Raw genomic sequence first — 57,671 nt, 5'->3', positions numbered from 1 at the left:
TCCGCCATCTGCTCGATGGTAACCAGTTCATCGTCTTTCAATAAAGCAAGAGGGTGGTCATAAGGGACTAATAAGCTACGAGTCCAGCGGTAACAAGGCAGTGTAATTAGATCTTCATAAAGGTGCATAGATTCTGTGGCAATCGCAAAATCCACATCACCATTTTTAACCATTTCCGCTAATTGAGCTGGTGCGCCTTGATGAAAATGTAAAGAAATATTAGGGTAATAGCGACGAAAGTGATCAATCACATTCGGCAATGAATAACGAATTTGCGTATGCGTTGTCGCAATATGTAAATCGACTTTTTTATTACGATCTTCTTCCGCCACAATGCTTTTGATTCGGTCAACTTGCCCAAGAATATCACAAGCAATTTTATGGACTTCTTTACCCATCGGGCTTAATGCTAATAAGTTATTATTTTTACGAACAAACAGCGATACACTTAATTCATCTTCTAATATCTTTAGTTGCTTGCTGATTGTCGGTTGTGAGGTATAAAGTTTTTCAGCCGCATTAGTAATGTTGAAATTATTTTTCACGACTTCAACAAAGCTTTTCAGTTGATTAATGTTCATAGAGGTACCTGGGTTAATTTGCACAAATGCGCGGTTAATTATTAAATTTATAAGTTGTTATTCTAAATATGGGGAATGACGAGGCTATCTTTAATATCTCTGTCATGATATCCCGTCATACTATCTTGATGTAATCAATAATAAGAATAGCGAGATCTATTCTATTATCCACATTTTCATCTTCACTATTCGAAAGAATAATAAAGTAAAATAAGGCGTTATTATTTTCTATTTACCTTTCGGTATTTGTATTATGCATAATGCTCATATAAATGCGTTAGCTTGTATCAAAAAACACAACAAATTAGATTAACCAATTGTTATTTATGATAAAAATTGATCTTATTTTTTGATTTTTCTTTTCGATATTTTAAGTTTACTTAACGTAAATTTAAAACCTCTCACACTACAAATTTTACACAAAAGCAGAATTACGTTATGATAACGATCACATTTTAATACTAGAGGCTATGTTTTGTTATATCAAAACGACAAAGAAAACTTCCTAAAATCTTATTTAATCTCATCTATACTTAATAAATATTCTCTTATCTATTAGCTTAATACCACTATTTAAAATAGGTAGAAGTAAGCTGTTTTTTAGTGAATTTTTATTACTCACTCTTCTCGCTATCAAATAGTCACTTCATTTCTTTTAATTAATTGAATAACAAGAAATTACGAATACCTTAATAAAAGGTCACTTAATATGAAAATGAAGAAGAAAAGAAACAAACCATTACAAATCAATGACATAACAATTATTGATGATAGTAAGCTGAAAAAAGCCATTACCGCCGCGGCGTTAGGTAATGCCATGGAATGGTTCGACTTCGGTGTCTACGGCTTTCTCGCTTATGTTTTAGGTCAAGTGTTTTTCCCTGGCGCATCTCCAGGTGTGCAGATGATTGCAGCCCTTGCCACATTCTCTGTACCTTTCCTTGTAAGACCATTAGGTGGCATTGTGTTTGGGATGCTAGGGGATAAATTTGGTCGTCAGAAAGTGTTATCTGTCACCATCATTATTATGGCGCTCAGTACGTTTGCCATTGGTCTGATCCCTGCTTATGAAACTATTGGGATCTGGGCTCCCGTTTTATTATTACTCGCTAAATTAGCACAAGGTTTCTCCATTGGTGGTGAATATTCAGGAGCGGCGATTTTCGTTGCTGAATACTCACCAGACCGTAAACGTGGATTTATGGGAAGCTGGTTAGACTTTGGTTCTATTGCTGGTTTTGTTATGGGTGCAGGTGTTGTTGTACTTATTTCAACTATCCTTGGAGAAACAGCATTCCATGAGTGGGGATGGCGTATCCCGTTCTTCTTAGCATTACCATTAGGTCTTATTGGCTTATATTTACGTCATGCTTTAGAAGAAACACCTGCATTCCAACAGCATGTTGATGAAATGAACAGCGATGACCGTAAATCTATCGAAAATCCACCGCGTGTTTCATTACGTGAAATCGCCTCAAAATATTGGAAAAGTTTGACCGTCTGCGTGGGTTTAGTGATTGCCACTAACGTCACCTACTATATGTTATTAACGTATATGCCGAGTTATTTATCCCATAACTTAAACTATTCGGCAGATCACGGTGTTTTGATTATTATCGCGATTATGATAGGGATGTTATTTGTACAGCCTGTGATCGGCTTACTCAGTGATAAAATTGGCCGTAAACCGTTTGTTATCGGTGGTAGTATTGGGTTGTTTATTCTTGCTTACCCTGCGTTTATGATGATTAACAGTGATGAAATCGGTTTAATTTTCTTAGGATTATTAATTCTTGCGGTTCTACTCAACTGTTTTACTGGGGTAATGGCGTCTATTTTACCTGCCATATTCCCAACGCATATTCGTTATAGTGCATTAGCTATTGCATTTAATATTTCTGTATTAGTGGCAGGTGCAACACCAACGGCAGCGGCATGGTTAGTTGAAGCAACTGGTGACTTATATATGCCTGCTTATTATCTGATGATTGTTGCCGTTGTCGGTTTGATCACAGGGATTAAGATGATTGAAACCGCAAATAAACCTTTACGAGGTGCAACACCTGCGGCATCAGATAGATCAGAGGCAAAAGAAATTCTGTCTGAGCATTATGATAATATCGAGCAACGTGTTGAAGATATTGAAGCTGAAATTGAGGCATTACAGAAAAAACGCCAAGCGCTTATCGATCAACATCCTAAATTAGATTAAGAGAGGTCACATGCACCCGTCTTCTGTTCATTTGGTCTGGTTTCGTAATGATTTAAGAGTGACGGATAACAAAGCACTCTTTAACGCTTGCCAAGATAAACAAGCACAGGTGCATGCTCTTTTCACCGTAACGCCTGAACAATGGAAAGCCCACAATATGGCTTTGTCATGTCAGGCGTTCATTCATAATGCTTTGCTGGATCTTTCAATATCACTGGAAAAACTCAATATTCCACTGACAATCGTGATTAGCGATACTTATTCAAATGCAGCCGATAAAGTGGCTGAGTATTGCCAACAGCATCAAGCCACCGCCCTTTTTTTCAATCACCAATATGCCCTTAATGAACAACGTCGTGATGAAAAGGTCACTGAGTTACTGAAGAATAAGACAACCGTTTATGCTTATCATGACAATGTGTTTATTCCACCAGGTAATGTAGTCACCCAACAAGGGGAGATGTATAAGGTTTTTACTCCCTTTAGAAATGCATTCCTTCGGCTCTTTTTTTCACAAAATAACGCTTCGTTACCTATCCCAGAGATCAGGACACATCAAAAAGCGGTATCACCTTTAAAAGCACCGCTATTTTCACTTGAAAATACAAGCTTGCCCTCTTTTATCTCTACTGAAGAAGAGGCACTTAAACGCTTAAAGCAATTCTGTTATGAAAGCGTCCCACATTATGCAAAATGGCGAGACATTCCCGCAGTTGATGGTACAAGTCGATTATCCCCCTATCTTTCGATTGGATTACTGTCTATTCGACAATGTTTTAATCGCCTTTATCAAACTGAACCTGATTTCTTAGAAAACAGCACATCAGGTGCATTTGTTTGGTTTAATGAACTTGTTTGGCGAGAGTTTTACCAACACTTAATTGTGGCAAATCCCAATTTATGCAAACACATTGCTTTTCAGCTTTGGACAGAAAAAATCAATTGGCGTAATAATCAAGATGAATTTAATGCTTGGACTCAAGGCTCAACGGGTTTCCCTATTATTGATGCTGCGATGCGACAGCTTAACCAAACAGGTTGGATGCATAACCGCTTACGTATGCTCACGGCGAGCTTTCTTATCAAAGACTTGTTAATTGATTGGCGTTGGGGTGAGCGTTATTTTATGTCACAACTGATTGATGGTGATTTCGCATCAAATAATGGGGGTTGGCAGTGGGCCGCATCAACAGGAACTGATGCCGTACCTTATTTTCGAATTTTTAATCCTACCACTCAAGGTCGTAAGTTCGATCCTGATGGTGAATTTATCCGCCATTGGCTTCCTGAACTCGCCAATGTGCCGAGTCGATATATTCATACGCCTCACGAATGGGCAGCAAAAACCAATAATTCTCTCGATTACCCATTACCCATAGTTGATCACGCAAAAGCACGAATAAGAGCTATTGAGTCTTATGAAGAAGCAAAAAAATAAAACCAATATCAGAGATAAGAGATAAAAAACAAAAAACAGCGCTATTATTAAGCGCTGTTTTTATTTCTAAATACTGATGCCTCTAGCCTGTATTACGCATACCTGCCGCAATACCTGCAATAGTGACCATTAGTGCCTGTTCAATACGAGGATCCGACTCACTATGTGTACGAGAACGCTGTAATAACTCGGCCTGAAGTACGTTTAATGGATCAGTATAGACATTACGTAGTGCGATAGATTCTGCAACCCAAGGTAAATCTGCCATTAAGTGCTCATCTTTTGAAATCGCCAAAACACTCTTAATATCATCAGAAAGTTGCTGACGTAATTTAGCTCCTAGTGGCCATAAACGCTCTTCAACTAAACGTTGATCGTAATATTCCGCTAACCATAAATCCGCTTTAGCATAGACCATTTCCAACATCGCAATACGTGTATTAAAGAACGGCCAGTTCTCACACATATCGTCTAATACCGCTTGTTTCCCGCTATCAATTTCATGTTGTAATGCGGCACCAGCGCCCAACCAAGCAGGTAACATTAAGCGGTTTTGAGTCCATGCGAAGATCCACGGAATAGCACGCAAGGTTTCAACACCACCAGTAGGACGACGTTTTGCAGGACGAGAGCCTAATGGTAGTTTACCCAACTCGCCTTCTGGAGTTGCCGCTCTAAAGTAAGGAACAAAGTCTTCTTGCCCTCGCACATAGTCACGATACATTGCACAAGAAACGTCAGACAAAGAATCCATGACCTCAATCCAAGGTGCTTTTGGCTCTGGTGGTGGCAATAAATTGGCTTCTAAAATTGCACCAGCATAGTGAGCAAGACTGCTGATTGTGACTTGTGGTAATCCGAACTTAAAGCGGATCATTTCGCCTTGTTCTGTCACACGCAGACCGCCTTTTAAACTTCCTGGTGGTTGAGAAAGTAAAGCTGCATGTGCTGGCGCGCCACCACGACCAATCGTACCGCCACGTCCATGAAATAGTGTTAATGTTACGCCTGATTTTTCACAGAGTTTGATTAATGCATCTTGAGCACGATATTGCGCCCATGATGCCGCCATCACACCCGCATCTTTTGCTGAGTCTGAATAGCCAATCATCACCATTTGTTTGTCATCAATTAGATCACGATACCAAGGGATATTAAACAAACGGGTCATTACGCTTTCAGCGTTATTTAAGTCTTCAAGCGTTTCAAATAAAGGAGCAACAGGTAAACGAATATTCGCACCAGCTTCTTTCAGTAATAGTTTTACCGCTAATACATCAGAAGGCACTTTTGCCATTGAAATCACATAAGAGGCAATAGAATCTTTAGGTGATTGTGCAATGACACGACAAGTCTCAAATACTTCTTGAGTCGCTGCGCTTGGTTGCCAATTTGTCGGGATCAATGGGCGTTTAGAATTTAATTCTTCAAGTAAGAAAGTTTGTTTTTGCTCTTCAGACCAATTTGCATAATCACCAAGCTCTAAATATTGTGTTAATTCAGAGAGTGCTTCAGTGTGATTGGTGCTTTCTTGGCGAATATCCAGTTTCACCAGTTGTAAGCCAAAACAACGAATACGGCGTAATGTATCTAACAGTTGCCCATTGGCAATAATACGCATACCACATTGAGTTAATGATTGATAACACGCGTATAACGGCTCCCAAAGTTCTTCATTATCAATCAATAAGCCTTCTGGCGGTAACGATTGTAGCCCTTTAATGCGTTGCTCTAGATAATCGCGAGTCACTTGTAAGCGTGTACGCAATTGTTTAGCAATTTCACGATAAGGCTCTGCAACTTCAGCACCACCCGCTAATTCACGCAGTTCAGGTGTACTTTCTGTCATTGAAAGTTCTGAAACAAGGACTTGAATATCATTTAAGAATAAATCAGCGGCTTTCCAACGGCTTAATAGTAAAGCATGGCGTGTGATTTCAGCCGTCACATTTGGGTTACCATCACGATCTCCACCCATCCATGAGGTAAAACGAATAGGAGAAGCTTCTACTGGTAAGTTGTAATCAATGGACTCTCTAAGCTGCTCATTAAATTCACGTAAAAAAGCAGGAACACCTTCCCATAAGCTATTTTCAACAACCGCAAAGCCCCATTTTGCTTCATCAATTGGTGTTGGGCGAATTTTTCTAATTTCGTCAGTATGCCATGATTGAGCCACTAACTGACGCAGACGGCGCATAATATTAGTACGCTCGTAATCCGCTAAATCATCGTGGTCGAGTTGAGATAAGCAGGTATTTACTTCAACTAATTTATGAATAAGTGTGCGACGTGCAATTTCGGTTGGGTGTGCCGTTAATACCAGCTCAATAGAGATTTGCTCTACGGCTTCTTTTAATTGCTCGTCGGTAAAATTCTTATCTTTTAGTCGGGTGATCAGTTTTGCCAATGCCACAGGATTGCTAGCCGCTTCGCCATGAGGCGAAATGCTATGGTATTGTTCTGCCACGTTCGTCAGGTTTAAGAATTGATTAAATGCTCTAGCAACAGGCAATAATTCATCATTAGAGAGATTTTGTAACGTCAACAACAGTTTTTGTCGCTGAACTTCATTACCTGCTCGTGACGATTTAGATAATTTTCGAATAGATTCAACCTTATCTAAAATTTCTTCACCGAGTGCTTCTTTTATCGTATCTCCAAGTAGCTTGCCAAGCATACTGACATTGCTACGCATAGCAGAATATTGTTGATTCATAAGACTCCTGACCTTGTCTTTGTGGCGGTAACAACATGCTTCTTCCTATTAGAAAAGTCATGTCCTCCCAGTTGTGTAATTAACTTTCATTTCTGATGTGACTTTATTTTGATTTTTGTGATAAGCCACACTGCTTTTTTTACTTAGCCTACTATTCATATCAGAAAATAATCGGTTTGGGGGATTTTTCTGAAATTTAATTACGGCTTTAGTGTTATAAGAATGGCTAATATTCATGTTGTTTTGGCTCAATTTTGCCAAAAATAAGGACATATTTTTGTTTCTTATCGACTAAGAAGCGTTTTTTACTAGAAAGGGCAAGATACGTGAGGGTTTATCTGGCGGTAAATTTAGATGATTTTTTTTAATATTGATAAATTGTCTGGTCTATTTTTTGATTCTTAGCTTATTTCACCGAAGGGCTATAACTCATGTCTCTATTTTATTCCTTATTTTTCTTCTCTTTTACATTTTTACTCGATTAAATTTTCCGATTAAAATTTTCATAAGATAAAAACGAATAAAGCGCTGAATATCAGCGCTTTAAATTAAGAATAACGAATTGTTCTTTCAGTAAGTTAAGTTGTCTGTTGTAAAACATGTGGTTAATCGAATTGTACTTTAAATAACGTTCTAACACGTTGTAACCATACTTCCACTTCAACTTCCACTCAAGATGCTTAAATTTCACATCATGAGCTACTGACAAAAGTTCTCTTTAGCTTGATGGTTCACCTCCGTCATTTCATTTCTTAGTGGGACAATCTGTCTTACTACCTTTGACATCAATCGCTCCTTTGTGACTAGAGATAAATTAAGTATAGCCAAAGAAATTAAAAAAATTGGGTGATATGACACAAAAATGACAAAAGGTTATCAGCAGAAAATAACCCGCTGATAACCTTTATAAAAAAGAAATAATTAAATTACAGTAATTGAGAAAGACGGTTTAAATCTGACTGAATTGCGCCTGCGGTCACATCTCTGCCAGCTCCCGGCCCTCTGATCACAAGCGGATTATCACGATACCAACGACTTTCAATCGCAAATAAATTATCCCCTGGTAATAGCGAAGCGAGGGGATGATCTTTTCTCACGGCTTCAACACCGACTTTAGCTTTACCATTAGCATCAAAACGGGCGATATAACGTAATACCATGTCCATTTCATTTGCAGCAGCTAATCGTTGTGCCATTTGTTCATTAATCAGCGCACTGTTATCAAAAAATTCTTCTAGCGAACCAGTTTCAGCTTGCACAGGTACTAAAGATTCAACACGTACCTGCTCTGGCTCGATGTCATAACCCGCTTCACGAGCAAGAATAACCAGTTTACGCATCACATCTTGCCCTGATAAATCAATTCGTGGATCAGGCTCTGTTAATCCTTGTTGCCAAGCTTGTTCCACCAACTCACTGAAAGGAACTGTGCCATCAAATTGCAAAAATAACCAAGAAAGTGTGCCAGAGAAAATACCGCTAATGGATAAAATAGTGTCACCACTTTCACGCAGATCACGCACCGTATGATTAATGGGTAAACCCGCACCCACTGTAGCGTTATATAACCAATGGCGACCTGTTTTAGAAAACGCATCTCGTGTGGCACGATAGCGCACACCTGAAGCCGAGCCAGCAATCTTATTTGCACTGATAACATGAAAACCGTAGCTAGCAAAATCTTCATAAGAAGCGGCAAGAGACTCATTGGCAGTAATATCAACTACCACTAAATCATCATAAGGATGTGCTCTCATCCAAAGATAGAGTGACTCTTCCGTATGTTCAGTTGCTTCGTCATCAAAGAATGCCAAAGCACGACTAGGATTAATCCCTTGGTAGTCCAGCAAACTGCGACGGCTATCGACCACGCCCGCAAGGATAAATTCAAAATCACTGCGTGCTGATAAAGGCTCTTGTTCGCGAGCAAACAATTCTAACCAACGTGAACCAATATTCCCTTTACCAAATAGTACTAAGCCAATTTGTTTTTCAGCTCTAAATAACGTTTGATGCAAACCTTGCAGCAAGTGCTCAGTATAATTACGTAATACCGCAACTAAACTGATGTTATCTTCCGCATGCCAAATAAATTCAACTGGTTGGTCTTTAAGTTGTTGATAAAAACGATGACAATGCAGAGGATTTTTACAAACACCCGCCCCCACTAAAGCCACTAATGAGAAGCCTTCTCGTAAATGTAATTTACCTGGTAAAACTGCATCTTGTAGCACGTCCAATGCACTATTAGCCACTTCACTGGTATAGCAAAGTTGTAAAAGTTGACTGTCTTTATCCACACCAGTAGCTAAAGGACGAATTTGTGCACGCTTAAGTAATTCATCAACCTCTTTCGCCACTTGTTCGAAATTTTGATGTGATGGAAGTTGGAGCTCAATCAAACAAACATCATCATGGCTAGTCACTATTTTAGCGCCCGTTCCTGATGCCAACACACGTTCTATACGTGTTGATCCTTGCTCTGGTTGATAGCTACAACGAAGTTGTAAATCAATATTACTGCCTGAAACGGGTTGAAGTGTACGCGTATGTAAAACTGGGGCGGCTAATCGAGCCAATTCACTCGCTTCATCTAAACGCAACAAGGGTAATAAACAAGCATCTTTTACTTTGCGAGGATCTGCACTATAAACGCCCGCAACATCACTCCAAATTGTGACTTTACCAACATCGGCTAAAGCCCCAACTTGTGTTGCAGAGTAGTCACTACCGTTACGACCTAATAAGACCGTTTCACCTTGTTGATTGCGACTAATAAAACCCGTTACAACAAAACGGCTTTCAGGATGTTTAGCTAAGAGTACTTGAAGTAATGGGCGAGATAACGTTTCGTTGACTTGTGGCTGAGCCGCTCTTTCAGCACACAAGAACTCACGCGCATCTAACCACACACTAGGTAAACCTTGCTCTGTAAGCAAATTCGCCATTAATCTTGCAGACCAAATTTCACCGTGGCCGACAACTTCTGCATAAGTTGCGTCTGTAATAGGTTTATCTAACAAATAACTTAAGCGTTCAAGATCAGCAATAAAGGCTTGAGAAAGTAATTCTGCATTCTCTTTTGAAAGTAACCCTTCAATTAAAGATAACTGGTAACGGCGCAACGTTTGCTGAACTTGATGGGCAGAAATACGATCACTTTGGCTAAGTTTCAGCCAGCTAATCAACTGATTCGTCGTGGAGCCCGCCGCAGAAACCACCATTAGGTCATTAGGTTGGCTATAGTTCGTCATGATATTCACGACACGTTGATAACATTTTATGTCCGCAAGACTGCTACCACCGAATTTATGTAACTGACGGCAAATCGGCTCCGCCTGTTGTTTAATCGCCACTACGCTCATGATCCATGGTTACCTTTTAGTTGCTGCATCAAACGCACTTTGCAAATCATTGATTAAATCCTGGCTATCTTCAATACCCACCGAGATACGAAGTAATGAGGGGCTGATCCCTGCTGTTTTTTTCGCTTCTTCTGACATACCTGCATGTGTCATGGTGGCAGGGTGACAAATTAAGGTTTCTACCCCACCTAAAGATTCTGCCAGTGTAAAGAGTGTTAATTGAGATAAAAAGAGTTTAATCACATCCAATCCCCCTTTTAACTCAAAACTTAACATTGCACCGAAACCTTGTTGCTGTTTTTTTGCTATTTGATGACCAACATGATTTTCCAGTGCGGGGTAATACATTTTTTCGACTAATGGCTGTGCTTGTAAAAACGCCACTAATGCCTGTGCATTTTCTTGCTGAAGTCGAATTCGAGGAACTAATGTTCTTATGCCTCGTAATAATAAATAGCTATCAAATGCGCCAGATGTGACGCCAATATTATTCGCCCACCAGCTTAGCTCCTCAAGCTGTTTCTGACACTGACAGATAACAACACCAGCGACAATATCTGAGTGTCCATTAAGATATTTTGTGCATGAGTGCACAACAATATCAGCGCCTAATGCTAACGGCTTTTGCAAGACAGGGCTCATAAAGGTGTTATCAGCAACCACTAAAGCACCTTGTTGATGAGCAAGTTCACTGATTTTTTGAATATCCGTTATTCTTAAAAGAGGATTACTTGGTGTTTCGATAAAAACAATTTTAGGCTGATGCGCTAAAGCTTGCTTAAGTGCAATATCATCATTTTGATCAACGAAAATCACACGGTAAGCACCACGCTCTTGTTGGCTGTTAAAAAGGCGATAGCTTCCTCCATAACAATCATGAGGCGCAACAATCACATCGCCAGGTTTTAGAAAAACCGTACAAATTAAATGAATAGCTGACATTCCACTGCTAGTGACAACTGCCCCCACTCCACCTTCTAGCTCGGCTAATGCCTTTTGCACCATATCGCGTGTTGGATTACCTCGACGAGAATAATCATGAGCACGAGGCTGATTAAACTCTAAAAAATTATAGGTACTAGAAAGATAGATAGGCGGTACGACACAACCAAATTGAGTGTCTTCATTTAGCCCATTATGGATAGCAATTGTTGCTGTTTTCTTCGTCATACAGGCACCTTGTCACAGCGATAAGTGGAAACGTCGAATGACAGCATATCCAATTAGACACCAAGACGTCAACACATCTAGCCATCTAAACTACTTTACGGATAGATTAAGTAATGGAATAATACACAGATTAAGAATATCGCCAGTGACTGTTACTTTTTCTCTCACCTTCAGCCAGAAGAGTCGGTGGTTTTAGAAAAGTCATGATAAACTGGTATTGCCCATCAGAATGTGGGTTAACCCTATTCTGACTTCAACTAAATGATATTAATTAAGGTAATCCATGGCTGAATGGAACGGTGAATATATCAGCCCTTACGCTGAGCATGGCAAAAAGAGTGAGCAAGTTAAAAAAATTACAGTTTCAATTCCATTGAAAGTGCTAAAAATTTTGACCGATGAACGCACTCGCCGTCAGGTTAATAACCTAAAACATGCAACCAATAGTGAATTATTGTGTGAAGCATTTTTGCACGCATTTACCGGACAGCCTCTCCCAAATGATGAAGACTTACGTAAAGAACGTAACGATGAAATCCCTGAAGAGGCAAAAGAAATAATGCGCCAGCGCGGGGTTGATCCCGATACTTGGGAGTATTAATCAGCGTCAGTTTTTGACTTATTGCTTGATTAACACGAACAAAAAAGCCCAAAGCAAAAACTTTGGGCTTCAGATTATGCCCCCCTAGCTTTTAGCGAGAGGGGGTTCTTTCGGTATGTATCGAAGATTGTTCTCATCAACCGCATGCACAAAATCCAGCAACACATCATCTTAAATTAATTTTTTAGGTCTATTTGTCATCACCCTAGACGAGATATACGCGAACTTGCTTCATCAAGATGACTACGTAACGCTTTAAGGCATGGAGAAAAATTGTCAGAAAAACAATTACAGCTCTCAGCTAAAGTATAAAACTGCTCGGCCAACTCTAAACATTCCTGCCAGATTTCACAGCTGATCCCATCAAGTAATGTCACTGGACGAAGTGTATTGACTATTTCACCACCAGACTTAGGCGCAAATCCCATTGGTAAAATATCGTAGGCAGGTGAAAGCTCATATGGGCGGCCATGTCTACTGATAAACGACAAATTGCCATGATGCATATCAGTATTTCCAATCAACATACCAAATGCCCAACGGCGTACCGTGCTAATCGCAGCCTCTGAATGAACTCGTTTTTGCTTAATTAGCTCATTAACTAATACTGGCCAAGGCTCCCTTGCCCGTCCTATAAACTCAGCATCTAGTGCTTGTAAAGAAAAAAGACCTATACGACCTAGTGGGCCTACACGATCAAATCGTGGGATTTCGAGGAAGCGTTGCCCTTCAAAATCAAATACCTCTGTTTCAACTCCAAGAACTTTTAATGCCAGATGCTCAGCTTGAAGCAGATCACGCCAACGCTCACTAACAGCATTATCGTCAGGCGCCGTAAATTTTACGATAACATGACCTTTTTCTGTATAGGTGCAGAATTTGGGTTGCTCCCCACCAGCGGATGAACCAGGATCCTCTCCCGAACTAACAGCTCGTGCTAATGTGGGATAAGTTTTATCACGCTCAACAATTTCTGGTGTCTGCATACCCAAAAATTGATCTCTTGCCTGCTCTCCTATTAGCAGATTTCCCACTGCATCATGTCCATGAGTCAGTAATGCTCTGATTATATCGGTATCAGACCAACGATCTGGGTTTTGGGGCAAACCAAGCTCAGCCGAATAGGCTGAAGCATAAGCTCTCCCAAGATATCCTTGGGGGCGCATATCCAATAACCACCATGGCAAACCTTCACTATGTCGGTTCACATTGTCTATCCGCTCCATGACGAAACCTTCTGGGAAAACTGGCGTCAATTTACCTAGCGGCTTGACCTTACCTTCTTCATTTATGCGATAAATAGGAACTGAATTAAACCCACGGGAACTATCGCGTAAAGCATATTGAATAGAAGATCCTGAACCAATTCGCACAATATCATCACTTAGCGCGTTTAATGCCCGTGACAATGTTGGCTGGCTAATATTCATAATATCAGTAAGTTGTCTTGCTGACCTAGGTTCATTACGTAGTATTTGCCGTATCAATTCAGAGCGTATTGTCATGATATTAATTGCTTTATGAATAGGTAAGTGAATAGATGGATGAATAGATAATTTATCAGTTGTGATCTGGCTTGTCACTACCAAAAACGTTATCTAAAAAGGGAGGACTTTGCCCATAAAAAAAGCCCAAAGCAAAAACTTTGGGCTTTTCTTCAATTCCGAACTGTCTGCAAGATGCTAGACTAAGCTGACATCTTGTGACAACAAATATCTTATTTGCTGCCTGGAATTTTGAAGCGTTTGTTGAACAGATCAACACGACCACCAGTTGCAACATCACGTTGTTTACCAGTATAGAATGGGTGGCATTTGTCACAAACGTCCAGATTCAGGTTATGACCTGCAGTGGAGTTGATTTTCATAACGTTACCGCAAGAACAAGATGCAGTAATTTCTTCGTATTTAGGATGGATATCTTTTTGCATGGAAAACCTCTACTAAGGCCGTGTCGCCATTCAGCCCACAGCCGAACACCACACGTCGTGTTGATTGAAATTAAGTGTTTGGTAATTTATCTACCAAAGGGGGCGGATCATACAGAATATCCGCTAAACGCGCAATGAAATCTGCACACTTTTTGTGATATTCTTAGTGTCATCTTTTCGCTAAAACTCTCGGAACCCCTGATATGACTATAGTTCAGGTAATTTTACCTGTACCACTATTCTCCTCTTTTGATTACCTGTTACCAGAAGGGATTGATGCGCCTGTTATCGGCAGTCGGGTGATCGTGCCTTTTGGTAATAAACGCCGCTCTCTTGGTATTGTCAAAGGACTCAGTACACACAGTGAGTTTCCTATCGAAAAGCTAAAGCCAATTGATGAGATCCTTGATAGCGAAACACTCTTTCCGGGTGTTTTGTGGGATATGTTAAATTGGGCATCGGCTTATTATCACTATCCTTTAGGGGAAGTGCTATTTCATGCTATGCCGATTTTATTACGACAAGGAAAACCCGCAGAATTCACACCATTATGGCAATGGTATGCTACTGAAGAGGGGATTAATCTCGATCTCAATAGTTTAAAAGGTGCAAAAAAACAGCAACAAGCATTAGCTGCCCTTCGCCGTACACCTTTATATCGCCATCAACTTGATGAATTTGAAATCACAACTGCAACACTTAATAACTTAAAAAAGAAAGAGTTTGCAGACCTTCGCCCTATTCAACCAGCTCCTATACACTGGCACAATGATCTTGCGGTTCAAGGCGAACGTTTTAAGTTAAACACAGAACAAGCTATTGCAGTAGGTGCAATCACCGCGCAGGCTGACCAGTTCTCACCTTGGTTATTATTGGGTATTACAGGTTCAGGAAAAACGGAAGTTTATTTAAGTGTATTAGAAAAAATTCTCGCGCAAGGTAAACAAGCACTGGTACTGGTGCCTGAAATTGGTTTAACACCCCAAACAATCCGCCGTTTTAAAGCACGCTTTAATGCCCCTGTTGATGTGCTTCATTCAGGATTAAATGATACTGAACGCTTAGCCGTTTGGTTACGAGCAAAACGAGGTGATAACGCCATTATTATTGGCACACGATCGGCACTTCTAACCCCTTTTCAGCATCTTGGCATTATTATTATCGATGAAGAGCATGATGGCTCTTATAAACAACAAGATGGTTGGCGTTACCATGCTCGTGATCTCGCCGTTTTCCGAGCAAAGCAAGAAAACATTCCTATCGTGATGGGAACCGCAACCCCATCAATTGAAACTAGTTTTAATGTTGAGCAAAAGAAATATCAACAACTCACGCTGACTCAACGTGCAGGCAATGCAAAACCCGCAACAGAGCATTTAATTGATTTAAAAGGGCAACCGCTGACAACAGGGTTGTCTCCAATTCTGATTAAAGCAATAAAAGAGCACCTTAATGCAGGTAACCAAGTAATGCTCTTTTTAAATCGCCGAGGATTTTCACCTGCATTGTTATGCCATGAATGTGGTTGGATAGCAGAATGCCCTCGCTGCGATCACTATTATACTATCCACCAAAAACATGGCATGCTACGTTGCCATCAATGTGATAGTCAGCGACGAATTCCAGCACAATGCCCACAATGTGGTTCAACTAATTTAATCCCCGTAGGATTAGGAACCGAACAACTTGAGCAAGGGATTGGTGAATTATTTCCTGATACACCAGTGACGCGAATTGATAAAGATACAACAAGTCGCAAAGGTGCTTTAGAGCAACAACTGGAAGATATTTATCAGGGTGGCTCACGCATTCTTATTGGTACACAGATGTTAGCCAAAGGGCATCACTTTCCTGATGTCACCTTAGTGGCTTTACTTGATGTGGATGGCGCTCTGTTCTCCAGTGATTTTCGTGCAGCCGAACGCTTTGCTCAGCTTTATATACAAGTATCAGGTCGTGCGGGTCGTGCGGGTAAACAAGGCGCGGTGTATTTACAAACTCACCAGCCTGATCACCCTCTTTTGCTGACACTATTAGAAAAAGGTTATGACGCTTTCACTAAAGAAGCTTTGCAAGAGCGACAAGCGACTTTTTTACCGCCTTATTCTAGCCATATTATGATCCGCTCTGAAGATCACAATAATCAGCGTGCGCCTCAGTTCTTACGACAGCTCAAACAGTTTTTTGAACAACACCCAATGCGAGACGCGAATTTATGGGTAATGGGACCCGTTCCAGCAATTCAAGCTAAACGAGGTGGAAATTATCGTTGGCAATTATTGCTCCAGCATCCTTCACGGGGTTATTTACAAAAATTGATGTCTGTCACTTATCCTCAGATTGTCGCCTTACCTGAGAGTAAAAAAGTGAAATGGAATATTGATGTTGACCCAACAGACTGTTAAGGATCTTTCCTGCTCAAATTGGGAATATTTTAGTCAGACTTATGTTGCGGATACAATTTCGCTTGAATACTCGTTACAGCCCGAGATTATTTATCAATTTTGCGAACTACCTCATAAAAACGATTGGTATCACATTTTTTATGCAAACTAGGTAACAGTATCTATTTAAAAAGTGGGTAGAATAACAATTTAGAATATTTCTTGAATTAAAAACCGTCGATAAAATCCTTTTTTGAATATTGGCGGTTTTTTTGCAACAAAAAAGCAATCGTTTAACTAAACCATCCAGAAGGGAGGTATGGGGTTTGCAACAGAATAATAAAGATAATACGCAAGCAACAATGAAAGATGTTGCCTTTGCAGCCGGCGTGTCCACAGCAACTGTGTCACGTACTTTAATGAATCCGGAAAAAGTATCCTCACAAACCCGTCAGAAAGTTGAACAGGCTGTTCTTGATGTGGGCTATTACCCACATAACCTGTCAAAAAACCTTAAGCGTAACGAGTCAAAAACGATCCTTGTGATCGTACCTAACATCAGCGATCCATTTTTTACTGATGTTGTGTGTGGCATCGAAGAAACCGCTGCTCAACATGGTTATCTCGTGTTAATTGGTGATTGTAAACATCAGCAAAAACATGAAAATGCCTTTATTAATCTCATTATCACCAAACAAATTGACGGTATGTTACTTCTTGGCTCACATATCCCTTTTGATGTTTCCAAAGAAGAACAGAAAAATTTACCACCGATGATCATGGCAAATGAGTTTGCGCCTGAACTCGAATTACCTACCGTGCATATTGATAATCTCACGGCATCTTTTAGAGCAACACACTATTTACAGCAAATGGGTCATAAGCGTATTGCATGTATTACAGGCCCTGAAGATATGCCTTTATGTCGTTATCGCTTACAAGGCTATATTCAAGCTATGCGTAGAACAGGCGTACCTTTGCGTGAAGATTATATTATCCGTGGTGATTTTACCCATGAAAGCGGTGCAGAAAGTCTGAAAAAGCTGATTTCTTTACCTGAGCCACCAACAGCCGTGTTCTGTCATAGTGATATTATGGCAATTGGCGTTATGTGGCAGGCGAAAAAATTAGGATTAGAGCTCCCTAAAGATCTCTCTGTGATTGGTTTTGATAATCTTGATATCACACGTTATAGCGAACCAGCCCTAACAACAATGGAGCAACCTCGTTATCAAATTGGTCGTGAATCTATGTTGTTATTACTCGATCAACTACAAGGTAGACCTGTTGCACCTGGTTCTCGCTTATTAGATTGTGAGCTAATTATAAGAGAGAGTGTCTGTCGGCTTAAAAGCTAGGCAAAACACACTATGTTAAGTAACATATCGTTTGTGATACCTATTCCTTTAATTATCAGCGAATCGAACTGTGGCACAACGAGACTATGTGGGACGAGGACAGACATCTGCTCGTCGTAAAAAGACAACGAAAAGTAAAAGCAAAAAGGCTGCTAAAGGGCTGCCTTTAACGACGCTTATTGCGGCAATCGCTATTGTGGCGCTGTTTATCGGCGGCCTCTATTTTATTACACATGATAAAAAAGAAGCCGTAGAAACAACGCCAACCATCACTGGGCAGCATCCAGCGAATAGCCTACCGCCAAAACCGCAAGAGCGTTGGCAATATATTAAAGAATTGGAAAATCGTCAGGTCGGTACGCCTTTACAGCCTGAATATCCTTCATCGGGTAGCCAGATTAATCCGAAAGCAACACTTTCGCCTGAGCAGTTACGTTTTTTACAACAAATTGAAGCGGATAAGCGTCAACCTGCTGTTCAACTGCCAGAAGTGCCTTACAATGGTGAAGTACCGCGCTCACAAGTGGTTGTAACACCACCTGCAACAACACCTTCTGTTGCACAACAGCCTGTACAAACTCAACCACCGCAAGTACCTGCAATTGTTACACCGCCTAAACCTGCTGTTACTGAAGCAAACTTTTTAGTGCAATGCGGCTCATTTAAAAATACCGAACAAGCTGAATCAGTGAGAGCAACTCTGGCTTTTTCTGGTGTTGAAAGCCGAGTAACGAAAGGAAATGATGGTTGGATCCGCGTCTTATCAGGTCCTTACAGTAAAGAACAAGCCAACTCTGTGAGTAGACAAGCAGCTGGAGCTGGCGTATCAGGTTGTATTCTTCGCTCTTCTGGGGGTTGAAAAATAAATTTTCTCCCCCACCTATAATTCTAATTCACACAACGGGCAGTGCTTTATCTTAAATAAAGACACTTCCCGTCTCATTTTTATTGATTAAACCAGGGGCTGACTCATGACTACAATCGTAAGTGTTCGCCGTAAGGGCCAAGTTGTAATCGGTGGTGATGGACAGGCGACGATGGGTAATACCGTCATGAAAGGCAATGTTCGCAAAGTACGCCGTCTTTATAACGACAAAGTCATTGCGGGATTTGCTGGCGGCACTGCTGATGCTTTTACTCTTTTTGAACTGTTTGAGCGCAAATTAGAACTTCACCAAGGGCATTTAACTAAAGCTGCGGTAGAACTTGCTAAAGATTGGCGCACAGACAGAATGCTACGCAAATTAGAAGCGTTGCTTGCTGTTGCAGATGAAAATACATCTCTTATCATCACAGGTAATGGTGATGTGGTTCAACCAGAAAACGATTTAATTGCTATCGGTTCCGGTGGCCCTTATGCACAAGCAGCGGCTAGAGCTATGCTAGAAAATACTGAACTTTCTGCACGAGAAATTGCTGAGAAAGCACTTAGCATCGCTGGAGATATCTGTATTTACACTAACCATAATGTCAACTTTGAAGAACTCTCTTCAAAAGAGTAAGGATTAGAGAGCATGTCTGAAATGACTCCTCGCGAAATTGCCAGTGAACTTGATAGATTTATTATTGGTCAAGATAAAGCGAAACGTGCTGTGGCGATTGCCCTACGTAACCGCTGGCGTCGTATGCAGCTTGATGAAGCGCTACGCCATGAAGTCACACCTAAAAATATTCTGATGATTGGACCTACCGGTGTTGGTAAAACTGAAATTGCACGCCGTTTAGCAAAATTGGCAAATGCACCTTTCATCAAAGTCGAAGCAACTAAATTCACCGAAGTGGGTTATGTGGGTAAAGAAGTCGATTCTATTATCCGTGACTTAACCGACTCTGCGGTAAAAATGGTACGTAGCCAAGCAATTGAAAAAAATCGCTTCCGCGCTGAGGAAATGGCTGAAGAACGTATCCTTGATGTACTTATTCCACCAGCAAAAAATAACTGGGGCGTAACAGAACAAGCATCAGAACCTTCAGCAGCGCGTCAATCTTTCCGTAAAAAATTACGTGAAGGCCAATTAGACGATAAAGAGATTGAAATTGAGTTATCTGCAACACCAATGGGTGTTGAAATTATGGCTCCTCCAGGAATGGAAGAGATGACGAACCAATTACAATCTATGTTCCAAAATTTAGCGGGACAAAAGCAAAAAGCGCGCAAGATGAAAATCAAAGATGCGTTTAAGCTTATTGTTGAAGAAGAAGCTGCTAAATTAGTTAACCCTGAAGAGCTTAAACAGCAAGCTATTGATGCGGTAGAACAACACGGTATCGTCTTTATTGATGAAGTAGATAAAATCTGTAAACGTGGTGGACAAAGTTCTGGCCCTGACGTTTCTCGTGAAGGTGTACAGCGTGACCTCTTACCACTGGTTGAAGGTTGTACAGTTTCAACAAAACACGGTATGGTAAAAACAGACCATATTCTGTTTATTGCATCAGGCGCTTTCCAAGTTTCAAGTCCTTCTGATTTAATTCCTGAATTACAAGGACGTCTGCCAATTCGTGTTGAACTTCAAGCGCTGACAGCAGAAGATTTTGAGCGTATTCTAACTGAACCTAATGCATCGTTAACAAAACAGTATGAAGCATTAATGGCAACCGAAGGTGTGTCTATTAGCTTCACCGAAGACGGTATTCGCAAAATTGCTGAATCAGCATGGCGCGTAAACGAAACCACTGAAAATATCGGTGCTCGTCGTTTGCATACTGTTTTAGAGCGTTTGATGGAAGAAATTTCCTACGATGCAAGTGAACGTCAAGGTCAATCAGTATTGATTGATGCAGAATATGTGAAACAGCATCTGGATGAGCTTGTCGCAGATGAAGATCTGAGTCGATTTATTTTATAATCAACTTGTGCGATCCTTATCAGCAATATTTACGTGGGAGGCTTGCCTCCCATTCTTATTTTTATAATAACAACGAACATGAGTATCGAATTTCAGCATGAGCTCTCTAAATTCCACTAGCCGGACCCAAGCCTGGCTTGAAAGTTTACGACCCAAAACTCTACCTTTAGGGTTAATTGCCATTGTGACTGGTTCCGCATTAGCGTATTGGATGGGTCATTTTGAGCTACCTATTGCACTGCTTGCTATATTGACAGCAGGAACGTTACAGATCTTATCAAACCTTGCCAATGACTATGGTGATGCCGTAAAAGGAACAGATACTGAAGAGCGTTTAGGGCCACTTCGTGGAATGCAAAAAGGCATAATAACAGCGGCTCAAATGAAAAAAGCGCTGATCCTAAATGTTATTATTTCCTGTATCTGTGGTATTGCACTGATTATTGTCGCCTGTAAAAAGCCAGAAGATGCTATTGGCTTCTTAGTGATGGGTTTACTCGCTATTGTTGCTGCGATTACTTATACCGTGGGTAAGCGCCCTTATGGTTATATGGGGCTGGGTGATATCTCTGTTTTAATTTTCTTTGGCTGGTTAAGTGTCATCGGAACTTATTACTTACAATCCAACACGTTTGATATTGTTACCCTACTTCCTGCCACAGCCTGTGGTTTACTTTCTGTCGCTGTTCTAAACATTAATAATATGCGCGATTTAGAAAGTGATATTCAGGCAGGTAAACATACATTAGCTGTTCGCTTAGGCCCTGCTGGCTCACGAACTTACCATACGTGTGTTATTTTTCTCTCTATTGCCTGCTTAATTATCTTCACTCTACTTTATATGCATCGCTGGACCGCGTGGTTATTTTTACTCGCCACCCCTATGCTTTTACTGCATATCAAACGTGTGAATGCCGATCATTCAGGTGAGGCGATGCGTCCACTACTCGAACATATGGTAAAAGCAGCACTGTTAACTAACGTTCTTTTCTCTTTAGGTTTAGTTTTAGAATAATTTCACTCGATTGTTGATTTGACTCACTGAATTTTCAGTGAGTCTTTTGCCAACCGCCCCTGTTAAGGGATATACTGGACTTTCCTGTGGCAACCTGACGTAATCTCCTATGAAATATGATACTTCTGAACTCTGTGATATCTATCAAGAAGATATCAATGTCGTAGAACCGCTTTTCTCAAACTTTGGTGGTCAAAGTGCCTTTAACGGGCAAATCATCACCGTTAAATGTTTTGAAGATAATGGCCTGCTTTATGACTTACTCGAAGAAAATGGCAAGGGTCGTATTCTTTTGGTCGATGGCGGTGGCTCTGTACGTAAAGCCTTAGTTGATGCTGAACTAGCGCGACTTGCTGTTTCTAATGAATGGGAAGGCATTGTCGTTTACGGCGCCGTACGTCAAGTTGATGCATTATCAGAGCTTGATTTAGGTATTCAAGCAATGGCTGCTATTCCTGCGGGTTGCCAAAGTGAAGGCATTGGTGAAAGTGATATCCGTGTTAACTTCGGTGGTGTTACCTTCTTCTCTGGTGATTATCTTTATGCTGATAACACAGGGATCATTTTATCTGAAGAGCCATTAGGCTTAGATGAAGATTTGATTGAAGAGTAATTGTTACTTTTTATCTGCGTTCTTACGATTTCAATACTCAAAAGCCACCTAACGGTGGCTTTTGTTTTTTAGGCTTTAAGCAAATAAAGACTATTATTGCACGTCTTCCATTTTGCCTAACAGCGCGCGTAAACGCTCTTGCCAAGTTGATTGCTCTTGTTTCAGTTCTTCATTTTCACGAACAAGGGCTTCGCGTGATCCTGCTGCTTCTTGAACTTCTTGGCTCAGCGCGTTATTTTTTTCTTTTAACTCTTCGATTTCCATCTGTAATAACGTGATGGTATCAATTGCTTGTTGTACTTTTGATTCTAACTTCTCGAAAACTTCAAATGACATACTGTAATCCCCCATATAATCGATACTTCCGATTGTAAGTAGCCTATCAACAACTGTCTAGCATCTTCCGAGGAATTACATTCTTTTTTCAATTTATCAAAAATACTGGTCAGATCACATTACAAATGTCGAACAAGTCACTAATTAAGAGCGTTTTCACTCATTTTCTTGATGAGACACACAAATTTCAATTTCGCTTATTCTCGTTTACGCTCATTAACGATAAATTCACAGTTATCTTTTCAATTCGAAAAGAATACTAACAATAAATAACCCTCTTTCAGGATAGAATATATGAGCCAGACGAAAACCTCTCTTATGGGTCAATGCATTTCTGAATTTATCGGAACTGCGTTACTAGTCTTCTTTGGTCTTGGTTGTGTTGCTGCGGTACGTATTGCAGGCGCAGAGCTAGGACTGTGGGAGATAAGTATTATCTGGGGGCTGGGTGTTGCCTTAGCCGTTTATCTTACCGCGGGCACATCTGGTGCTCACTTAAACCCAGCAGTTACCGTTGCATTTTGGTTATTTGCTTGCTTTGAACGCAGAAAAGTTATCCCTTATATTATTGCACAAATGTTAGGTGGCTTCTTTGCCGCTGCTATTGTGTATTTTATGTACTACAGTGTTTTCCTCGACTACGAACAAGTTAATGGCATTGTCAGAGGCTCACAAGAAAGTCTCTTCACTGCTGGTGTATTTTCAACTTATCCTGCAGCTCAAATTTCCGTTGTACATGCCTTTTTTGTTGAAGTTATCATTGCCGTTATATTAGTTGGCTTAATTTTAGCCTTAACTGATGATGGCAACGGTGTACCTAAAGGTCCATTAGCACCTTTATTAATTGGTATCTTAATTGCCGTAATCGGTGGTGCATTTGGCCCATTAACTGGATTCGCCTTAAACCCAGCTCGTGACTTTGGTCCAAAACTGGTTGCGTACTTTGCTGGCTGGGGTGATATTGCGCTGACTGGTGGACGTGATATCCCTTATTTCTTAGTTCCAATGATTGCTCCATTTATCGGTGGTATCTTAGGTGCATTGGCTTACCGTAAATTAATTGGCCGTCACTTACCTTGCGATACCTGCAAAATTGAAGACGATAAATAAAATTAAGAGCAATATTGTTGATTATCAGAACAGGTTACTAACATGACGACAGAAACAAATACATCGAATACCGAGAAAAAATACATTGTTGCACTGGATCAGGGTACAACCAGTTCACGCGCCGTAGTCATTGACCACGATGCCAATATTGTCAGTATTTCACAACGTGAATTCACCCAAATCTATCCTAAGCCAGGCTGGGTTGAACACGATCCAATGGAAATTTGGGCGACACAAAGTGCAACCTTAGTTGAAGTATTAGCAAAAGCAGATATTCCATCCGACCACGTTGCAGGTATTGGTATCACAAACCAACGTGAAACCACCATTGTATGGGATAAAGAAACGGGGAAACCTGTTTATAATGCAATTGTATGGCAATGCCGTCGTACTGCGGATTTCTGTACTCGCTTAAAAGATAAAGAAGGTGTTGAAGAATATATCCGTCAAAACACGGGTTTAATGGTTGACCCTTATTTCTCTGGTACAAAATTAAAATGGATCCTCGACAACGTCGAAGGCGCTCGTGAAAAAGCAGAAAAAGGCGAATTGTTATTCGGTACTGTTGATACTTGGTTAGTTTGGAAAATGACACAAGGTCGCGTTCACGTTACAGATTTCACTAACGCCTCACGTACCATGTTATTTAATATCCACTCTTTAGATTGGGATCAAAAAATCCTCGATCTGCTGGATATTCCTCGCAATATGCTACCAAAAGTAGTGCCATCTTCAGAAGTTTATGGCCAAACAAACATTGGTGGTAAAGGGGGGACACGTATTCCTATCGCCGGTATGGCGGGTGACCAACAAGCTGCACTTTATGGTCAGCTTTGCGTACAAAGTGGCATGGCAAAAAATACCTATGGTACGGGTTGCTTCTTACTGATGAATACAGGTAAAGAAGCAGTTCGTTCTAATCATGGTTTGTTAACAACAATTTGTTGTGGTCCTCGCGGTGAAGTGAACTATGCCCTAGAAGGTGCGGTATTCGTTGGTGGTGCTTCTATTCAATGGCTACGTGATGAGCTAAAACTCATTGATGAAGCTACTGACTCTGAATACTTCGCAACTAAAGTTAATGATACTAATGGCGTCTATGTTGTTCCTGCATTTACAGGTTTAGGCGCACCATATTGGGATCCGTATGCTCGTGGTGCTATTTTTGGTTTAACCCGTGGCGCTAACCGTAATCACATTATTCGTGCAACCTTAGAGTCTATCGCTTATCAAACACGCGATGTGCTTGATGCAATGCAAGCTGATTCAGGCGCACGTTTACAATCACTGCGTGTTGATGGTGGTGCTGTTGCCAACAACTTCTTAATGCAGTTCCAATCCGATATTTTAGGTACGCGTGTAGAACGCCCTGTTGTTCGTGAAAGTACCGCATTAGGTGCTGCATTCCTTGCTGGTCTTGCTATCGGTTTTTGGAGTGATTTAGAAGAAGTGAAAAACAAAGCCGCTATTGATAAGGAATTCCGCCCTGGCATCGAAACCACTGAGCGTAACTATCGCTATAACGGCTGGAAAAAAGCCGTCGCTCGCGCTCAAGAATGGGAAGATCGCGGTTAATTCAGTAAAGGTTAATTGCAGTAAAACTGTTTGAGAGAGAAGTAGCCTAGGCTACAAAACCAAAATGCCGAGATTTTTATCTCGGCATTTTTTATTTCAGTCACTACATCAATCAACTAAATAGTATGTTCTTCATGGCTAAAACGATGAGCCAAAGGAAGCCAACAAAGCATAATCACTACTGACATAGCAAACATAATCATACCTAAACTGAATTGATTATGTTGTGGCAGTAAAGCAGAAAACCATGTTGCTACACCGGAACCTACATTTTGTAAACCACCCACCAGTGCACCTGCTGAACCCGCTAAATAAGGGAATGGCTCCATCGCCCCTGTTGTTGCTAATGGGAATAGCATACCTGCACCAAAGAAAAATAGTGCTGCGGGTACTAATAAAGTCCAAATATTAATAATATTTAGCCAACCGGGGATCCACATTAAAATCCCTGCGGATAAACAACAAAACACAGAATGCCACATCAGCTGTACAAAGGTTTTGCCTTCACGGCCTGCATACCAAGCACCAAAAAATGCAGCGGGAATAGGCAAAATAAATAATATACTGATAGTAATACTATTTAATCCCAACACGCCGCCCATCAATACACCGCTTGATGCCTCAAAGACCGCAATACCTGATAACGCACAAATCAGCATAATTAAAAAAGCACTAAAGGTACTGTTTGAAAGCAGTAAGTAAAATGATGATAACATTTTACGCTTTTCAACTTGTACAGGACGTGTTTCAGGCATCCAACGATACATACAGAAAAGAACGCTACTTCCCAATAATAATAAGAAAATATAACACGCATGCCAGCCAAAGAAGTGAGCGACAACACCACCAATCATCGGCGCTAATAATGGGCTAACTAAAACGCCCATATTTAACAAACTATTGGCGTAACGTAATGCAGTTCCTGTATATAAATCACGAGGTTGGGTACGTGTCATTACACCTGCAACACCAGTTCCCATCCCTTGTAAGGTACTTGCAATCACCAGTGTGGTTAAATTTTGCGAGAAAATCGCTACGAGTGTTGATAAACAAAAAATAGTCATACCAACTAAAATAACAGGACGGCGTCCTACTTTGTCGGAAATAGGTCCATAAATTAGCTGTGAAAAACCATAAGAAAAAAGATAGGCACCCATAACTTGCTGTACCGCTCCGGTTGGCTCACCAAAGTAAACGGCCATATCAGCAATAACAGGAACATAAATAGTTTGAGTCATTTGACCCACAGCAACCAGTGCAATTATCAATAATAATAGATTTGCATGCTCTAACTTTCTCATTTCTTTTCTTTGCTCAAGAATTTCAGATAAATAAATTAACGGACAGGCACACACCACAGAGAATTTATAAAAATAAACTCCGCAAAATGCATGCCTTTTCAAAATGAGACTAAGTTAACAAATTTGGAGAAATTTGCGAGATAGCCAGCAATTTTTGTATGACACCTAATGTCAGAGAAAAACACCATAGCTGTCAATATAAATGTACATATTGTGTCATTGATTGACAAAATCTCAGATAAATAACATCACCACACCATCTTGATAAATAAAAAATCGCTTCCTATTTAGAATAAATAATCAACATAAGCATATTTATCAAAAGGAGATAATCTCTATGGCTAATTGGGTGAATGGAAAAGTTACTCAAGTTCATCACTGGACTGATGCGTTAATGAGTCTTGTCGTCAATGCTCCTATTGATAAGTTTACAGCTGGGCAATTTGCAAAATTAGCGCTAGATATTGATGGCGAGCGAGTACAACGAGCCTACTCTTATGTGAATGCACCTAATGATCCCAATTTAGAGTTCTATCTGGTGACTGTGCCTGATGGAAAATTAAGCCCTAAATTGTGCGCACTAAAAATAGGTGATGAAGTTCTTGTGACCGAACAAGCCAGTGGCTTTTTTGTATTAGAAGAAGTACCCACCGCGAATACACTTTGGATGCTTTCGACAGGCACCGCTATCGGCCCTTTCCTCTCTATTTTACAATTAGGTGAAGATCTTTCTCGATTTGAAAATATCGTTCTTGTCCACGCTGTTCGATATGCTAATGACTTAAGCTATTTACCTTTAATGGAAAAACTCGTTGAACGTTATCAAGGCAAATTACGCATTCAAACCGTTGTCAGCCGTGAAAATCATATTGGCTCATTAACAGGACGTATTCCTGCACTCATTGAAAGTGGGGCTTTAGAAAAAACAGTTGGCCTAACCATCAGCCCAGAAGAGAGCCATATTATGTTGTGTGGTAATCCACAAATGGTCAGAGACACTCAACAACTCTTGAAAGAGCAGCGGGAAATGCGTAAGCATTTACGACGAAAACCCGGGCATATCACCAGTGAGCAATATTGGTAATATGAAAAAGAGAAATAATAATAGGGGCGAATTCTTCTCTTTCGCCCTTATTAATTTATTTTAATAAAAAGTATTAGCGTAAGCGTCGGTAATCCACTTGCTCAGTTTGTTTACCAAAATAGTTTTCACCGTCATTACCAATAAATACACCACAATCAAGCAACATAATCATCCCAATAAAAGAAGGAAGAAAACGTCCAATCGCCCATTGCCAAAAAGGTTCTAAACTACTGGTATCGGCTAATCCTAACATCACGGCAAGTAAGAGTAATAAGAGCCATATTCCTCTTTTATTTCTATCATGCAGTCTTTTTGTAAAAATCGCGCATAAAGGATAAAGAATAAAAAAGATGAGTATCCACGTAACAATAGCTGGTAATGGATAAATCATATCATTAATAATAAATAAGCCTAAAAAAAGAGCAAAACAAGCCCCTAAACCAGCCCAGAAATCACGACGTCCAATTCGTCCTTTGAATGAAAATGCCCAATGTTGTAAGGTCATAAATTCTCAATAATTTACTTAATTTGTGAATTACACTGTCCATTTGGTACCAAATAATACAGACTAGCCAATAACAGCACAGATAAGCGGAGGACAGATGATAAAAGCAAACACACTTTCTACGTTATACCTGATAATCATAAGTATTGCTCTTTGTTTGCCAACTTCTGTTTTTGCAACAGAAATGTCTGTCACACAAAAACAGCCCACTAAAGATGATATTGCCTATCTTAAACAAGATGCACCTGTTTTTGAGATAACCATTCCAGAGCTAAGAGCTAAGTTCAATCAACAAAATCCGTTGTTATCGCTTAACGAATATAAAATTATTACTAATCACGATATTGCGATCCCTCTTGTTAGAGCTGCAACGCGTATTACGCCTTATCTCTATTCATCTGCAATATTAGAGCGCGGGAGCGAAAAAATAAAAAGTTTACAACTCACGCTGATCCACTCCCCAGATTCACCTGAATTAGAAAAAATAAATCGCGAGCTAACAACACAATACATTATCACTTTGATCGCCCAATTTGACTCATCAATAACCCAAGAGCAAATTCAAGAAGCTCTCAATTTATTCGCATTTAAAAATCAAAATTCTGATTACATTAGCCATGATGTGGGTGCTATTCGCTATATTATTGCCCATGAAGATGACCAATTAACCACCTTTGCCATTGAACCGATTAAGCTTTCTTTAAACAGCAAGATCGTTTCAGCTATTCCGTGATAAAAAACAAAGCTATTCTATTCATTGTTCTCTATACTGTTGTGCATCAACAGAATTCATGTTTATTAGCAAACTAAATTTAAACCACTCGGTTGGAGGAAAAGTTATGCGCCATCCATTAGTCATGGGTAACTGGAAACTCAACGGCAGCATTCATATGGTTCATGAATTAATTGCTGCATTACGTAAAGAAGTTAGCGGTGTTGCGGGTTGTGATGTTGCTATCGCACCACCAGCAGTTTACCTATGCCAAGCACGCCATGAAATTGGTGGAAGCCGTATTGCATTAGGTGCTCAAGATACAGGTGTTAACTTATCAGGTGCTTTCACTGGTGAAACTTCAGCAGAAATGCTGAAAAACGTTGATGTTAAATACGTTATCATTGGTCACTCTGAGCGTCGTACTTATCATAAAGAATCTGACGAGTTTATCGCTCAAAAATTCGGCGTGTTAAAAGAGTTAGGTTTAACACCTGTATTATGTATCGGTGAAACTGAAGCAGAAAATGAAGCAGGCAAAACACAAGAAGTGTGTGCTCGCCAAATTGATGCTGTTTTAAATGCACATGGTGCAGCAGCATTTAAAGATGCCGTTATTGCTTATGAGCCAATTTGGGCTATCGGTACAGGTAAATCTGCAACTCCAGCACAAGCTCAAGCGGTTCATAAATTTATTCGTGATCATATCGCGAAAAAAGATGCTGCTATCGCTGAACAAGTGATCATTCAATACGGTGGCTCTGTTAATGATAAAAATGCAGCCGAACTGTTTGGTCAACCAGACATCGATGGCGCATTAGTTGGTGGCGCTTCACTGAAAGCGGACGCATTTGCCGTTATCGTTAAAGCAGCAGCACAAGCTAAAGCGAAAAAATAATTTTTATCTTTCTGGCCTATGCCATTAATCGATAAAAAATAGAGAAAATCACCTTACTGAAGATAAAGCAGAAGGTGATTTTTTTGTTTCTAGCCGTGTGATCAGCGACGACTTATTTCATCAAACACACCGCCTGTCGCAAAATGTGTTTTCTGTGCAGATTGCCAATCGCCAAAAACGTTATTAAGCGTAAATAACTCTAGTTTTGGAAAACTACTTTGATATTTTTCCGCTATCGCTTTATCTCTAGGGCGATAATAGTTTTTCGCAGCGATTTCTTGTCCTTGTGGTGAATAAAGATATTCTAAATAAGCGGTAGCGATTTCTCGTGTGCCTCGCTTATCAACCACTTTATCAACGACAGAAACGGTAGGCTCTGCAAGAATAGAAACTGATGGAGTAACAATTTCAAATTTATCAGCCCCTAATTCATTAATCGCTAATAAAGCTTCGTTTTCCCATGCAATCAATACATCACCAATGCCCCGTTCAACAAAGGTGTTTGTGGCTCCTCTTGCACCTGAATCTAACACCTCAACTTGCTGATAAAGTGCTTTGACGAAGGCTTTGGCTTTTTCACTGTCTTGATGATTGGCTTTTAATCCATATCCCCACGCTGCAAGATAGTTCCATCTCGCACCGCCTGAGGTTTTTGGATTAGGGGTAATAATTGAAACACTTGGTTTGATTAATGAATCCCAATCGACTATTTGTTTAGGGTTTCCTTTTCTGACCAGAAAAACGATTGTTGACGTGTAAGGGGCAGAATTATCAGGAAGTCGTTTTAGCCACCGTTTATCAATACTCCCTCTTTGAGCGATTGCATCTATGTCATAAGCTAGTGCTAAGGTAACAACATCCGCTTCAATACCATTTATTACCGATGTTGCTTGCTTTCCTGAGCCACCATGTGATTGACGAATAGTCACTTTATCTCCCGTTTTCTGCTCCCAATACTGGCTAAACACTTGATTATACTGCTGATAAAGTTCTCTCGTTGGATCATAAGAGACATTCAATAATTGAATATCTTTAGCCCATAAAATATTGGAAAAAAGCAATGCCATTAAAACGGTTGATAACACACCCCATTGTTTAAACATATCTATCCCCCTATCGTTAAGTATTTAACTAGGCTGACAGAAAGTTTTATAACGATGAAATAACAAAAAGCCGATGGATATACACAACAGGAATATATCTATCAATATAAAGGGGAGCAGAAGAAATAAAGGAGGATAGAGATCGCTAAATGAAATGTTTTCACTCGAGAAACTACTCTGACACAAAAAAGTATCAGAGCAGTTCACGAATAAGGATAGAACTCAGAAAGGCTTTGGTATTACGGTGAGGCTATTGCTTAGTACAATTTTTTCGCTGTTTCATACCAATCAGCCTTAAAGACACGTTTCATATTCATAACCGCATCAATAATATCATGGTGAACCAGTTTTTCGTTTTGAATACCAACACAACGACCGCCATAGCCTTCTAATAGCAGTTGTACAGAGTAAGCACCCATGCGAGAAGCAAGAATACGGTCGTAAGCAACTGGAGAACCACCACGTTGGATATGACCTAATACCGTTGCACGCGTTTCATGTTTAGTTTCAGCTTCAATAAAACGAGCCAATTCATGCACATCACAAACGTGCTCAGTGATTGCAACGATGGCGTGACGTTTACCACGTTCAATACCCGCTTTGATTTCTGCCAATAACTCATCACGATTAAAAGGTAATTCAGATTCAGGCAGAACAACAAATTCACAGCCCCCTGCAATTGCCGCAGACAGTGTTAAGTCGCCACAGTAACGCCCCATCACTTCTACGATAGAGATACGTTTGTGAGAAGTTGAAGTATCACGTAAGCGGTCAATGGCTTCAACAGCCGTTTCTAATGCAGTGAAATAGCCGATAGTGTAGTCAGTACCAGCAACATCATTATCGATTGTGCCCGGTAAACCGATACATGGAAAACCTGCTTCCGTTAATTTTTTTGCACCTAAATAAGAACCATCACCACCAATAACAACTAAGGCATCAAGCTCATTTTGTTTCATGTTTTCGATAGCAACAGCACGTACATTGTCTTCACGGAACTCAGGGAAACGAGCAGAACCAAGGAATGTACCACCACGGTTGATCATGTCTGACACGCTAAAACGGTCGAGTTTTTTCATGCGATTTTCGTATAGCCCCATGTAGCCATCCATAATCCCATAAACCTCTAAACCTTCACTTAGTGCGGCACGGACAACACCACGGATCGCGGCATTCATACCTGGTGCATCACCACCACTTGTTAAAACCCCAATTCTTTTGATCCCATTGACCATGATTACCTCTGATTCTTATTCGATGTAATTATTGCAAAATTGTTGGAATAACTTTTTATTTCAATACCGGCTTATCTGGTGTAATTTTCCGATATCGTAAATGCTGAATTGATTCAACAATACCATTGTACGCATATTTTTTACCAGTTCATCATTATCGTACATTTTTTTTCATAAACTTGATGCGCATTAAACTAATCAAGTAGCCTGTATAAATATTATACTAGTCTATCTCAAACGCATTTCGCCAATAAGTTAACACTTTTTATACAGACACTTTACTGCCTTTTTGCATTCATCTCAAAAAAACGCTATTTACGCTAAAAAATAGCATCGGCATATTTTGATAAATATTCAGTTTTCTCTGGTGTGATGTTCTATCTACCGTTTATCTCTCTATTTTGTGATGTCATCCTTTCAACGAAAAAGATGATCTAGGGTACATTTGTGACCATCAACAAAGTTCTCTGGTTGATTTACCGCTTTTCAATCTAGACTGATACAGTGGAACTCACACTTAATAGGAGGTTTTATGTTTGATTTAACGGGTAAAATCGCTTTGGTTTCAGGTGGTGCAAAAGGTATTGGTAAAGGTATCGTTATTGCCCTAAAAAATAGTGGTGCGAAAGTGATTATTGCCGATATTGATGATGTTGCAGGCAATAAAACAAAACAAGAATTGAATGTTGAGTTTATGCACCTTGATGTCACTCATCAATCTGCCTGCGAAAAAGTGGTTGATGATGTAGTGAAAGAGTACGGTAAACTCGATATTCTTTGTTCCAATACTGGTATTTTCCCTCAAGCCACTATTAAAGAGATGACGGAAGCCGATTGGGATAAAATGCACACCGTTAACCTCAAGGGGATGTTTTTCTTAGTAAAAGCAGCCCTTCGCGTAATGGAAAAACAAAAACAAGGTCGTGTAATTATCACTTCTTCTATTACAGGCGCTATTACGGGTTACCCGGGTTGGAGCCACTATGGTGCAAGTAAAGCAGGACAATTGGGTTTTATGCGTAGCGCAGCACTAGAATATGCACGTCATGGTATTACCATCAATGCTGTGATGCCAGGAAATATCCTCACCGAAGGCTTACAGGCGCAAGGTGAAGCTTATTTAAATCAGATGAAAGCGTCTATTCCAACACATACTTTAGGTGAACCAGAAGATATCGGCTATGCCGCCGCATTCTTTGCGTCGAATGAAGCCAAGTATATTACAGGTCAAACAATTATCGTGGATGGCGGGCAGATTTTACCTGAATCTCCAGAGGAGTTGTTGTAGCTTATATAGTATAGAGATATTATTTTTATGATATCTCTATACTACCTTAATTACCCTCCAGCCATACACCTGATTTAGTTCAATTAAATCAACGGGTTAAATTGAAATCAAAGCTGTATATTAAAATACTATACAATCATTTATTGTTATGTGTTACCGTTGCATGTAACCATATCTATATACATTAACAATATCTATTATTAGCTGTATTTTTATGAAGAAAAAAAAATTTGCAACATTAAGAGCTTGGAATAGAAAACGAAATTATGTGATGAAAGATATTCGCTATTATTTCAACTTGTTTATAGAAAAAATCCTTTGGGATAAACCTAAAAAAACAACTATTGATTTCAACTCAGTAAAAACAATACTAATTTTGCGCAATGAAGGAAAAATAGGTGATGTCATTGTAGACACTGCAATTATAAAGATACTATCTCAACACGGCTATATAATTGATATTTTAGTTACATCAACAAATGACTCGATATTAAAATATAATAATAATATAAGAAAAATATATATTGCCAATAATATAAGTCTTAATGATTTCATGAAGAAACACAATCACAATGTTAGTAAGGACGTTGTGAGAAAATTAAATGAAAATAATTATGATTTAATCATAGATCCATCTATGTTTAATATTCCTATACATAGACCTAGGCTTTTAAAAGAAATTTCAGCAAAAAACGTTATTAGTTTTAATAAGAAAAGTTGGTTAAAACATTATAGTAAATCAATTTATTTTGATTATAATTTAGATCATATAAAAAAATCATATGAGCTATTATTAGCAGAATTTAATATTAATGAGGAAAGCATAGATTATGATATTTGCTATCCCAATGATATTGATGAAGAAATAGAGAGTTATTTATTTACTCTACCTAAAAACACTAAGAATATTATAATAAACATATTTGCTGGTAGTGATGACCGTTGTTTATCTTTAACTCAAGCTAAAGAAATAGATGAAAAATTAAATTCCCTCTATAATGATATTAATATTATTATTTTAGATCATAAAAAAGTAATACCAGACAATACATTTAACCATGTAAAAATATATATACCAAAATCACTACAACACACTATTGCATTGATCTCAAAAGCAGATCTTGTTATATCACCCGATACCTCTATTGTGCATATTTCTGCAACATTCCGACGCCCTCTAGTAGCAATATATAAAGATGCTATCCACAATAATAAATTGTGGGGACCCGGCTATGATAATTCTCAACAAATTTTCGTTTCTAATGCAAAAACATATGAAGACAATAATATTGTTGAACAAATAATAGCTGCATCAGAGAAATATTTAGCCCCCAAATAGCAGTAACTCTTTTTATAAAAGAACTACTAAAATAATGAAAAAATACTCAGATAAAATATAAGGCACTTTTGAAATTTCTTATCTTGTAATTTTAAATAGAGTTACTCAATAAAAAAAAGCCCCTCTCCAGAGGGGCTGCAAAAGACAGGGATGGTGTCTATGGCAAGGAAAAAACTTCGTTGTTGCTACTTACTCTCTAACTAGGTACTGCTTTACTACACTCTTACTTCATTACTGATTTTGTTGACCTTGTTGGTCAACAGATGACATTTTCTGTTGGTAATTCTTTTCTAACTGCGCTTTCTGTTCAGGGGTTAACAGCTGATACATCTGGTTATGGACTTTTGCCATTTCAACGTGGCGCTCTATTGCTTGTTTATCCATATCTTGCATCTGTGCTCTTACAGCCGCTTCATCAAATTTCTCAGCTGTGACTAATTTATGCATATTCTCATGACGCTGACGGAAATCTCCGTTATATCTGTCTTGATGATGCTGGCGCATTAAATCGCGCATTTGTGTACGTTGTTGCTCAGTTAATGTAATTCCGTTAAACATATAGGAGTCGCCGTAGCCATTCCCCATCATATGTCCACCGTTATTCATCATATGGCCACGTTGTCCACGGTGACCTCTATAATCACGGTCGCCATGCATTCCATTGCCATAACCGCAGTGGTAATTACCATTATACTGTTGCTCAGTAGGCGGATTGGTATTTGTAGTTTCAGCTAATACCATCGTCGGAGCTGCCAAAAACATTGATGCTAGTGCAACTACTGCTACTTTACGCATTGCTTCACTCCTAATTCGGTAAATTAATACCGACCTAATTAATATGACTTCAATGTGTATAATTCATATGTGTAATTCTTTGCTATGTGGATTACTATACCGTTGCGGCTGCAAACTAGCGTCAGAGCGTGTAAAAGAACGTAAAGTCATAGATTCGCGCTATTTATTATCGTATTTTTCTCTTGGAGGAATTGACGAATGCATAAAATCTTATTAGTGGATGACGATCGCGAATTAACATCGCTATTGAAAGAACTGCTTGAAATGGAAGGCTTTAATGTTGTAATCGCCTCTGATGGCGAACAAGCACTTAAACTTTTGGATGCTTCTATCGACTTGTTATTACTGGATATCATGATGCCACGTAAAAACGGGATTGAGACACTCAAAGAATTACGCCAAAATTTCCAGACCCCTGTCATTATGTTAACGGCAAGAGGCAGTGATCTTGACCGAGTACTTGGCTTAGAGCTAGGTGCTGATGACTATTTACCAAAACCTTTTAATGATAGAGAGCTTGTTGCACGTATCAGAGCTATTTTGCGTCGTTCTAATTGGAGCGAACAAAAACAGACTGACAGCAATACATCTCCAACATTACAGGTCGATAAGCTACAACTTAATCCTGGTCGACAAGAAGCAAGTTTTGATAATGAACCGCTAGAGTTAACAGGAACTGAGTTTACTTTGCTTTATTTACTTGCTCAGCATTTAGGACAAGTCGTATCACGTGAACATCTAAGCCAAGAAGTACTTGGCAAGCGCTTAACACCGTTTGATAGAGCGATTGATATGCATATTTCTAATTTACGCCGTAAATTACCAGAAAGAACAGATGGACAACCTTGGTTTAAAACGTTACGTGGCCGTGGTTATCTGATGGTTTCAATAACTTGATAAATATTCTTTATGATAAATAGTCTGTCAGCGCGCATTTTCGCAATATTCTGGCTGACGCTAGCATTAGTTCTCGTGCTAGTTATGATGGTTCCAAAGCTGGACTCGCGCCAGCTTACCCCTCTTTTAGAGAGTGAATACCGTCAAGGCGTTATGCTAGAACAACATATAGAAGCAGAATTAGCTCAAGATCCCGCTAACGATCTCCTTTGGTGGCGTCGATTAATTCGTGCTATTGATAAATGGGCACCACCTGGTCAACGCTTAATCATCGTTACCAGTGAAGGCCGTATCATCGGCGCTCAACGTAATGAGATGCAGGTTGTCAGAAACTTTATTGGCCAATCTGATAACGCCGATCACCCTAAAAAGAAAAAGTATGGCCGTTCTGAGATGTTAGGGCCCTTTTCTGTAAGAGATGGTGAAGATCATTACCAACTTTATCTCGTACGCCCTTCAAGTAGCCCTCAATCTGACTTTATCAACTTATTATTTGATAAACCGCTATTGCTACTCATATTCACCATGCTTATCAGCACACCATTATTAGTATGGCTTTCTTGGAGCTTAGCAAAACCTGCAAGACAACTTAAAAATGCGGCTGATGATGTTGCTAAAGGTAACCTCCGCCCTCACCCAGAGCTAGAGACTGGCCCTCAAGAGTTTTTAGCAGCAGGCACCAGCTTTAATCAGATGATAAGTGCTCTTGAACGTATGGTTGAAGCACAACAACGTTTAATTTCTGATATTTCTCACGAGTTACGAACACCATTAACACGCTTACAATTAGCTAGCGCATTATTACGTCGTCGTAGTGGAGAAAGTAAAGAGCTAGAGCGGATTGAAACTGAAACTCAGCGTCTTGATGGCATGATTAATGACTTGCTGGTTCTTTCTCGTAATCAACATAAAAACGAGTTATTACGTGAAACAGTAAAAGCCAATGAATTGTGGGATGATATTTTAGATAACGCTAAATTTGAGGCCGAACAAAGTAATAAAACACTACAAGTGACAACACCGCCGGGAGCATGGCCTATTTACTGTAATCCATATTCTCTGGCTAGTGCATTTGAAAATATCGTTCGTAATGCCTTACGTTATTCCAACTCTCGCATTGAAGTTGCCTTTACTGAGCAGAACCAAGGTATCACCATTATTGTTGATGATGATGGCCCAGGCGTTAGCCCAGAAGATAGAGAGCATATCTTCCGACCGTTCTATCGTACTGATGAAGCAAGAGATCGTGAATCTGGAGGCACAGGCTTAGGTTTAGCGATTGTTGAAACCGCAGTTAGCCAACACAGAGGCCATGTTAAAGCTGACGATAGTCCATTGGGCGGGTTAAGAGTTGAGATTTGGTTGCCGAGGGCTGGGGCAAGTAATAAATCAACAACTGCTTAATAGAGTAATTAAACTGTTGTATCAAAATATACTGCCATCTATTGAAGAATAGGTGGCATATTCTTTTAGTTAGCGTTTGTTGATGCAATTCAGAATGATCTGGCTGAATCGACCTCTATTCCGATATTTATATATACTCAATCAATGCTAAAATAGCCAGCTATTACTTGACCGTCTGGTTTGAAGAGTCTACTCTCACTGCGGTTTTTGCATATTGTTAAAGTAAATTTAAAAAACCAATAGTAAAAAACATCCTTGAATACTGAAACCACTAAAAATATTGATTTAAATTGATAACAGAGCCTATACCGAGACTTAGTTTTAGAAGACAGATTACAACATCTACAATGATGAAATATTTTAGATATGATGACATATTATATTAAGCATCAATACTTAGGCAATCAGACCTACATACTTTCACAACTAACTTATTGTAAATCTAAAGCATCATTGATTCTAAATGCTCACAATTATCAAAAATACAACTAGCCAGAATGCAAAAAATATTATCTTTAGAATAAAAGTAGCCAAAAATAGTCTAATTAAAGATCCTACGCTTTCAAGGTTACAATAAAGATAAAAGCTATTCTCAAAACTATTCTTTTGATATAATTTATCAATATATTTGAATGGATTATAGGTAAAAATATCAGTAAACTGGTAGCTGCAAGCCTGGGGCGGTAGCATGCCTATAAACTACTATAACTCAATCCCTCCGTATTGTAACAGCCGATTTATTTGTAGACTAATTAAGGTTATATTCTCTTGTGGTTCTAAAAGTACAACTTGACAATACTAAAAAATAAAACACCTTTTATTCCCAACATAGATAAAAAATGTATTCCCCCAGCCCGAATGACTAATAATCTTAAGATAATAAAACATTTATTTCTGATTAAGCTAATGTGAATTTATTTAAAAAGATTTATATTAATAAAGGTGTAAAATGTGTTTTTATTTAAAACTACGCTCTGAATGACGGGTGATTGAAATAAAATATTTATCTGTATGTAAGAAGCCAGATTCAATTTTTTAGCTAACAAGGCTACTACATTAAAGATGTTTATTACTCTAAAAAATTAAGACTGTAACGTATAACGTTATATATTTACACTTTCTCATTGTCCTAATAAAGTAAAATTAAATGAAAAATATAGCATTAAAAAAAGTTGGTATAATTACCATGCATAAAGTAATTAACTATGGATCATTCTTACAAGCATATGCTACTCAATACATCGTCGAGAAATTGGGGTATGAATGTGAAATTATTGATTACAGATTCCCAAATGAATGGCATTTTAAAAGAGGTATTACAGGAACAAGAGGTGTCAAAAAATATATATCAAATATAGTTCATAAGTTTGGAATAAAATCAGGGCATAGAAAAAAAATAAAGTTGAATAAAGCCATTGATAAATACTTGAATTTATCAAAACCTTACAATAATCCATCTGAAATTAAAAAAAAACCACCTATTTATGACATTTATATCACAGGAAGCGATCAAACGTGGAACCCTAAACATACAAAAGGAGATGATACTTTTTTATTGGCATTTGCCCCTGATAAAGCTAAAAAGATCTCATTCTCAGCTAGTATCGCTGGTAATAATTTAAAGGACGAATATAAATCTTCATTTAAAAAACTCTTAATTAGATATAATAATATCTCAATAAGAGATTCTGGTGGTAACAATATAATGAAAGATCTTATTGGAAGAGAAGTTGATGTAACATTAGATCCAACATTAATGATAAACAAAGATGAATGGTCATTATTTGCAAAGAATAGAGAGTCAATATACTCCAATAACAGTTATATTATATTCTATCTAATTACTCACTCTTTTGACGTAACTCCTTATATTTATGAACTCCTAAAAAAACTTCAAGAAAAAACAGGGTTAAAAGTCTATTCTTTTAGTGATATACCAAGCTCATTTGGTATTAATTATGAAAACTGTGCTGACATTGGTGCTGAAGATTTTATTGAATTATTTGAAAAATCATCGTATGTAGTAACATCATCTTTCCATGGTACAGCTTTTGCCGTCAACTTCGGTATTCCATTATATTCTGTAATTGATAGTTTAGATATAGCTGATGATCGACAAATATCACTATTAAATAAATTGGAAATCGAACAATGTCTAGTTCCCGTGAATAAACCTTTTGATGAAATACAGCCTATTTATGATATAGAAAAAGAGCAACTCAACCTTGATAAATTAAGAGCAGATTCATTAAAGTATCTACGCAACGCTTTATCTAACTAAAATTCATCTTAAATATAAGAATTTATAACCACTGGTTACGTTTTAAATTAAAGAGTTATCTTTAATTTCTAATGTATTATAATTTAAAGTTGCATTTTGGTTTATAAAAAATCTAGGCATCATAATGAAAAATACTAAGAGTGAAGATGTCAAAATTCTATTAAACTCAATAATTTCTTATATACGCATATTCTGCACAACAGTTTTCTCGCTTCTAACAATACGATTTTTAATAGAAGCACTGGGAGTGGAACAATATGGTATATATGCATTAGTTACTGGAATTGTTACAATATTTGCTTTTTTAAACTCAGCGATGACAGTATCTACACAACGATACTTATCCTTTCATCAAGGCATCGGTAATATCGAGATCTTAAGTAAAATATTTAAAAGTAGTTTATTATTACATGTTATTATTGGTTTAATTCTAATACTCATATTACTTGGCTCAATCCACCCACTCATAAATAATTTTTTAAATATCAATGAAGATTTAGTAAGTCGTACCTACTATTTATACAGCGGTGTTGTATTTTCAATATTTTTCACAATTATAACTGTTCCTTTTAATGCTTTGCTTGTTTCACATGAAAACTTTAGAGTCGATGCTATTATATTGGTTTTTAAGTCATTTTTATTGCTGATATTTTCTGGAAGTCTCCATTTTTTAGCAGAAGAGTACCGACTAATCACATTTTCTATTGTTATAGCAAGTATAAATATTATTATATTCTTATGTTATCTAATATATTGTAGGAAAAAATACAGTGAATGTAATATAAAAGCCACTATAGAAAGAAAACTATTAAAAGAAATGACTTCTTTTGCGTTATGGAGCTTATACACTAATTTATGTTATGTTCTAAATACTCAAGGAATAAATATAGTTATTAATAAGTTTTTTGGTGCCAAAATGAATGCAGCCTATGGAATTGCTTTCCAAATAAATGGACAAGTAAAAAATCTATCTCAAACATTACTTTCTGCTATGACACCTCAAATAATGAAAAGTGAAGGTAAGTCTAATAGGGAAAGAGCAATTAGTGTTTCGGTAGCAGCTAGTAAAATTGGTTTTTTTTTGGTTTCTTTAGTTACTATACCATGTTTATATATTCTTCCTGATTTAATAGAATTATGGCTAGGTGTTATTCCTCAATATGTAATCTTATTTACCATATTTTTCTTGTTCGCTAATTTAATAAATCAATTAACAGTGGGAATCACCCCTGCAATACAAGCTGTTGGTAAGATAAAGAAATTTCAAATGGTAATTGGAACAACGGCTCTAATTGTTCTTCCTGCATCATATTTTTTACTTGATTACGGCATTTCGATATCTTATGTACTCTACCTTCTAATCCTTATTGAGATAATTACAGGAGCAATGAAAATTTGGTTCTTCAGTAACATCTTTTCTATCAGGAAATCATGGTATATAAAAAATATTGTAGCTAGAATGGTTTTTCCTTTCGCAATAACTAATGCTTTACTATATGAAGTTATAGGCTATTTTATGCTAAAAGGAATTATACCTATAATATTCTTTAGTTCTTTTACATATATTATAATATGCTATCTCTTTAGTTTAAATAATGAAGAAAGAAAAGAAGTAAATTCGATATTTTTAATTATAGCTAAAAAATCAATAAGAAAATAATACTATGAATAATATTAAATTAGTCTCTATCATAATTCCAATGTATAACGTTGAACCGTTTATAGCTAAGTGTGTAAACTCCGTAATAGAACAAACATACAAAAATATTGAAATAATTTTAATTGATGATGGCTCACCTGATTTATCAGGAGATATTGCTGCAGAAATTGCCTTAACCGATAAACGAGTTAAAGTTATTCGAACAGAAAATCGGGGTGTTAGTAGTGCTAGGAATCTAGGAATAAAACTATCTAAAGGCGAATATTTGGTCTTTGTAGATAGCGATGACTATTTATCTCCAAATTATGTTGATTATATGATGAAGTTAGCTCTTGATAGCGGAGCTGAGTTTATCATGTCAAAGAACTGCCACTTATTCCCTCAAGAGTGTATAAAATCCGATGAACTTGTGGATAATGTGGAAATTTGGAGCCCTGAAAAAGCGGCTTCAGAATTACTTTATCCAGGTAAAATTGAAATTGGTTGTTGGAATAAACTATTTTTAAAAGAATTCATCATTAATAATAATATACGATTTCCTGAGACTTTTTATATGGGTGAAGGACTTAACTTTATTGTTAATGCAGCTCAAAAGGCTAATAAAATATGCGTTGGAAATAGAAAAGTATATAACTACCGAAAAGATAATCAACAAAGTGCCACTACTGTTGTAAATATACCTAAATATATTAATGCATTACGTGCTTTAGATGACATCGATAGTAATAAAATTATAAAATCAAATCGCTTTAATTCATCAATGATCTATCATAAATATATGACAACATATATAGCACTACATACTATATATATCACAGGTGAATATAAAAAATATAATCAAGAAGTTAAAAAATATATATCTTTTCTTAGGAGGAATTATTTTAAATTTATAAATGGTAAATTCCAATTTATGCTTAAATTAAAGATCACATCCTTTTTGATTAATCCTAACCTTACAGTTAAATTAATTACTTTAGTAAAAAAATTCACACGTCCATAAAAAATAATATCATATTTTAATTAATAATATGATCTTTTATGATGAATGTTCAAGGTGGTAAGTTATGCCATATAAATATGGTAACAAAATCTACAAAATGACATTTTCTCTGTACTAATTTAGTGTACACTTTAGCATCATAGAATTTTCCTATATAATCTTACTTTTCTAATAAAATTCCTAACATAATTAGGATTGAATTTTGTGAAGATTTGAAATCAATAATATTGGTTAGTTTAATTTAGAAGTTGCTATTAATAGAAAATGATTCATAGCATTTCTTGTAACTTAAGTGGTTTCAACAAAAATATTACAAAAGTATAATTTACTTATTATCTATTTTAGAGCTCATATGAGAAAATTTTCTTTTTTTATACTACTTTTTTTTGTGCCATTAATGAACTCCGGCTTACACATGTTCGGAATAGTTATTTGCTGGTTTTCATTCTGTCTAATTTTATCATACAAAGAAATTATACATACTAAATTGTATATAGTAGATTGCTTTTTTATTATGATTTTTTTTGTATATTGTCTCAGTACCATAGTTTTAAAATCATACGATCTTAACTCTTTTAAAACAAATACATATATTGTAGTTATTATATATATATCAATAGTATATATATTTGTATCATTATTAAGCAACTTTAATTATAAATATATAGTAAAAATATTTCGATATTGCTTAATTATATTAGCTATTACTATTTTATTTCAGTGGTCATTCTTTTTTTTAACCGGTGACTATATTGATCTCAATAAAATTGTTTCATTTGGAGCATCTGAATCAAGATATACAAGTCCTACCTTCAAAACTATGGGACTAATTAGACCTACAGCTTTCTTTACTGAACCTTCAAATGCAAGCGCTATAATATCCATGATAACCTTTTGCTATATGTTTTTGATAAAAAAATTTGATGGTTATGTAATATTAGGGTTCTTTATTTCCATATTAACATTATCAACAGCTGGTGTTTTAATTGGCTCGATTTCATTATGTATATTGCTTCTTTTCTGCAGAAACAATTCTAAAACACTTTTATTCAAAATATCATTCTTTATCTTCTGCTCAATTTTTATTTTTTATATGCTTTCATTTAGTTATGAGCGGATTAGTAATTCCTCTGAATATGATATGATTGCAACTAGAACTGTTGTAACCAATATTATACAAAGTCAATCTTGGTATAATCATTTAATAGGTAATGGTATAAACATACTATCAAAACCTATATACACAGAAGGTAATATTATCTATGATTACAGCTTTAGAGATAGCGGTTTTTTTGTAAATCTTTATTATTCATTTGGTATTATAGGACTATTTTTATTTCTATTTTGGGCAAGGTTTCAGATTAAGAATAATATACATTTAATAATTTTCTTTATTATATTACAAAGTAAGTTCGATTACTTACAACCCGTTTTTTGGTTGCTAATATTTACTATTTCAATACTGAATAGTAATAAAATGAAAAATAAACATCCTAGTGATAAAAATTTAAACACTAATTTATTGCATTTTTAATATATTAAAAGGTTTTTTATGTCTATTTTAAATATGTTCAATTTAGGACTTGAAAACACAAAAGAAAGATTAAAATTTGACCGCCAGGTTGGCGATTTTCAAAGAAAATTAATATTAAATAGAAAAAATTTACCAACACTATCTGCTGTCTTTAGAATTAAAAATGCAGAAGTATATTTAGAAACTTCCGTTATGTCTATTGCACCAATATGTAAAGAAATTATTATCGTAGACAACAATTCATCAGATAAATCTTTAGATATATGTTATAAACTACAAGATCAACTTAAAGAAATATGCAATGTAAAAGTCTACTCATATAAAAATGAATTAGCTATTGCTGGTGAAGACTATTATAAAAATGTGACGGAATCTAAATCGTTAGCAAATTATTACACCTTCGCATTTTCTAAGGCAACATCAGATTATGTAATGAAAGCAGATGCTCATTTATTATACACTCCTTTAGCCCTTAAAAAGATCCAGAGTAAACTTAAAAAGAGAATAAGAGTTATAATATTTAAAGGTATCGAACTCTATGGTATGAAATTATCTTTTGAAAGGTATATTTTCAAAAATAATTCATCTTTTAGATTCGTGGACGGAAAAATGTATGAAGAACTACAGTTTGATTATAAGCTTTCGAAGTGGGAACAGTTTAGATCAACCATCATTACGCCTTGTTTTATACATTTCAAAAGAATTCGCTATATTAATAACTTAGATAGTACTAATTTAATTGAAAAAATATATAAGTAAACCTGTTTTATAAAAAATCTGTATAAATTTAAATAGGGGATGAAGATTGTTAAATATAGTTATTTTTAACTGGAATTATTCTAAATTCCTAAAGAAATTATTAAGCGAAATACAAGCTATAACCAATAATCCAGAAATTAGAATTCTCATTTGTGATGATGGATCTACTGACTGTAGTCTGGATATCGTGAGAAATTTTATATCCGAATTTAACACAAAGAATGTATTTATTTTTGAAAGTAAAAATCCAAATTTGGGTCGAAAAAAACCATATCAAGGCCAGCTTGAAAGCTTAAATAAAGTAATGGATAGTAAATTTTTTTCTACATCTGATCATTATTGGTTGATGGATGCTGATGATTACTACTATTTTTCTACTTTAAATACTAAGTTTTTAGATACAATAAAAGAAAAAAAAATATGTTTTACAAAAATAAAAAATATCACTAATGATGGTATAGAGAGTGATATGATCATAAAGAGACCAATCTTTGAGAATAACGCTTTATTTCCTTCAATATCTGTGACTTCCTCAATTATTGTCTCAGGTGAGTTCTTACTTTCCAATAAAAAATATATCTTTGATGATAGGTTTGATGATGTATGGTTGGACTCTCGGTTAAATATGTTAGCATGTTTATTAAAAAAAGAAGAGGTTGAATATATTGATAAACATATTTTCAGGCTAATACATAATTCTAATGATTCAAATAAAATGCCATTTTCTAGAATATTGAAAAAGCAAATTAGCGCTCATGACTACTTTAGATTTATTCATAATAATAAGTTTATGTTAAATCCAAGAATGTGTGTTTTAACTATACTATCAAAGTGCTTTCATGCATATAATCGTCTATCAAAATAAATAGCCGACTAATGATAAGAATAAGATTTACCTTATTCATTCAAAAAATCAATAATTCGAACGTCATTTATCAAGAAGCAAGTCTAAAAATATTAACATCTCAGAAAATTTGAGAAAAAAAATGAATGAAATATTTTCAGTTATAATGCCCGTATTTAATTCAGAAAAGACCGTATCTGATAGTATTAACTCAATACTCGCTCAAACATACTCCGATTTTAAATTATATATTATCAATGATTCATCCACAGATACTTCTAAGGATATAATCCTATCCTTTAATGATGAACGAATAGTTTATTTAGAAACATCTGAAAATTCAGGGGTCGCGTATGCTAGAAATCTTGGAATAAGGAATTGTACTGGAATATATATATCTTTTCTAGATAGTGATGACCTATGGCTACCTAATAAATTAGAATATCAATTAGCTAAATTACAAACTGGATACGATGTTGTCTGCTCTAATTATTTTACTTTTAATAATGAATCCGATTTTACTCTAAGAAAATCTCCAACTATAATTACATATTCATCAATGCTTAAGTCTAATTTCATTGGTAATTTAACAGGTACTTATAATGCAAATAGCATAGGGAAAATTTTTCAGAAAAAAATTGGTCATGAAGATTATGTTATGTGGCTAGAAATATTACAAAAATCTGGCAAAGCATTTTGTATTCAAGAACCTCTAGCTAAATATAGGATTTCAAATAACTCACTATCCTCAAATAAACTTAAGGCCATAAAATGGCAATGGTCAATTTATAGAAATGAACTAAAATTATCGATTCCTAAATCGCTATACTGCTTTTCACATTACTTACTAAATGCCTTGAAAAAAAGAAGATAAACTATGTTAACAATCATCGGTGGTTCAGGTTTTATTGGTACACGCCTTTCAGATCAATTAACTAAAGAAAATATTGATTTTAAAATTGTAGATATTGCTAAAAGTGAAAAATATCCTGAAAGATGGATATTTGGTGATGTAACAAAACCAGAGACATTACTTGAACCATTAAAGGGTTCTGATGTTATTATCAACTTAGCGGCACAACATAAAGATAATGTTCATCCTATTAGTTTATATTATGAAGTTAATGTAGATGGAGCTAAAAATGTTTGTGATGTTGCTGAACAGCTAAATATTAAACATATCGTATTTACTTCATCTGTTGCTGTATATGGATTTGTTGAAAAAGAAACTGGTGAAGATGGCGAATTTCATCCATTCAATGATTACGGCAAATCTAAACTTAATGCTGAACATCAATATGAAGCATGGCATAAAAAAGATTCTTCAAATACTTTAGTCGTTATCAGACCAACGGTTGTCTTTGGTGAAGGTAATAGAGGAAATGTTTATAACCTATTTCGCCAAATAGCATCTGGTAAGTTTTTAATGGTAGGCTCTGGTAACAATCAAAAATCAATGGCTTATGTTGAAAATATCGCAGCCTTTTTAAGATATTCTACTCAAATAGAATCTGGTCATCATATATTTAATTATATTGATAAACCTGATTTTACTATGAATGAATTGACAGATATCATTTATACAGCCCTAGATAAACGACATAGCCACATTAAAGTTCCTTATGCTATTGGATTACTTGGTGGATATTGTTTTGATGTTCTTTCTAAAGTTACAGGTAAAGAATTCCCTGTAAGCAGTATTCGAATCAAAAAATTCTGTGCTCGCACTCAATTTAAATCAAATAGTATTACTAATACTGATTTTAAAGCTCCAGTTACTCTTGAGCAAGGTATTGCTAACACAGTTAAAAATGAATTTTTATAATAGATTAGTTTTAAATAGTCTTTTTGTTAACAAATAATTAAAATATACCCTACACTTCTCAACTTGCTTTCTAATAAAAAATTAATTTTATATTAATTTAATAAGTATATGATGTTTATGATTACTAAATACACCATACCTTTACTAAAGAGTGAAAAAACAACACTAAAATATGTATTTCTATTTTAGTATAGTGAATTAATATAAATGCATATACTTTAGATAAGAGAAACTCATGAAAATCACCATCTCTGGAACCGGCTATGTCGGCCTATCTAACGGGATACTTCTTTCCCAAAACAACACAGTTGTTGCGTTAGATATCAATAAAGAAAAAGTTGAATTGCTTAACAAAAAAATCTCTCCGATTTCTGATAAAGAAATTGAAGAGTTTTTAGCAACCAAAGAGCTTGATTTTACTGCAACATTAGATAAAGAACTCGCTTATAAAGATGCGGATTTTGTTATCATTGCAACACCGACCGATTATGATCCTAAAACTAACTACTTTAACACTTCTTCTGTAGAGTCTGTTATTCGTGATGTTTTAGAATATAATCCAAATACCACAATGATCATTAAATCAACGATCCCTGTTGGTTTTACCAAAGAAATGAGAGAAAAATATAATACAGATAATATTATCTTTTCTCCTGAATTCTTACGTGAAGGTCGTGCACTTTACGATAACTTATACCCTTCTCGTATTGTGATTGGCGAGCAATCAGAAAGAGCACAAAAATTTGCTGACCTTTTACAACAAGGCGCATTAAAGAAAGATATTGATGTTCTATTCACTGATTCAACAGAAGCAGAAGCCATTAAATTATTTGCTAATACTTATCTAGCACTGCGTGTTGCTTACTTTAATGAGCTTGATAGCTATGCGGAATCTTACGGTTTAAACTCAAAACAAATCATTGAAGGTGTCTGTTTAGATCCGCGTATTGGCAATCACTACAATAACCCATCATTCGGTTACGGTGGTTACTGCTTACCAAAAGATACTAAACAACTATTAGCAAACTACGACTCTGTCCCTAATAATATTATTAGTGCAATCGTTGAAGCTAATCGCACTCGTAAAGACTTTATTGCAGACTCTATTATTGCTAAATCACCAAAAATCGTCGGTGTTTATCGTTTAATTATGAAATCAGGTTCTGATAATTTCCGCTCATCTTCAATCCAAGGCATTATGAAACGAATTAAAGCCAAAGGCATTGAAGTGGTGATTTATGAACCAGAAATGAAAGAAGATACTTTCTTTAATTCGAAATTAGTTCGTGATTTAAATGAGTTTAAAGCTATGTCTGATGTCATTATCACCAATAGAATGTCATCAGTACTAAACGATGTTGAAGAAAAAGTTTATACTCGTGACCTCTTTGGTAACGATTAAATCGATTTTTTATGCTCAATATCGTCTTATTTGAACCCGAAATTCCACCGAATACGGGTAATATTATTCGCCTGTGTGCGAACACAGGCTTTCATCTCCATTTGATCCAACCTTTGGGTTTTACTTGGGATGATAAACGTCTACGTCGTGCAGGGCTTGATTATCGTGAGTTTGCTGATATTAAACAGCACCACGATTATTATGCTTTTTTAGAAAGTGAAGGTTTAAACCCTGATAATGCACAATCACCGACAGGTGCGCGTGTATTTGCTTTAACGACAAAAGGGACTCCTGCACACAGTAATGTGAGCTATCAAGATGGCGATTATCTCCTGTTTGGACCTGAAACTCGTGGCTTGCCACCTTATGTATTGGATAATATGCCAACACAGCAGAAAATCAGAGTCCCTATGCTTGCAGATAGTCGCAGTATGAACCTATCAAATACTGTTGCCGTTGTAGTTTTCGAGGCATGGCGTCAACTAGGTTATCCTGGTGCGTTATTAAGAGACTGAAATGCAAAAAGCGCTGTTCATAAATAATGAGCAAGCGCTTTTTTCTATTAAATCCAAAGATATCAAAACTTCATTTAATCTATTTTTGGTCGTTTTATTTCAGCAACAACCTTCGTAATATATCGACACCCTTCCTCTACATCTTTCAACACCAATGCATGAGCGCCAATCACGGCATTATCACCTATCACTATCTCTCCGCCAATAATCGATGAGTTACAGCCAATATATTCAGCGTGTAAACAAGCCTTAAGTTCAGAGAGTGTGACTTCGGTTAATGCCATTAAATACCATCACCACATTCAAAACCGGGCACTACACCATTAAAGTGTTGATCCATATCGAGCGAAGGCTTGTCACTGGTCGGTTTACCCACAATGCGAGCAGGAACTCCTGCAACCGTAGTATGTGCTGGCACTTCATGTAATACCACAGAGCCAGCGCCAATTTTAGCACCGCGACCAATCTCGATATTGCCGAGTATTTTAGCACCTGCACCAATCATCACACCTTCGCGTACTTTAGGATGGCGATCACCGCAAGTTTTACCTGTACCACCTAAGGTAACAGATTGTAAAATAGAGACATCATTCTCTACGATAGCCGTTTCACCAATCACAATACCTGTCGCGTGATCGAGCATTATGCCATGACCAATGCGGGCGGCAGGATGAATATCAACACCAAAAGTGACTGAAATCTGGTTTTGTAGGTAAATGGCAAGTGCTTTACGATCTTGCCCCCATAACCAATGGGCTATGCGATAAGCTTGTAAGGCATGGAAACCTTTTAGATAAAGCAGAGGTGTGGAGTATTTATCAACAGCAGGATCGCGTAAACGAACAGCAGAAATATCATAAGCGGCAGATTCAATCATAGAATTATCGCTGCGATATGCTTCTTCAACAATCTCACGCACAGCAATCGCAGGCATTGTCTGAGTTGCCAGCTTGTTCGCCAACATATAACTTAAAGCACTGCCTAAATTTTCATGCTTGAGTAATGTCGCATGGAAGAAACTGGCCAAAATTGGCTCGCAATCTGCCAAACATCTTGCTTCATTTTTAATATGATCCCAGACTCTTTTTAGCTCTTCTAGCGACATACTCACTCTCATTCTTTTACATTGAAGCCTAAGTAAAAACTTAGGCTTCTTATGTTTAAAACAGAAATAAATAACTGACTATCTAAAATAGACTTAGAACAGATTGCTGTCTATCTCATCTTTCGTTGCGCGGCCTAATAAAGATAATGCCGCTTCTTTGGCATCTTTATGCTGATATAAAATCTGGTAGATCTGCTCAGTGATAGGCATTTCAACACCAACTTGTTCTGCTAATGCGCGAACTTCTTTGGTATTACGATAACCTTCAACTACCTGCCCGATTTTCTCTTGGGCAGTATCAACATCAAAACCTTGACCTAGCATCATGCCGAATCGACGATTACGAGATTGGTTATCAGTACAGGTTAAGACTAAATCACCTAACCCTGCCATTCCCATAAAGGTTGCTGCATCTGCACCTAATGCTTTCCCTAAACGGCTCATTTCAGCAAGACCTCGGGTAATCAGTGCGGTACGTGCATTAGCACCAAAGCCCATACCATCAGACATACCCGCACCAATAGCAATCACGTTTTTTACCGCGCCACCTAATTGCACACCGATAAAGTCAGGGTTTTTATAAACACGGAAGCTTTTGCCACAATGGAACAACTGTTGAAGTTCTTCAGAGAAGGTATTATCCGTTGATGCCACAGAAATCGCAGTAGGTAGACCTGCCGCAAGCTCTTTCGCAAAGGTAGGGCCTGATAAAACTGCTAGCGGGATTTCATTACCTAATACTTCACGCGCTACATCTTGCAATAAGCGACCAGTATGTGCCTCAAGTCCTTTTGTCGCCCAAACAACACGCGCATCCTGACGTAAAAAGGGTTTGATCTGTTGTAATACATCACCAAAAACATGGCTTGGGATCACAACCAGAATATTACGGCTGGCTTCAATGGCTTTTTGCAAAGAAGCTTCCATGTATAAACTATCAGGAAAGGAAACATCGGGCAGAAATGCCTGATTACAGCGAGCTTGCTCTAACGCAGCAACATGAGCAGGATCATGACCCCAAAGCACAACGTCATGACCATTGCGTGCCAGTGTAATCGCTAAAGCGGTGCCGTATGAACCGGCACCGATAACTGTCATAGAAGCGTTCATTAAGCTTCTTCAGCCCCTTCATTAGCGGCATCAGTTTGTTGCTGTTGTAAATAGTTCATAAACAACGCATCAAAGTTAACTGGTGCTAAATTCAGTTGTGGGAAAGTACCACGGCTCACTAAGTTAGTGATACATTCACGAGCATAAGGGAACAGAACGTTAGGGCAATATGCACCTAAGCAATGTGCTAATTGAGTGCCTTCGATACCTTCAACGGTAAAGATACCTGCTTGTTGAACTTCACACAGGAATGCAGTTTCGTTATCCATTGTTGCGGTTACAGTCACGCGCAGAATAACTTCATAGACGTTTTCAGCTAAAGTATTAGAAGAAGTATCCAGATCTAATTTAACTTCTGGTTGCCACTCTTTTTGGAAAACTTGTGGGGCATTAGGCGCTTCAAAAGAGATATCTTTTGTATAGATACGTTGAATTTGAAAAGTCATCTCTTGGTTTTGCTGTTCTGACATAATAATCTTACCTTTTTATATCCTTATTAATTGAATAGCAGTAAGTATAGAACTCAATCTGCCCGCTCGTTACTTTTTACCTTTAGCCAGTGGTAAATTCTCACCACTCCAGCCTGAAAGACCATCTTTTAAGATAAAGACTTTTTCAAAACCGAGTTTAATTAGGCTCTCAGCAGGTTTTGCACCTTCAATGCCTGATGGTGACACAACAATAACTGGCTGTGATTTATATTTCTCCAGCTCAGCAATATTATTACTTTTGATTTCAGAAGGCGTTAAATTGATAGAATCAATGATGTGTCCTTTACGGAACTCATCACGGCTACGGATATCAACACACACCGCATTCTCTTTGTTTATCAAAGAAATCGCTTCTGTACGGGAAATATTTTTCGTCTTAGAAAAAAGCCCTTTAAAGGTCAATACAATGACCGCCACCAGCAATGCGACCCAAACAAAACTTAACAGGGTGTGCCGGTTGAAAAATTGCATTACTTCTTGCAGCATAGGATGCAATCACTCTCGTTAGTTAAAAATAGTATCAAAGAGCCAAAGTATACCTTTGTCATGGCGCAATTACAGCCTATTCCTGCGTTTCTCTTTCTATTTTTGCGGAAAGTTTCTCAACAATCATTTTTTTTATTGACGGATTTATGTACCATTAGCGCCGGTTCCGTGAAAAATGATGAATTGAAAAGGCATTGCCTTTTTACTCTACAGGATCCCTCTTCAGGCAAGCTATTAATAAATCAGCATCCCTTATAATGGCTACTTACGTATAAAATCGCCCATTTTACGTAAGATTTATACCTGTCTGAGATACAACAACTATCTGTTATTTATTTAAAAGTATTGAGAACACGAGCATGTCGCAAACAAATCAAGTGCCTAAAATTGGATTCGTTTCATTAGGTTGTCCTAAAAATTTAGTGGACTCTGAACGTATCCTAACCGAACTGCGCACAGAAGGTTATCAAGTTGTTCCTACCTATAATGATGCTGATTTAGTCATCGTCAACACCTGTGGGTTTATTGACAGCGCAGTACAAGAATCGCTAGAAGCGATTGGTGAAGCACTCGATGAAAACGGTAAAGTGATTGTTACTGGCTGTTTAGGTGCAAAAGAGAACCAAATTCGTGAAGTGCACCCAAAAGTACTCGAAATCACAGGGCCTCATAGTTATGAGCAAGTTTTATCTCATATTCACCACTATGTACCAAAACCTGATCACAATCCTTTTCTCAGCCTTGTTCCTGAACAAGGTGTAAAATTAACGCCTCGTCATTACGCCTATTTAAAAATATCTGAAGGCTGTAATCACCGTTGTACTTTCTGCATTATTCCATCAATGCGAGGCGATTTAGACAGTCGTCCAATTGGTGAAGTATTAGGTGAAGCTAAAAGATTAGTTAATGCAGGCGTAAAAGAGTTACTTGTTATCTCTCAAGATACTTCTGCTTACGGTGTTGATACTAAACATCAAACGGGTTTTTGGGATGGAATGCCTGTCAAAACCAGTATGGTCAGTTTATGTGAACAACTGGCAAAATTAGGCATTTGGGTTCGTTTACACTACGTTTATCCATACCCACATGTTGATGATGTCATTCCTTTAATGGCTGAAGGCAAAATTTTGCCTTATTTAGATATTCCGCTTCAGCATGCTAGCCCTAAGATCTTAAAACTGATGAAACGCCCAGGTGCCGTTGAACGTACCTTAGAGCGCGTAAAACGCTGGCGTGAAATTTGCCCTGAATTAACCTTACGTTCTACCTTTATTGTTGGTTTTCCGGGTGAAACAGAAGAAGATTTCCAAATGTTGTTGGATTTCCTCACCGAAGCACGTTTAGATCGCGTAGGTTGCTTTAAATACAGCCCTGTTGATGGTGCAAAAGCAAATGAACTGGCGGATCAAGTGCCTGAAGAAGTGAAAGAAGAACGTTATCATCGCTTTATGCAGTTGCAACAACAAATTTCGACTGAACGCCTACAAGAAAAAATCGGCAAAGTATTGCTGGTTATGATTGATGAAGTCGATGAAGAAGGCGCGATTGGTCGTAGCATGGCTGATGCTCCTGAAATTGATGGTGCTGTTTACCTCAATGAGCAATTTGATGTAGAGCCAGGGCAAATCGTGCGTGTTCTTATTGAACATGCTGACGAATATGACCTTTGGGGTACTATCGTCGAATAATCTCTCTCGTGGACAGCGTGATATTCTATTGCGCTGTCACACAGATTGCCTCTTTTTTCCGCTCTCCTATTATTATTGCTTTATAATCTCTTATTAATTGAATAGATTACCTGTTAGGTATTATCTGAAATTTCGGCTTTATTTCGTGTTAGCTGGTCAGTTGTTTTGTGACATGAAATAATCTTACAAACTGTTATGAAAGGTACGTTGGTCAGATGGCAGAGAAAATGGATCTTCAAAAAAAAACACATCCGTCTTATCGTGTATTTTCTTTACCGTTAATCACGTTGCTTATTAGCACCTCTCTCTTTTCTGCATCCCCTGTTTTTGCGAACACATTAACGGATAATCGTAATCAGCTAAAAGATTTACAAACCACGATTGCTGAAAAAGAAAAACAGGTTCAAGAACAACAAAAACAACGTACAGCCCTTCTTAATCAATTAAAAACACAGGAAACCCAAATTTCTAGTGCTGGTCGCTCTGTGCATGAAACACAAAATCGCTTACAAACGTTAGGCAAAGAGATCAAAACCATTACAGCAAATATTGCACGCTTACAAAAACAGTATCAGTCTCAACAAGAATTATTAGCTCGCCAAATGGATGCGGCTTATCGTCAAGGTAAACATCAAGGTATAGAGCTTCTATTTCGTGGTGAAGAAGGCCAGCGTGAAGAGCGTATCTTAGCGTATTACAGCTATATTAATGATGCGCGTAAAGAAACAATGGCAGAGCTTGCTCAAACCTCAAAAGAACTTGAAGCGGAAAAAAACGCTCAACAAGCAAAACAAAATGAACAAAAACAAGTTCTCACAAAGCAACAACAAGAGAAGCAAAAGCTTGATAACGCATTAGCCGCTCGCCAAAAAACGCTAACTCAACTTGAATCAACATTAAAAGCGGATCAGAAAAATTTAGCCACTATGCGGGCTAACGAAGCACAGTTAAGAAATAAAATTGCACAAGCAGAGCGTGAAGCCAAAGCCCGTGCTGAGCGAGAGGCCCGAGAAGCCGCTCGCATTGCAGCAAAACAGCGTGAAGCACAACAACGAGGTTCAACCTATAAACCAACAGCCGAAGAGCAATCATTGATGTCTCGTACAGGCGGTTTGGGTAGACCTGCTGGACAAGCCATTTGGCCTATCAGAGGCTCTTTATTACACCGTTTTGGCGAGTCTATTTCTGGCTCTGGAGAATTACGTTGGAAAGGTATTGTTATACCCGCGACGCAAGGTACCGAAGTGAAAGCTATTGCTGATGGTCGCGTGTTGTTAGCCGATTGGCTTCAAGGCTATGGTTTAGTCGTCGTGGTTGAACACGGTAAAGGCGATATGAGTCTTTACGGTTATAACCAAAGTGCTTTAGTGAATGTAGGTCAGCAAGTTAAAGCTGGACAAGCTATTGCTTTAGTCGGTAACAGTGGTGGGCAAGAGCGTTCAGCACTCTATTTTGAAATTAGACGTCAAGGGAAAGCGGTAAATCCAGTTCCTTGGCTTGGGAGGTAGGTTTGAAATTACTTGGCACATTACAACGCAAGCATTCTTTTTTACTTAGTTTAATGTTGCTAAGTCTGGTTGTGAGTACTCCCACATTCGCAGCCAAATTAGCCATTGTGATTGATGATTTTGGTTATCGTAAAAAAGAAGATAACCAAGTTTTACAACTTCCTACGGCAGTGTCTATCGCTATTTTACCTGATTCCCCTCATGGTAAAGAAATGGCAACTAAAGCTCATGCTCAAGGGCGAGAAATCCTGATCCACATGCCAATGGCTCCTATTAGCAAACAACCTCTAGAGCGCGATACCCTAAAACCTTCTATGGGTCAGGATGAAATTAACCGCATTATTCAGCATGCTATTAGTAATGTTCCTTTCGCTGTCGGTATGAATAACCATATGGGTAGTGCGATGACCTCCGATAGACAAGCGATGGATAGAGTCATTAAAGCCCTTAATCACTCAAACCTCTATTTTTTAGATAGCGTGACCATTGGTAATACACAAGCGGCCATTGCTGCAAAAGCCGCAGGTGTTCCCTCTTTACGCCGTCATGTTTTTCTCGATAACGTACAAACCGAAGCTGAAACAAGACAACAACTCGCTCGCGCTATTGCTTTAGCACGAAAGAATGGCTCTGCAATTGCGATTGGACACCCTCACCCTTCAACCGTCCGAGCATTACAGCAGCAGTTGCCTTTATTACCTGCTGATATTCAACTGGTTGCACCGAGTACTCTATTAAAACCACAGGCAGAAAAACCAATACAACCAGAACCACCCAAAGTTGTACCGCCAACAGAACAACCACAAGAGCCAAAACCTGCGTCTTGGTTAAAACCCGCACAAGAAGCCATTATTTCGATGAAAAAAAGTACGCTGATTAATACCTTATCAAGCGGGTTTAGCTCCTCAGAAAAAAAGAAAATACCGCCTACGCCTACTCCGAACGAAATCGGTGAAGTTGAAAAATAATGCAACAAAAAAGAGCCTTAAAAGGCTCTTTTTTTGCTTAGCTATCACATATCACTGCCAATCTAAAATCACTTTACCCGATTGACCTGAACGCATGATATCAAAGCCTTTTTGAAATTCATCAATTGGGAATTGATGAGTAATAATAGGCGAGAGATCAAGGCCAGACTGAATAAGTGCCGCCATTTTATACCATGTTTCGAACATCTCACGGCCATAGATACCTTTAATAAACAATCCCTTAAAGATAACTTGTCCCCAATCAATCGCCATATCAGAAGGCGGAATACCTAAAAGGGCAATACGACCGCCATGATTCATAGTATTCAGCATGGTACGAAACGCAGGTGGTGCACCTGACATTTCTAATCCCACATCAAAACCTTCTGTCATGCCTAGCTCTTTCATCACATCGATTAAGTTTTCTTTGCTGACATTAACTGCTCGGGTAACACCCATTTTTTTCGCAAGATCAAGGCGATATTCATTAACATCCGTGATCACCACATGACGTGCACCCACATGTTTACAAATTGCAGCAGCCATAATACCAATTGGGCCAGCACCAGAAACCAGCACATCTTCTCCCACTAAATCAAAAGATAACGCGGTATGAACGGCATTACCAAATGGGTCAAAAATAGCTGCTAATTCATCAGGAATATTGTCTGGAATTTT

The 57,671-nt window shown here is 37.7% G+C and carries 49 protein-coding genes (2 of these 49 cut by a window edge); 31 read left to right on the top strand and 18 right to left on the bottom strand.

Going from position 1 to position 57,671, the window contains the following annotated elements; translation table 11 throughout:
• Positions 1 to 581, bottom strand: the 5' portion of a protein-coding gene (locus tag ABN212_RS12140; protein WP_109373424.1) for a LysR substrate-binding domain-containing protein. Its footprint begins 433 nt before the window's first position; 581 of the gene's 1,014 nt are visible here — the first part of the coding sequence; its start codon is at positions 579 to 581; its stop codon lies off the left edge, out of view.
• A 709-nt stretch (positions 582 to 1,290) separates the two neighbouring features.
• Here ABN212_RS12140 and proP point away from each other — a divergent pair.
• On the top strand, positions 1,291 to 2,793 hold the full coding sequence (proP, locus tag ABN212_RS12135) for a glycine betaine/L-proline transporter ProP (RefSeq protein WP_198620353.1): 1,503 nt from the start codon (positions 1,291 to 1,293) through the stop codon (positions 2,791 to 2,793).
• Positions 2,794 to 2,803: 10 nt separating this feature from the next.
• Complete coding sequence (phrB, locus tag ABN212_RS12130; protein WP_349443271.1) at positions 2,804 to 4,231, top strand: deoxyribodipyrimidine photo-lyase; 1,428 nt, start codon at positions 2,804 to 2,806, stop codon at positions 4,229 to 4,231.
• A gap of 82 nt (positions 4,232 to 4,313) precedes the next feature.
• Here the strand turns inward: phrB and ppc are convergent, their stop codons facing one another.
• The 3 genes from ppc to metB form a co-directional block, all read right to left on the bottom strand.
• Positions 4,314 to 6,950 carry a phosphoenolpyruvate carboxylase gene (gene ppc / locus ABN212_RS12125; protein WP_109373421.1) on the bottom strand — a complete coding sequence of 879 codons (2,637 nt, stop codon included), beginning with the start codon at positions 6,948 to 6,950 and terminating at the stop codon, positions 4,314 to 4,316.
• A 926-nt stretch (positions 6,951 to 7,876) separates the two neighbouring features.
• On the bottom strand, positions 7,877 to 10,315 hold the full coding sequence (locus tag ABN212_RS12120) for a bifunctional aspartate kinase/homoserine dehydrogenase II (protein WP_349443270.1): 2,439 nt from the start codon (positions 10,313 to 10,315) through the stop codon (positions 7,877 to 7,879).
• 9 nt (positions 10,316 to 10,324) lie between these two features.
• Positions 10,325 to 11,485 carry a cystathionine gamma-synthase gene (metB, locus tag ABN212_RS12115; protein WP_198620349.1) on the bottom strand — a complete coding sequence of 387 codons (1,161 nt, stop codon included), beginning with the start codon at positions 11,483 to 11,485 and terminating at the stop codon, positions 10,325 to 10,327.
• A gap of 283 nt (positions 11,486 to 11,768) precedes the next feature.
• On the opposite strand from metB, the gene metJ reads away from it, so the two are divergent.
• Positions 11,769 to 12,086, top strand: a complete 318-nt coding sequence (metJ, locus tag ABN212_RS12110) for a met regulon transcriptional regulator MetJ (protein WP_006534139.1) — start codon at positions 11,769 to 11,771, stop codon at positions 12,084 to 12,086.
• 200 nt (positions 12,087 to 12,286) lie between these two features.
• Here the strand turns inward: metJ and yjjJ are convergent, their stop codons facing one another.
• Positions 12,287 to 13,591 (bottom strand): type II toxin-antitoxin system HipA family toxin YjjJ, encoded by a 1,305-nt coding sequence (gene yjjJ, locus ABN212_RS12105; RefSeq protein ID WP_349443273.1) that lies wholly within the window; start codon positions 13,589 to 13,591, stop codon positions 12,287 to 12,289.
• A gap of 212 nt (positions 13,592 to 13,803) precedes the next feature.
• Positions 13,804 to 14,016 carry a 50S ribosomal protein L31 gene (gene rpmE / locus ABN212_RS12100; protein ID WP_006534140.1) on the bottom strand — a complete coding sequence of 71 codons (213 nt, stop codon included), beginning with the start codon at positions 14,014 to 14,016 and terminating at the stop codon, positions 13,804 to 13,806.
• Between the two features lie 203 nt (positions 14,017 to 14,219).
• On the opposite strand from rpmE, the gene priA reads away from it, so the two are divergent.
• The 7 genes from priA (at position 14,220) to rraA (ending at position 22,235) form a co-directional block, all read left to right on the top strand.
• Complete coding sequence (priA, locus tag ABN212_RS12095) at positions 14,220 to 16,421, top strand: primosomal protein N' (RefSeq protein ID WP_198632498.1); 2,202 nt, start codon at positions 14,220 to 14,222, stop codon at positions 16,419 to 16,421.
• Between the two features lie 305 nt (positions 16,422 to 16,726).
• Complete coding sequence (gene cytR, locus ABN212_RS12090; RefSeq protein WP_198632497.1) at positions 16,727 to 17,758, top strand: DNA-binding transcriptional regulator CytR; 1,032 nt, start codon at positions 16,727 to 16,729, stop codon at positions 17,756 to 17,758.
• A gap of 70 nt (positions 17,759 to 17,828) precedes the next feature.
• Positions 17,829 to 18,617 (top strand): SPOR domain-containing protein, encoded by a 789-nt coding sequence (locus ABN212_RS12085; RefSeq protein ID WP_198632496.1) that lies wholly within the window; start codon positions 17,829 to 17,831, stop codon positions 18,615 to 18,617.
• Between the two features lie 112 nt (positions 18,618 to 18,729).
• A complete protein-coding gene (gene hslV / locus ABN212_RS12080; RefSeq protein WP_006534149.1) occupies positions 18,730 to 19,260 on the top strand; it encodes an ATP-dependent protease subunit HslV in 531 nt (176 codons plus the stop codon).
• A gap of 12 nt (positions 19,261 to 19,272) precedes the next feature.
• Entirely contained in the window at positions 19,273 to 20,607 is a 1,335-nt protein-coding gene (hslU, locus tag ABN212_RS12075) for an HslU--HslV peptidase ATPase subunit (protein ID WP_099073971.1), read from the top strand.
• A gap of 97 nt (positions 20,608 to 20,704) precedes the next feature.
• Entirely contained in the window at positions 20,705 to 21,622 is a 918-nt protein-coding gene (locus ABN212_RS12070; protein WP_109373415.1) for a 1,4-dihydroxy-2-naphthoate polyprenyltransferase, read from the top strand.
• A gap of 109 nt (positions 21,623 to 21,731) precedes the next feature.
• The gene (gene rraA, locus ABN212_RS12065; RefSeq protein WP_100157725.1) at positions 21,732 to 22,235 is read left to right on the top strand and encodes a ribonuclease E activity regulator RraA; all 504 of its coding nucleotides are present in this window, start codon (positions 21,732 to 21,734) and stop codon (positions 22,233 to 22,235) included.
• Positions 22,236 to 22,328: 93 nt separating this feature from the next.
• Here the strand turns inward: rraA and zapB are convergent, their stop codons facing one another.
• Positions 22,329 to 22,571: a septal ring assembly protein ZapB gene (gene zapB, locus ABN212_RS12060; protein ID WP_109373414.1), complete on the bottom strand. Its 243-nt coding sequence runs from the start codon at positions 22,569 to 22,571 to the stop codon at positions 22,329 to 22,331.
• Between the two features lie 294 nt (positions 22,572 to 22,865).
• On the opposite strand from zapB, the gene ABN212_RS12055 reads away from it, so the two are divergent.
• Together ABN212_RS12055 and glpK are read left to right on the top strand one after the other, a co-directional pair.
• Complete coding sequence (locus tag ABN212_RS12055) at positions 22,866 to 23,681, top strand: MIP/aquaporin family protein (protein WP_198620347.1); 816 nt, start codon at positions 22,866 to 22,868, stop codon at positions 23,679 to 23,681.
• A gap of 42 nt (positions 23,682 to 23,723) precedes the next feature.
• Positions 23,724 to 25,256 (top strand): glycerol kinase GlpK, encoded by a 1,533-nt coding sequence (gene glpK / locus ABN212_RS12050; RefSeq protein ID WP_151436595.1) that lies wholly within the window; start codon positions 23,724 to 23,726, stop codon positions 25,254 to 25,256.
• A gap of 116 nt (positions 25,257 to 25,372) precedes the next feature.
• Here the strand turns inward: glpK and emrD are convergent, their stop codons facing one another.
• Complete coding sequence (emrD, locus tag ABN212_RS12045; RefSeq protein ID WP_198620346.1) at positions 25,373 to 26,557, bottom strand: multidrug efflux MFS transporter EmrD; 1,185 nt, start codon at positions 26,555 to 26,557, stop codon at positions 25,373 to 25,375.
• 337 nt (positions 26,558 to 26,894) lie between these two features.
• Between emrD and fpr the strand changes: the two genes are divergently transcribed.
• Positions 26,895 to 27,641 carry a ferredoxin--NADP(+) reductase gene (gene fpr, locus ABN212_RS12040; protein WP_198620345.1) on the top strand — a complete coding sequence of 249 codons (747 nt, stop codon included), beginning with the start codon at positions 26,895 to 26,897 and terminating at the stop codon, positions 27,639 to 27,641.
• A 73-nt stretch (positions 27,642 to 27,714) separates the two neighbouring features.
• Here the strand turns inward: fpr and ABN212_RS12035 are convergent, their stop codons facing one another.
• Positions 27,715 to 28,146 carry a DUF805 domain-containing protein gene (locus tag ABN212_RS12035; protein ID WP_198620344.1) on the bottom strand — a complete coding sequence of 144 codons (432 nt, stop codon included), beginning with the start codon at positions 28,144 to 28,146 and terminating at the stop codon, positions 27,715 to 27,717.
• 97 nt (positions 28,147 to 28,243) lie between these two features.
• On the opposite strand from ABN212_RS12035, the gene ABN212_RS12030 reads away from it, so the two are divergent.
• Positions 28,244 to 28,879 (top strand): DUF1454 family protein, encoded by a 636-nt coding sequence (locus ABN212_RS12030; protein ID WP_198620343.1) that lies wholly within the window; start codon positions 28,244 to 28,246, stop codon positions 28,877 to 28,879.
• 106 nt (positions 28,880 to 28,985) lie between these two features.
• Positions 28,986 to 29,756: a triose-phosphate isomerase gene (tpiA, locus tag ABN212_RS12025; protein WP_069366847.1), complete on the top strand. Its 771-nt coding sequence runs from the start codon at positions 28,986 to 28,988 to the stop codon at positions 29,754 to 29,756.
• 101 nt (positions 29,757 to 29,857) lie between these two features.
• Here tpiA and ABN212_RS12020 read toward each other — a convergent pair whose 3' ends face one another.
• Positions 29,858 to 30,859, bottom strand: a complete 1,002-nt coding sequence (locus ABN212_RS12020) for a sulfate ABC transporter substrate-binding protein (RefSeq protein ID WP_349443269.1) — start codon at positions 30,857 to 30,859, stop codon at positions 29,858 to 29,860.
• A gap of 257 nt (positions 30,860 to 31,116) precedes the next feature.
• Entirely contained in the window at positions 31,117 to 32,094 is a 978-nt protein-coding gene (pfkA, locus tag ABN212_RS12015) for a 6-phosphofructokinase (RefSeq protein ID WP_075673000.1), read from the bottom strand.
• A 532-nt stretch (positions 32,095 to 32,626) separates the two neighbouring features.
• Between pfkA and fabG the strand changes: the two genes are divergently transcribed.
• A complete protein-coding gene (fabG, locus tag ABN212_RS12010; RefSeq protein WP_349443268.1) occupies positions 32,627 to 33,382 on the top strand; it encodes a 3-oxoacyl-ACP reductase FabG in 756 nt (251 codons plus the stop codon).
• Positions 33,383 to 33,596: 214 nt separating this feature from the next.
• Positions 33,597 to 34,721: a glycosyltransferase family 9 protein gene (locus ABN212_RS12005; protein ID WP_349443267.1), complete on the top strand. Its 1,125-nt coding sequence runs from the start codon at positions 33,597 to 33,599 to the stop codon at positions 34,719 to 34,721.
• Between the two features lie 231 nt (positions 34,722 to 34,952).
• On the opposite strand, the gene cpxP is transcribed toward ABN212_RS12005, so the two are convergent.
• A complete protein-coding gene (gene cpxP, locus ABN212_RS12000) occupies positions 34,953 to 35,516 on the bottom strand; it encodes a cell-envelope stress modulator CpxP (RefSeq protein WP_349443266.1) in 564 nt (187 codons plus the stop codon).
• Positions 35,517 to 35,714: 198 nt separating this feature from the next.
• Here cpxP and cpxR point away from each other — a divergent pair, with 198 nt between their 5' ends.
• From cpxR to trmL, 11 genes are all read left to right on the top strand, one after another.
• Positions 35,715 to 36,413, top strand: a complete 699-nt coding sequence (gene cpxR, locus ABN212_RS11995) for an envelope stress response regulator transcription factor CpxR (protein WP_023583423.1) — start codon at positions 35,715 to 35,717, stop codon at positions 36,411 to 36,413.
• Between the two features lie 12 nt (positions 36,414 to 36,425).
• Positions 36,426 to 37,817 carry an envelope stress sensor histidine kinase CpxA gene (cpxA, locus tag ABN212_RS11990; RefSeq protein ID WP_198620338.1) on the top strand — a complete coding sequence of 464 codons (1,392 nt, stop codon included), beginning with the start codon at positions 36,426 to 36,428 and terminating at the stop codon, positions 37,815 to 37,817.
• 1,147 nt (positions 37,818 to 38,964) lie between these two features.
• Complete coding sequence (locus ABN212_RS11985) at positions 38,965 to 40,098, top strand: polysaccharide pyruvyl transferase family protein (protein WP_198630491.1); 1,134 nt, start codon at positions 38,965 to 38,967, stop codon at positions 40,096 to 40,098.
• A gap of 124 nt (positions 40,099 to 40,222) precedes the next feature.
• A complete protein-coding gene (locus ABN212_RS11980; RefSeq protein WP_198630490.1) occupies positions 40,223 to 41,758 on the top strand; it encodes a lipopolysaccharide biosynthesis protein in 1,536 nt (511 codons plus the stop codon).
• Between the two features lie 4 nt (positions 41,759 to 41,762).
• Complete coding sequence (locus tag ABN212_RS11975) at positions 41,763 to 42,758, top strand: glycosyltransferase family 2 protein (RefSeq protein ID WP_198630489.1); 996 nt, start codon at positions 41,763 to 41,765, stop codon at positions 42,756 to 42,758.
• Positions 42,759 to 44,310: 1,552 nt separating this feature from the next.
• Positions 44,311 to 45,051 carry a hypothetical protein gene (locus ABN212_RS11970; RefSeq protein WP_198630488.1) on the top strand — a complete coding sequence of 247 codons (741 nt, stop codon included), beginning with the start codon at positions 44,311 to 44,313 and terminating at the stop codon, positions 45,049 to 45,051.
• 46 nt (positions 45,052 to 45,097) lie between these two features.
• Positions 45,098 to 45,916 carry a glycosyltransferase family A protein gene (locus ABN212_RS11965; protein ID WP_198630487.1) on the top strand — a complete coding sequence of 273 codons (819 nt, stop codon included), beginning with the start codon at positions 45,098 to 45,100 and terminating at the stop codon, positions 45,914 to 45,916.
• 121 nt (positions 45,917 to 46,037) lie between these two features.
• On the top strand, positions 46,038 to 46,769 hold the full coding sequence (locus tag ABN212_RS11960) for a glycosyltransferase family 2 protein (RefSeq protein ID WP_232799452.1): 732 nt from the start codon (positions 46,038 to 46,040) through the stop codon (positions 46,767 to 46,769).
• Positions 46,770 to 46,772: 3 nt separating this feature from the next.
• Positions 46,773 to 47,720, top strand: a complete 948-nt coding sequence (locus ABN212_RS11955; protein ID WP_198630486.1) for an NAD-dependent epimerase/dehydratase family protein — start codon at positions 46,773 to 46,775, stop codon at positions 47,718 to 47,720.
• A gap of 235 nt (positions 47,721 to 47,955) precedes the next feature.
• Positions 47,956 to 49,122, top strand: a complete 1,167-nt coding sequence (locus tag ABN212_RS11950; protein ID WP_198630485.1) for a nucleotide sugar dehydrogenase — start codon at positions 47,956 to 47,958, stop codon at positions 49,120 to 49,122.
• Between the two features lie 11 nt (positions 49,123 to 49,133).
• Positions 49,134 to 49,637 (top strand): tRNA (uridine(34)/cytosine(34)/5-carboxymethylaminomethyluridine(34)-2'-O)-methyltransferase TrmL, encoded by a 504-nt coding sequence (gene trmL / locus ABN212_RS11945; RefSeq protein ID WP_036933349.1) that lies wholly within the window; start codon positions 49,134 to 49,136, stop codon positions 49,635 to 49,637.
• Between the two features lie 74 nt (positions 49,638 to 49,711).
• Here the strand turns inward: trmL and ABN212_RS11940 are convergent, their stop codons facing one another.
• The 5 genes from ABN212_RS11940 to ABN212_RS11920 form a co-directional block, all read right to left on the bottom strand.
• On the bottom strand, positions 49,712 to 49,921 hold the full coding sequence (locus tag ABN212_RS11940) for a hypothetical protein (protein WP_232799451.1): 210 nt from the start codon (positions 49,919 to 49,921) through the stop codon (positions 49,712 to 49,714).
• Positions 49,921 to 50,742, bottom strand: coding sequence for a serine O-acetyltransferase (cysE, locus tag ABN212_RS11935; RefSeq protein WP_036914561.1), 822 nt, complete (start codon positions 50,740 to 50,742; stop codon positions 49,921 to 49,923). Before cysE ends, ABN212_RS11940 begins: the two co-directional genes overlap by 1 nt.
• 93 nt (positions 50,743 to 50,835) lie before the next feature.
• Complete coding sequence (gpsA, locus tag ABN212_RS11930; RefSeq protein WP_198620326.1) at positions 50,836 to 51,852, bottom strand: NAD(P)H-dependent glycerol-3-phosphate dehydrogenase; 1,017 nt, start codon at positions 51,850 to 51,852, stop codon at positions 50,836 to 50,838.
• On the bottom strand, positions 51,852 to 52,322 hold the full coding sequence (secB, locus tag ABN212_RS11925; RefSeq protein ID WP_006534205.1) for a protein-export chaperone SecB: 471 nt from the start codon (positions 52,320 to 52,322) through the stop codon (positions 51,852 to 51,854). The genes gpsA and secB overlap by 1 nt, the downstream gene beginning before the upstream one ends.
• A gap of 69 nt (positions 52,323 to 52,391) precedes the next feature.
• Positions 52,392 to 52,829, bottom strand: coding sequence for a rhodanese-like domain-containing protein (locus tag ABN212_RS11920; RefSeq protein ID WP_109373443.1), 438 nt, complete (start codon positions 52,827 to 52,829; stop codon positions 52,392 to 52,394).
• A gap of 359 nt (positions 52,830 to 53,188) precedes the next feature.
• On the opposite strand from ABN212_RS11920, the gene rimO reads away from it, so the two are divergent.
• The 3 genes from rimO to ABN212_RS11905 all read left to right on the top strand — a co-directional run bounded on the left by rimO (position 53,189) and on the right by ABN212_RS11905 (position 56,993).
• A complete protein-coding gene (rimO, locus tag ABN212_RS11915) occupies positions 53,189 to 54,517 on the top strand; it encodes a 30S ribosomal protein S12 methylthiotransferase RimO (RefSeq protein ID WP_099073937.1) in 1,329 nt (442 codons plus the stop codon).
• Between the two features lie 215 nt (positions 54,518 to 54,732).
• Complete coding sequence (envC, locus tag ABN212_RS11910) at positions 54,733 to 56,025, top strand: murein hydrolase activator EnvC (protein ID WP_349443265.1); 1,293 nt, start codon at positions 54,733 to 54,735, stop codon at positions 56,023 to 56,025.
• Between the two features lie 53 nt (positions 56,026 to 56,078).
• Positions 56,079 to 56,993: a divergent polysaccharide deacetylase family protein gene (locus tag ABN212_RS11905; protein WP_198630500.1), complete on the top strand. Its 915-nt coding sequence runs from the start codon at positions 56,079 to 56,081 to the stop codon at positions 56,991 to 56,993.
• Between the two features lie 51 nt (positions 56,994 to 57,044).
• On the opposite strand, the gene tdh is transcribed toward ABN212_RS11905, so the two are convergent.
• Positions 57,045 to 57,671 carry the 3' portion of an L-threonine 3-dehydrogenase gene (gene tdh / locus ABN212_RS11900; protein WP_023583402.1) on the bottom strand. The gene runs 399 nt beyond the window's last position, so the window shows 627 of its 1,026 coding nt (coding positions 400-1,026); its start codon lies off the right edge, out of view; it ends in the stop codon at positions 57,045 to 57,047.

This window comes from Proteus genomosp. 6 (assembly GCF_040139785.1).
In the GTDB taxonomy this organism is placed as follows: domain Bacteria; phylum Pseudomonadota; class Gammaproteobacteria; order Enterobacterales; family Enterobacteriaceae; genus Proteus.
The sequence above is the reverse complement of the archived record's forward strand: the minus strand, read 5'-3'. Positions and strand labels throughout refer to the sequence as shown.

Bases quoted from the DNA above. Each gene is read 5' to 3' on its own strand.
- proP (WP_198620353.1), top strand. From the start codon at position 1,291: ATGAAAATGAAGAAGAAAAGAAACAAACCATTACAAATCAATGACATA.
- ABN212_RS11905 (WP_198630500.1), top strand. From the start codon at position 56,079: ATGTTGCTAAGTCTGGTTGTGAGTACTCCCACATTCGCAGCCAAATTA.
- cpxA (WP_198620338.1), top strand. From the start codon at position 36,426: ATGATAAATAGTCTGTCAGCGCGCATTTTCGCAATATTCTGGCTGACG.
- ABN212_RS11920 (WP_109373443.1), bottom strand. From the start codon at position 52,829: ATGCTGCAAGAAGTAATGCAATTTTTCAACCGGCACACCCTGTTAAGT.
- ABN212_RS12005 (WP_349443267.1), top strand. From the start codon at position 33,597: ATGAAGAAAAAAAAATTTGCAACATTAAGAGCTTGGAATAGAAAACGA.
- ABN212_RS12035 (WP_198620344.1), bottom strand. From the start codon at position 28,146: ATGACCTTACAACATTGGGCATTTTCATTCAAAGGACGAATTGGACGT.
- ABN212_RS11955 (WP_198630486.1), top strand. From the start codon at position 46,773: ATGTTAACAATCATCGGTGGTTCAGGTTTTATTGGTACACGCCTTTCA.
- ABN212_RS11985 (WP_198630491.1), top strand. From the start codon at position 38,965: ATGAAAAATATAGCATTAAAAAAAGTTGGTATAATTACCATGCATAAA.
- emrD (WP_198620346.1), bottom strand. From the start codon at position 26,557: ATGAGAAAGTTAGAGCATGCAAATCTATTATTATTGATAATTGCACTG.
- priA (WP_198632498.1), top strand. From the start codon at position 14,220: ATGACTATAGTTCAGGTAATTTTACCTGTACCACTATTCTCCTCTTTT.
- ABN212_RS11950 (WP_198630485.1), top strand. From the start codon at position 47,956: ATGAAAATCACCATCTCTGGAACCGGCTATGTCGGCCTATCTAACGGG.
- cpxP (WP_349443266.1), bottom strand. From the start codon at position 35,516: ATGCGTAAAGTAGCAGTAGTTGCACTAGCATCAATGTTTTTGGCAGCT.
- metJ (WP_006534139.1), top strand. From the start codon at position 11,769: ATGGCTGAATGGAACGGTGAATATATCAGCCCTTACGCTGAGCATGGC.
- ABN212_RS12070 (WP_109373415.1), top strand. From the start codon at position 20,705: ATGAGCTCTCTAAATTCCACTAGCCGGACCCAAGCCTGGCTTGAAAGT.
- ABN212_RS12055 (WP_198620347.1), top strand. From the start codon at position 22,866: ATGAGCCAGACGAAAACCTCTCTTATGGGTCAATGCATTTCTGAATTT.
- hslU (WP_099073971.1), top strand. From the start codon at position 19,273: ATGTCTGAAATGACTCCTCGCGAAATTGCCAGTGAACTTGATAGATTT.
- ABN212_RS12020 (WP_349443269.1), bottom strand. From the start codon at position 30,859: ATGTTTAAACAATGGGGTGTGTTATCAACCGTTTTAATGGCATTGCTT.
- ABN212_RS11970 (WP_198630488.1), top strand. From the start codon at position 44,311: ATGTCTATTTTAAATATGTTCAATTTAGGACTTGAAAACACAAAAGAA.
- zapB (WP_109373414.1), bottom strand. From the start codon at position 22,571: ATGTCATTTGAAGTTTTCGAGAAGTTAGAATCAAAAGTACAACAAGCA.
- cysE (WP_036914561.1), bottom strand. From the start codon at position 50,742: ATGTCGCTAGAAGAGCTAAAAAGAGTCTGGGATCATATTAAAAATGAA.
- ABN212_RS12030 (WP_198620343.1), top strand. From the start codon at position 28,244: ATGATAAAAGCAAACACACTTTCTACGTTATACCTGATAATCATAAGT.
- metB (WP_198620349.1), bottom strand. From the start codon at position 11,485: ATGACGAAGAAAACAGCAACAATTGCTATCCATAATGGGCTAAATGAA.
- rraA (WP_100157725.1), top strand. From the start codon at position 21,732: ATGAAATATGATACTTCTGAACTCTGTGATATCTATCAAGAAGATATC.
- ppc (WP_109373421.1), bottom strand. From the start codon at position 6,950: ATGAATCAACAATATTCTGCTATGCGTAGCAATGTCAGTATGCTTGGC.
- fpr (WP_198620345.1), top strand. From the start codon at position 26,895: ATGGCTAATTGGGTGAATGGAAAAGTTACTCAAGTTCATCACTGGACT.
- cpxR (WP_023583423.1), top strand. From the start codon at position 35,715: ATGCATAAAATCTTATTAGTGGATGACGATCGCGAATTAACATCGCTA.
- rpmE (WP_006534140.1), bottom strand. From the start codon at position 14,016: ATGCAAAAAGATATCCATCCTAAATACGAAGAAATTACTGCATCTTGT.
- ABN212_RS11975 (WP_198630489.1), top strand. From the start codon at position 41,763: ATGAATAATATTAAATTAGTCTCTATCATAATTCCAATGTATAACGTT.
- ABN212_RS11940 (WP_232799451.1), bottom strand. From the start codon at position 49,921: ATGGCATTAACCGAAGTCACACTCTCTGAACTTAAGGCTTGTTTACAC.
- hslV (WP_006534149.1), top strand. From the start codon at position 18,730: ATGACTACAATCGTAAGTGTTCGCCGTAAGGGCCAAGTTGTAATCGGT.
- rimO (WP_099073937.1), top strand. From the start codon at position 53,189: ATGTCGCAAACAAATCAAGTGCCTAAAATTGGATTCGTTTCATTAGGT.
- trmL (WP_036933349.1), top strand. From the start codon at position 49,134: ATGCTCAATATCGTCTTATTTGAACCCGAAATTCCACCGAATACGGGT.
- ABN212_RS11960 (WP_232799452.1), top strand. From the start codon at position 46,038: ATGAATGAAATATTTTCAGTTATAATGCCCGTATTTAATTCAGAAAAG.
- fabG (WP_349443268.1), top strand. From the start codon at position 32,627: ATGTTTGATTTAACGGGTAAAATCGCTTTGGTTTCAGGTGGTGCAAAA.
- gpsA (WP_198620326.1), bottom strand. From the start codon at position 51,852: ATGAACGCTTCTATGACAGTTATCGGTGCCGGTTCATACGGCACCGCT.
- yjjJ (WP_349443273.1), bottom strand. From the start codon at position 13,591: ATGACAATACGCTCTGAATTGATACGGCAAATACTACGTAATGAACCT.
- tpiA (WP_069366847.1), top strand. From the start codon at position 28,986: ATGCGCCATCCATTAGTCATGGGTAACTGGAAACTCAACGGCAGCATT.
- envC (WP_349443265.1), top strand. From the start codon at position 54,733: ATGGCAGAGAAAATGGATCTTCAAAAAAAAACACATCCGTCTTATCGT.
- glpK (WP_151436595.1), top strand. From the start codon at position 23,724: ATGACGACAGAAACAAATACATCGAATACCGAGAAAAAATACATTGTT.
- ABN212_RS12120 (WP_349443270.1), bottom strand. From the start codon at position 10,315: ATGAGCGTAGTGGCGATTAAACAACAGGCGGAGCCGATTTGCCGTCAG.
- secB (WP_006534205.1), bottom strand. From the start codon at position 52,322: ATGTCAGAACAGCAAAACCAAGAGATGACTTTTCAAATTCAACGTATC.
- pfkA (WP_075673000.1), bottom strand. From the start codon at position 32,094: ATGGTCAATGGGATCAAAAGAATTGGGGTTTTAACAAGTGGTGGTGAT.
- phrB (WP_349443271.1), top strand. From the start codon at position 2,804: ATGCACCCGTCTTCTGTTCATTTGGTCTGGTTTCGTAATGATTTAAGA.
- ABN212_RS11980 (WP_198630490.1), top strand. From the start codon at position 40,223: ATGAAAAATACTAAGAGTGAAGATGTCAAAATTCTATTAAACTCAATA.